The 41,368-nt window shown below is 66.6% G+C and carries 34 protein-coding genes and 1 pseudogene (1 of these 35 only partly in view); 9 read left to right on the top strand and 26 right to left on the bottom strand.

Annotation, left to right across the window (positions count from 1 at the left end):
• The 13 genes and pseudogenes from ON43_RS00630 to glf all read right to left on the bottom strand — a co-directional run.
• A partial coding sequence (locus ON43_RS00630) for an alpha/beta hydrolase-fold protein (RefSeq protein WP_083913058.1) occupies positions 1–1,962 on the bottom strand: 1,962 nt, incomplete at its 3' end.
• 217 nt (positions 1,963–2,179) lie between these two features.
• Positions 2,180–3,121 (bottom strand): alpha/beta hydrolase, encoded by a 942-nt coding sequence (locus ON43_RS00625; protein WP_245568420.1) that lies wholly within the window; start codon positions 3,119–3,121, stop codon positions 2,180–2,182.
• A gap of 249 nt (positions 3,122–3,370) precedes the next feature.
• Positions 3,371–4,705: pseudogene (locus ON43_RS00620) on the bottom strand (alpha/beta hydrolase-fold protein); the annotation flags it as partial.
• Positions 4,706–4,812: 107 nt separating this feature from the next.
• The gene (locus ON43_RS00615) at positions 4,813–5,853 is read right to left on the bottom strand and encodes an alpha/beta hydrolase (protein WP_040802326.1); all 1,041 of its coding nucleotides are present in this window, start codon (positions 5,851–5,853) and stop codon (positions 4,813–4,815) included.
• A 384-nt stretch (positions 5,854–6,237) separates the two neighbouring features.
• Complete coding sequence (locus tag ON43_RS00610; RefSeq protein WP_040802355.1) at positions 6,238–7,218, bottom strand: alpha/beta hydrolase; 981 nt, start codon at positions 7,216–7,218, stop codon at positions 6,238–6,240.
• 269 nt (positions 7,219–7,487) lie between these two features.
• Complete coding sequence (locus tag ON43_RS00605) at positions 7,488–8,537, bottom strand: alpha/beta hydrolase (protein ID WP_051177695.1); 1,050 nt, start codon at positions 8,535–8,537, stop codon at positions 7,488–7,490.
• Between the two features lie 187 nt (positions 8,538–8,724).
• Entirely contained in the window at positions 8,725–9,816 is a 1,092-nt protein-coding gene (locus tag ON43_RS00600) for an alpha/beta hydrolase (RefSeq protein WP_040802325.1), read from the bottom strand.
• A 344-nt stretch (positions 9,817–10,160) separates the two neighbouring features.
• Positions 10,161–11,204: an alpha/beta hydrolase gene (locus ON43_RS00595; protein WP_040802323.1), complete on the bottom strand. Its 1,044-nt coding sequence runs from the start codon at positions 11,202–11,204 to the stop codon at positions 10,161–10,163.
• 254 nt (positions 11,205–11,458) lie between these two features.
• On the bottom strand, positions 11,459–13,432 hold the full coding sequence (locus ON43_RS00590; protein WP_281033287.1) for an arabinofuranosyltransferase AftB family protein: 1,974 nt from the start codon (positions 13,430–13,432) through the stop codon (positions 11,459–11,461).
• Positions 13,433–13,478: 46 nt separating this feature from the next.
• Positions 13,479–14,426, bottom strand: coding sequence for a decaprenyl-phosphate phosphoribosyltransferase (locus ON43_RS00585; RefSeq protein ID WP_040802321.1), 948 nt, complete (start codon positions 14,424–14,426; stop codon positions 13,479–13,481).
• Between the two features lie 26 nt (positions 14,427–14,452).
• On the bottom strand, positions 14,453–15,037 hold the full coding sequence (locus ON43_RS00580; RefSeq protein ID WP_083913052.1) for a phosphatase PAP2 family protein: 585 nt from the start codon (positions 15,035–15,037) through the stop codon (positions 14,453–14,455).
• Positions 15,034–16,953, bottom strand: coding sequence for a glycosyltransferase (locus ON43_RS00575; RefSeq protein WP_373283368.1), 1,920 nt, complete (start codon positions 16,951–16,953; stop codon positions 15,034–15,036). The genes ON43_RS00580 and ON43_RS00575 overlap by 4 nt, the downstream gene beginning before the upstream one ends.
• Positions 16,954–16,976: 23 nt before the next feature.
• Complete coding sequence (gene glf / locus ON43_RS00570; RefSeq protein ID WP_040802319.1) at positions 16,977–18,176, bottom strand: UDP-galactopyranose mutase; 1,200 nt, start codon at positions 18,174–18,176, stop codon at positions 16,977–16,979.
• Positions 18,177–18,490: 314 nt separating this feature from the next.
• On the opposite strand from glf, the gene ON43_RS00565 reads away from it, so the two are divergent.
• On the top strand, positions 18,491–19,717 hold the full coding sequence (locus ON43_RS00565; protein WP_040802318.1) for a hypothetical protein: 1,227 nt from the start codon (positions 18,491–18,493) through the stop codon (positions 19,715–19,717).
• A 62-nt stretch (positions 19,718–19,779) separates the two neighbouring features.
• Here the strand turns inward: ON43_RS00565 and ON43_RS00560 are convergent, their stop codons facing one another.
• From ON43_RS00560 to ON43_RS44540, 4 genes are all read right to left on the bottom strand, one after another.
• Positions 19,780–20,439 carry an Asp23/Gls24 family envelope stress response protein gene (locus ON43_RS00560; protein WP_157513858.1) on the bottom strand — a complete coding sequence of 220 codons (660 nt, stop codon included), beginning with the start codon at positions 20,437–20,439 and terminating at the stop codon, positions 19,780–19,782.
• Between the two features lie 105 nt (positions 20,440–20,544).
• Positions 20,545–21,084, bottom strand: coding sequence for a hypothetical protein (locus ON43_RS00555; RefSeq protein ID WP_040802316.1), 540 nt, complete (start codon positions 21,082–21,084; stop codon positions 20,545–20,547).
• A 28-nt stretch (positions 21,085–21,112) separates the two neighbouring features.
• Positions 21,113–21,865, bottom strand: a complete 753-nt coding sequence (locus tag ON43_RS00550; protein ID WP_040802314.1) for a MerR family transcriptional regulator — start codon at positions 21,863–21,865, stop codon at positions 21,113–21,115.
• Between the two features lie 80 nt (positions 21,866–21,945).
• A complete protein-coding gene (locus ON43_RS44540) occupies positions 21,946–22,401 on the bottom strand; it encodes a DUF4189 domain-containing protein (protein WP_040802312.1) in 456 nt (151 codons plus the stop codon).
• A 295-nt stretch (positions 22,402–22,696) separates the two neighbouring features.
• On the opposite strand from ON43_RS44540, the gene ON43_RS00540 reads away from it, so the two are divergent.
• Entirely contained in the window at positions 22,697–23,428 is a 732-nt protein-coding gene (locus ON43_RS00540; RefSeq protein ID WP_040802311.1) for a S1 family peptidase, read from the top strand.
• Positions 23,429–23,497: 69 nt separating this feature from the next.
• Here ON43_RS00540 and ON43_RS00535 read toward each other — a convergent pair whose 3' ends face one another.
• Together ON43_RS00535 and ON43_RS00530 are read right to left on the bottom strand one after the other, a co-directional pair.
• The gene (locus ON43_RS00535; RefSeq protein WP_040802350.1) at positions 23,498–24,136 is read right to left on the bottom strand and encodes an NAD(P)-dependent oxidoreductase; all 639 of its coding nucleotides are present in this window, start codon (positions 24,134–24,136) and stop codon (positions 23,498–23,500) included.
• Positions 24,137–24,189: 53 nt separating this feature from the next.
• Positions 24,190–25,155, bottom strand: a complete 966-nt coding sequence (locus ON43_RS00530; RefSeq protein WP_040802310.1) for an EamA family transporter — start codon at positions 25,153–25,155, stop codon at positions 24,190–24,192.
• A gap of 110 nt (positions 25,156–25,265) precedes the next feature.
• On the opposite strand from ON43_RS00530, the gene ON43_RS00525 reads away from it, so the two are divergent.
• On the top strand, positions 25,266–25,769 hold the full coding sequence (locus tag ON43_RS00525) for a MarR family winged helix-turn-helix transcriptional regulator (RefSeq protein WP_040802309.1): 504 nt from the start codon (positions 25,266–25,268) through the stop codon (positions 25,767–25,769).
• A gap of 82 nt (positions 25,770–25,851) precedes the next feature.
• Here ON43_RS00525 and ON43_RS00520 read toward each other — a convergent pair whose 3' ends face one another.
• The gene (locus ON43_RS00520; RefSeq protein ID WP_040802308.1) at positions 25,852–27,147 is read right to left on the bottom strand and encodes an acyltransferase family protein; all 1,296 of its coding nucleotides are present in this window, start codon (positions 27,145–27,147) and stop codon (positions 25,852–25,854) included.
• A gap of 294 nt (positions 27,148–27,441) precedes the next feature.
• A complete protein-coding gene (locus ON43_RS42055) occupies positions 27,442–28,833 on the bottom strand; it encodes a SpoIID/LytB domain-containing protein (RefSeq protein ID WP_051177691.1) in 1,392 nt (463 codons plus the stop codon).
• A gap of 166 nt (positions 28,834–28,999) precedes the next feature.
• Here ON43_RS42055 and ON43_RS00510 point away from each other — a divergent pair, with 166 nt between their 5' ends.
• Entirely contained in the window at positions 29,000–31,339 is a 2,340-nt protein-coding gene (locus tag ON43_RS00510) for an N-acetylmuramoyl-L-alanine amidase (RefSeq protein WP_040802307.1), read from the top strand.
• A 71-nt stretch (positions 31,340–31,410) separates the two neighbouring features.
• Here ON43_RS00510 and ON43_RS00505 read toward each other — a convergent pair whose 3' ends face one another.
• Complete coding sequence (locus tag ON43_RS00505; RefSeq protein ID WP_040802348.1) at positions 31,411–32,211, bottom strand: Cof-type HAD-IIB family hydrolase; 801 nt, start codon at positions 32,209–32,211, stop codon at positions 31,411–31,413.
• Positions 32,212–32,484: 273 nt separating this feature from the next.
• Here ON43_RS00505 and ON43_RS00500 point away from each other — a divergent pair, with 273 nt between their 5' ends.
• From ON43_RS00500 to ON43_RS00480, 5 genes are read left to right on the top strand one after another with little or no spacing between them, the layout of a single operon-like run.
• Complete coding sequence (locus ON43_RS00500; protein ID WP_040802347.1) at positions 32,485–33,462, top strand: ABC transporter permease; 978 nt, start codon at positions 32,485–32,487, stop codon at positions 33,460–33,462.
• Complete coding sequence (locus tag ON43_RS00495; RefSeq protein ID WP_040802305.1) at positions 33,462–34,391, top strand: ABC transporter permease; 930 nt, start codon at positions 33,462–33,464, stop codon at positions 34,389–34,391. Before ON43_RS00500 ends, ON43_RS00495 begins: the two co-directional genes overlap by 1 nt.
• Complete coding sequence (locus tag ON43_RS00490; RefSeq protein WP_051177689.1) at positions 34,388–36,247, top strand: ABC transporter ATP-binding protein; 1,860 nt, start codon at positions 34,388–34,390, stop codon at positions 36,245–36,247. Before ON43_RS00495 ends, ON43_RS00490 begins: the two co-directional genes overlap by 4 nt.
• Before the next feature lie 57 nt (positions 36,248–36,304).
• Positions 36,305–37,987, top strand: a complete 1,683-nt coding sequence (locus ON43_RS00485) for an ABC transporter family substrate-binding protein (RefSeq protein WP_040802304.1) — start codon at positions 36,305–36,307, stop codon at positions 37,985–37,987.
• 38 nt (positions 37,988–38,025) lie between these two features.
• Entirely contained in the window at positions 38,026–38,640 is a 615-nt protein-coding gene (locus ON43_RS00480) for a hypothetical protein (protein WP_245568418.1), read from the top strand.
• A 22-nt stretch (positions 38,641–38,662) separates the two neighbouring features.
• On the opposite strand, the gene ON43_RS00475 is transcribed toward ON43_RS00480, so the two are convergent.
• From ON43_RS00475 to ON43_RS00460, 4 genes are all read right to left on the bottom strand, one after another.
• Positions 38,663–39,331: a Type 1 glutamine amidotransferase-like domain-containing protein gene (locus tag ON43_RS00475; RefSeq protein WP_040802303.1), complete on the bottom strand. Its 669-nt coding sequence runs from the start codon at positions 39,329–39,331 to the stop codon at positions 38,663–38,665.
• Between the two features lie 247 nt (positions 39,332–39,578).
• On the bottom strand, positions 39,579–39,995 hold the full coding sequence (locus ON43_RS00470; protein ID WP_040802302.1) for a hypothetical protein: 417 nt from the start codon (positions 39,993–39,995) through the stop codon (positions 39,579–39,581).
• A 185-nt stretch (positions 39,996–40,180) separates the two neighbouring features.
• Entirely contained in the window at positions 40,181–40,747 is a 567-nt protein-coding gene (cyaB, locus tag ON43_RS00465; RefSeq protein ID WP_040802301.1) for a class IV adenylate cyclase, read from the bottom strand.
• 16 nt (positions 40,748–40,763) lie between these two features.
• Positions 40,764–41,368: the 3' portion of a helix-turn-helix domain-containing protein gene (locus ON43_RS00460; RefSeq protein ID WP_040802344.1), read on the bottom strand. Its footprint extends 223 nt past the window's final position; the window shows 605 of its 828 coding nt (coding positions 224–828); the start codon falls outside the window, past its right edge — the gene reads right to left on this strand; its stop codon occupies positions 40,764–40,766.

Below are 41,368 nucleotides of genomic sequence, written 5' to 3'. Positions count from 1 at the left end.
GGGCGCGGCCGCGGGCGCCGGTGCTGGGGCGGCAGGCGCGGGCAACGGGATCGCGGGCAGGCCCGGGATCGGGATCGCGGGTTGCTGTGCGGCGGGCTGTGGTTGGACCGGAGCCGGCTTGGGAGATTCGCTGCCCGGAATGTTGATGGGCCGTCCGTCGAGGGTGGCCGCGGTCGCCTTGCCGTCGCGAATGGTGATGGTCCCGCCCTGGAAGGTCTGCTGCGTCCCGTCGGGGAGCTGGCCCTCGTCCGAGATCGGGTAGCCGAGCGGGCCGTTCTCGAATCCGGTCGCGCCCCAGGCGTCCATGATCGGGCCGGTGCGCACGCCCCACGCTCCCGAGAGCGGGCTCCAATAGATATTGCCGCCCTCGAACGCGGAGTAGCGGCCGAAGTCGCGCAGTCCCTTCTCGTCCCCGGTCGGGAAACCGTAAGGGCTGTTCTCGAATCCGAGCTGACCGTACTTGCCCAGGATCAGGCCCTGCACCAGATGCGCACCGGTCTTGGCGCTGAAGTACATGGGCCCGTTCTCGAAACCCTGCACCACGCCGTCCTTCTGGGGCGTGCGCGCCTCCTGGCCGTTGGGGTAACCGGCCGGGCCGCGCTCATAGCCCTGCTTGGACCATTCGTCGAAGATGGCCCCGCGCACCGCCTGCGCGCCGGTCTGCGGACTCCAGTAGACCGAGCCGTGCTGGAAGGGCTGCAACCGGCCGCGGCCGTCGGGCAGTCCGCCCTCACCCGCGATCGGGAAGCCCAAACCGCTTGCCGCGCCGCCCAGTCCGGCATAGCTGCCACCGATGGCGCCCGCCACCGGCTGTGCGCCGGTGGCCTGCGAGTAGAGCACCTTGCCGCCGCGGAAGTCCTGGGCGACACCGCCGGGCACCTGGTATTCGCCGGAGAGGCAGTCGCCGAGCCAGCCGTTGCCCTGCACCACCGGTCCGATCGCCCCGCCCGCCTTGCAGTTCAGGGCGGTGGCGTCGACGCCGATCGCGGTGGCCGTCTGCGCCCAGGCCTGGCGCATCTCGAAATCCCAGTACGGCCAGGTGTGGGTGCCCGAGGGGCGGTAGTTCACCGAGACCGGGATGTTCAGCTTGCCGAGCTTGGCCACGAAGTTCTGGGTGCTCAACCGGGACAGCACCTCCAGGCCGAGGCCCGCGTAATTGGTGGTGATGCCCGGGATGTCGGAGAGCGGATCGGTGGTGCCCGCGACGCCGTTGCCGCTGGAGACATAGAGGGCCACACCCTTGAGCTTGTCGGCCAGCTCGTAGGGATCGTGTTCCTTCCACGCCGGGCTGCCCGGCGGGCCGAACATCTTCGAGGAGTCGAAGCCGCCCGCGTCGTGCATGGCGAAATTGACCGCCTGCGGCATGCCGAGCGAGGTCAGGGTGAGAAACCCGGAGTAGGAGGCGGCCGAGCGGACCCAGCCGGGATTGCGGGCGGCCAGCATCATGGCCGCGGTGCCGCCCATCGAAAGGCCTTCCACCGCACGCACATCGGTGGCGCGGAACTGGCTCTCCAGCAGCGGCGGGAGCTCCCGGACCAGGAAGGTCTCCCACTGGTAGTTGCGGCCGTTGTCGGGGGCCAGCCAGTCGGCGTAGAAGCTGGACTGGCCGCCGATGGGCAGCACCACCAGGGCGTTCTTGTCGGCGTAGAAGCCGGCCGCGCCCGCGTCCTTGGTCCAGCCGTTCTCGTCGTCGGTGGCGCGCAGGCCGTCGAGCATGTAGACGACCGGGAACCTGGCATCGGGCTTGGCATTCCAGTCGCGCGGCAGCAGCAACTGGATTTCCACCGGTGCGCCGGAGGCCGGGGAGTTCACCCAGACGGCCACGCGGCGGTCGGTCAGCCACGTCATCTTCTGGATGCTCGCCGCGGGGGCGGCCGGGGCCTCGGGGGCGGCGGACGCCGGTCCGCAGCCCACGAAAGTGCCCGCGGCCAGCGGGAATACCGCCGCCACGGCGCATGCCATCCAGCGCATGCGCCCCCGATTGATCACACGGACAACTCCAGCCACACAAGTGTTGTACCTCCGGAAGGGCGTGACTCCCGGTAGGACACACGGAAACCGGGCGTTCTACAGCAACCGCCCAGTTTCCGACCACGCGCTCGTCATTCCGGCATGTTTTTGGCCGGAATCCACTCCGTACGGTGTGGATCCCGGCCAAAAGCGCGCCGGGATGACGGGCTTACGACACTCCGAGCGCGGCCAGGATGTCGGGCCGCGCGCCCGCGAGCTGGTCCTGCCAGTAACCCCAGGAATGGGTGCCGCGCGTCGGCAGGCTGTAGTGCGCGCCGATGCCGAGCTGGTTCATGCGCGCCATGAAGGCGATGGTGTTGACCATCGACAGGGCTTCCAGCGCAACGGCATTGACGGTGTTGAACAGGCCGACGGCACCTTCGGGATTGTCGTGCGCACCCGGCACACCCCAGGACGCGGAGATGTAGAGCGGCAGGTTGCGCAGCTGCGGCGCGAACACGAACGGGTCCATGCGCAGCCAGGCCGGGCTCCAGGGCCAGGCCATGGAGTCGACATTGAAGCGGCCCGCGTCGAGCATGGCGATGCGGATCGCCTCGCGCATGCCCGGCGCGGAGATGTTCAGGTAGCCCGAGAACGAGGAGGCGTGCTTGAACTGGTCGCGATGGAATGCCGCCAGGGCCAGCGCCGCCGAGCCGCCCATGGACAGTCCGGCCACCGCGTTATTGGTGCGGGAGACGCCGAACCCCTCCAGGAACGACGGCAGTTCATCGGTCAGGAAGGTCTCCCACCGATAGGTGAACTTCTGGCCGTTGGTACTCGAGGGCGCGCGCCAGTCGGTGTAGAAGCTGGACTGGCCGCCGACCGGCATCACCAGGGTGATGTTGTCGTCGGCGAACTGCTGCAGCGCGTTGGTCTCGAAGGTCCAGGCATTGAAGTCGTCGCGGGCGCGCAGGCCGTCGAGCAGATAGAGCGCGGCGTCGCCGCCGTGCTTGGCCCACTGCACCTGGACCTTCACCGGACCCATGCTCGAGGGCACCATCAGCTCCTCGAACCCGCCCTCGGGGGTGCGATGCAGCGGGTGCGTGGGCATCGCGACGGCGGGCCCCGCCAGGGCGGGCAGCGCCACCACGGCCGCCGCGACAGCCAGCACCCTGCGCCAGCCCCTGGCACGGGTGAACAGCCAGGCGCGGGCACGCTTGTTTTTCCGAATCGAACCGCCTTGCGGGCATGACGAAGCGCCCTGTACTGCCATAGAGATCGATCTCCTGAACCGCAGGGGGGGAAGCACACCAACGTGACGGGAGTCACGGACAACGGTGCACTCTACCGTCGGCTCGGAGGTAACCGGCGGGTATCCGGTTCAGCTGGCGTGTATCTCGGCCTTTCCGTCGTGGAAGACGATGGTGCCGTGCTGGAATGCCTGCTGCACGCCGCCCTGTATGGGCGTTTCGTCGGACGTGGGAAAGCCGAGTGCGCCAGCGGGTCCCGCCGCGCCCTCGTACGCGCCGCCGATCATGCCGCCCACCGAATGCGCGCCCGTGGCCGCCGACCACACCACCCGTCCGCCCCGGAAGTCCTGTGCCACACCGCCGGCCAGCTTGTACTCCGCGGTGAGACAGTCACCCAGCCACGACTTCCCCAGTGCCACAGGAAGAATCGCGCCGCCGGCGGCGCAGTCCGGTTTGGCCGCTTCCACACCCAGCGCGGACGCCGCCTGCGGCCAGGCCTGCCGCATCTCGAAATCCCAGTACGGCCAGGAGTGCGTGCCCGACGGCCGATAGGTCACCTGGACCGGAATGCTCAGCTTGTTCAGCTTGGCCACGAACTGCTGAGAAGAGAAGCGGGACAACACTTCCAACGCCATGCCCTGCCAGTTGGTGCTCACCCCCGGAATACCGGAGGGCAGGTCGTAGACCCCCGCCAGGCCACTGCCCGCGGACACATACAGGCTGAGGCCCTTCAGTTTTTCGGCCAGGGCGTAGGGATCGTGCGAGTCCCATTCGGCATCGGTGGCGGGGCCGAACATGGCGTCGGAGTTGTAGCCGCCCGCATCGCGCATGGCGTACGCGATCGCCTGCGGCATACCGAGAGTCGTGAGGGTGAGCATGCCGGAGAAGGAGGCGGCGTAGCGCACGAAGCCGGGATTGCGGGCCGCCAGCATCATGGCCGCGGTGCCGCCCATGGAGAGCCCGGTCAGGCCGCGCACATTGGTGGTGCGCCAATCGCGGTCCAGCAGCGGCGGTAATTCCTTGGTGAGGAAGGTTTCCCACTTGTAGGTCTTGCCGTTGTCGGGCCGCTTCCAGTCGGTGTAGAAGCTGGCCGCGCCGCCCACCGGCAGCACCACAGTGACGTTCTTGTCGGCGTAGAACGATTCCGCCCCGGCCTCTTTCGTCCATCCGCTCTGATCGTCGGTGGCGCGCAGGCCGTCGAGCATGTAGAGCGCCGGGAATTTCGCATCCGGCTTGGCATTCCAGTCCCGGGCCAGCAGCAGCTGCACCTGGATCTGCGTCCCCATCGAGGGCGAGTCGATCCACAGGGCCACGCGTCTATCGCTGAGCCACACCGCATTTCGTATATCGGGTTTGGTCGGTTTGGCCGGTTCGCCCGTTGGCGGCGCTACCCCCGGTTCCGCATACGCCGTCCCCACCGTCAGCAAGGCCGTCGTGGCTACCGCGAGCGCGACCAGCGTCTCGCGGCCGCGTCTCCCCCATCTACCAATCGCCACAGCTGTCACATGAGTTTTCTACCCCGTTGCGGCGAATCTTGGGGAGGCATAAAAGAACCGGCCACCCCGTAGGGTGGCCGGTTCATTCGCTTCCGCTATCGCGGGGGCGGTTGCTATTACGCGAGACCCAGCGCCGACAGCATGCCCGGACGCGCCTTGATCAGCTCGTCGTGCCAGTAGCCCCACTTGTGGGTACCGGTCGGGGTGAAGTCGAACTGGGCCGGGATGTTCAGCTGACCCAGACGAGCCTGGAACGCACGGGTGTTCACCACGGCCAGGGCCTCCAGGGCCATGGCGTTACCGGTGTTGAACACGTCGGCGAAGGAGCCGACACCGTCGCGCGGGCCCGGGATGCCGTTACCCGAGGAGATGTACATCGGCAGGTTCTTCAGCTGCGGCGCGAACACGAACGGGTCCATGCGCAGCCAGGCCGGGCTCCACGGCGCGGCCATGGAGTCGACGTTGTAGCGACCGGCGTCCAGCATGGCCAGGCGGATGGCCTCGCGCATGCCCGGCGCCGACAGGTTCAGGTAGCCCGAGAACGAGGTGGCCTGCTTGAACATGTCGCGGTGGTAGGCGGCCGTCATGAGCGCGGCCGAGCCACCCATGGACAGACCCGCGATGGCCACGTTGTTCCGCGAAACGCCATAGCCGGCAAGGAAGTCCGGGAGTTCCTTGGTCAGGAAGGTCTCCCACTTGTAGGTGAACTTCTGACCGTTGGTGTTCGACGGCGACGCCCAGTCCGCGTAGAAGCTGGACTGACCGCCGACCGGCATGATCACGTTGATGTCGTCGTTGGCGAAGATGCCCGGGGCATCGCCCTCGTCCGCGTTCGCCCACGCATTGCGGTCGTCGCGGGCGCGCATGCCGTCGAGCATGTAGACCGCGGAGCTACCGCCGTTCTTGGCCCACTGCACCTGAACCTTGATCGGGCCCATGCTCGAGGGCACCATCAGTTCTTCGAAGCTGCCCGGAATGCCGCGATGCATCGGACCGAAGGCCGGAGCGGCCGTGGCGATGGACGGGGCGGCCAAGGAAGCGGTCGGGACAGCGAGCGCCGCCGCGGTGACGGTGGCGGCGAGGAACCGTGAGCGCCAGCCACTCTGCGCACGGCGTCGCGACGATACTCCCGGCACGGCGGACCTGCCGAAACGCATGGATACTGCTCCTTCTCTACCGCAGCACTGCGCTACTGCGGTGTCTTAAGTTGTCAATCACGCACGCGCGCACGACGAAGCCATACGCGGACAAGCGCGATCAGCACTCGCAGCGAATCCCGACACTCCCCTGCGAGCGAAGCGCTACCACCGGTTGGTCACACTTGCGCTCGCTGGAGGGTATTCGACGCTCCGAGCGGTTGGCAAGGTCATGCTTAATGATTAGGGGATTCCCACCATCGCATACGACCGTAATGGTGCGGTGACCATATCGCGAATCGCTCGTGATGTCGCGGCAAAGCGGAAATCGCTTACGCCACACGCCGCTTGGCTGTTTCGATCAGTCGGCCGAGCGGATTCGCGCGAGTGGTGTGGCGGATTCGCTCAACCGAGGTTGGCGCTCAGATCCGGCAGCATCTTGTAGACCTGGTCGGCCCAGTACGGCCAGTTGTGCACACCGTCGGAGGTGAACTCGAAGACCGCATTGTTCACACCCAGCGAGTCCAGCCGCACCTGGAACGAGCGGGTATTCGCGAGTGCTATGGCTTCCAGCCCCATCGCATTGCCCACGTTGTAGGCGTCCAGGGGGCTGCGCACCACATCCCGCTGACCGGGCAGGCCGTTTCCGCTCGAGATCCACAGCCGGGTGCCGTTGTCGCGCAGCCGCGGCGCGAAAACGAAAGGATCGTTGCGCAGCCACAATTCGCTCCACGGCGGACCCCACATAGCATCGATGTTGTAGCCGCCCGCGTCCAGCAGCGCGGCGCGCAGGCCCTCGCGCATACCGGGCGCGGAAATGTTCAAATACCCGGAATATGATCCGGCATAACGGAACTGGTCCGGATGATAGGCCGCCAGCACCAGTGCGGCGCTGCCGCCCATGGACAGGCCGAACACGCCGTTTCCGTGCGGATTGAAACCCAGCCGGGCGGCCAGCGCATTGCGCAGATCCCGGGTCAGGAAGGTCTCCCAGGCATAGGGCACGGCCTGCCCATTGGTGTTGCTCGCCGCCACCCAGTCCGAATAGAAGCTGGACTGGCCGCCGACCGGCATCACCACATTGATGTTCCAGGCGGTGAGCGCGCGCTCGATATCGGTGTCGATCTCCCAGCCGGAAAGGTCGTTGCGGGCGCGCAATCCGTCCAGCGCGTAGACCACCCGCTGGGTATTGCCGTCCTGCGCGCGGAAGACGCGCGACTTGATCGGGCCCATGGAGGAATCGACCCAGAAGTCGTAGCCGCCCGGATCGAATCCGGCGTGCGATGGGGCCGCGCCCACCATCCCGGACAGTGAAACGGCAACTGCCGCCGCGAATCCCACCAGGGACCGCCGCCACGCGCCATGGAGCACCCGAACAGACCGCATCGACTCGCCTTTCAGAGCGTGGTCACCGTTGACCACTGCCGATATGCAGAAACTGTTGACGCTGAGAACTTCTATAGGCCCCTATTCGGAGCGAACGGCTATCGAAACACCTCACGCGACCAAACCGTGATATATCCCCACTCCCGGGAGGCCCTCAGGGGCTTCGCCCCGAACCCCCTCGAGATTTCGGGCGCTTCGCCCCGATACCCCGAATACATGGTGGCCGCCGCCCTTCTCGGGCAGCGGCCACCATGCCTTGCGCTTTGGCGTCAGCCGATGTTCGCGGACATGTCCGGGATCATGCGGTAGGCATCGTTGGCCCAGTTGGTCCAGGCGTGCAGGCCGTTGGCCGGGAAATCCCAGACCACGTTCTGAGCGCCCAGCGTGAGCATGCGGACCTGGAAGGCGCGAGAGTTGGCCAGTGCCAACGCTTCCAAGGGCGCGCCGCGGATCAGGCGATCGGCCGCCATGCCGAAGGGGATGTTCAGATCCTCGGGCATCGGCGCACCGCTGCCGGCGGAGACCCATATCCGGGTGTTGTTGGCGACCAGCGTCGGCGCGAAGACGAACGGGTCCATGCGCAGCCAGCTCGGCCCCCAGGGCGGGGCCATGGAGTCGACGTTGTAGCCGCCGGCGTCGAGCATGGCGACTCGGATGGCCTCGCGCATACCGGGCGCGGAGATGTTCAGGTAACCGGAGTACGAACCGGCGTAGCTGAACTGATCGGGGTGGTAGGCGGCCAGGGTGAGTGCGGCGCTGCCGCCCATGGACAGGCCGAAGATGCCGTTGCGGTTCGGGTTGAAGCCCAACCGGTTCTGCAGTTCCCAGCGCAGGTGGTTGGTGATGAAGTCCTCCCACGCGTACCGATAGCTCTTGCCCGGGCCGCCGCCCAGCGCCTCGGTCGCACCCGAACCGGTGCCGTAGGCCGCGGACCCGGCGCCCGGCGGGAGGCCGAAGAACGAGCTCGGCGCGTCCCAGTCCGCGTAGAAGCTGGACTGCCCGCCGATCGGCATCACGACATTGATGTTCCAGTCCGCCAGCACCTGCGGGACATTGGTGTTGATCTCCCAGCCGTTCAGGTCCTCCTGCGCCCGCTCCCCGTCCAGCACATAGGCCACCCGCTGGGTGTTGCCGTCCCGCGCCCGCAGGATGCGGGTCTTGATCGGCCCCATGAAGGGGGAATCGGCCCAGAAGTCGAAGATGGCGGGATCGAAGGCCGCGGCGGCCGGTGGCGCTTCGATCACCGCCACCCCGAACGGCATCAGCAGGGCGGCGGCACCGACGCCCAGCACCTTTCGAATGAAGCCTCGCACCCGCATCGACCCAGCCCTTCTCGTTTTGAGCAGAACACTGATCACGCAGAACTCATCTTCGCTACGAGATGAGTATCGGATGACCAGCTGGGCGTGTCCGGTGTGGTCGGCGCGGCGAGTCGCAAAACGATCTTCGTCGGGAGAACGAAAGAAGGCCCCCGCATCGACATGCGGGGGCCTTCGAAATCGGGTCTTATCCGATGTTGGCGGAGAGGTCCGGGATCATGCGGTAGACCTCGGCGTTCCAGTTGTTCCAGTTGTGGACACCGGTGGCCGGGAAGTCGTAGGTGACGTTGCCGGCGCCCAGCGACAGCATGCGGGCCTGGAAGGCCCGGGTGTTCACCAGCGCGAGCGCTTCCAGCGGCACACCCTGGATGACCGGCATGATGCCGGTGACGTCACCCGCGCCCGGGACGCCGCTCGCGGCGGAGATCCACAGGCGGGTGTTGTTGTCCTTCAGGCGCGGCGCGAACACGAACGGGTCCATGTGCAGCCACTGCGGCCCCCACGGCGGGGCCATGGAGTCGACGTTGTAGCCGCCGGCGTCGATCATGGCCAGGCGGATGGCCTCACGCATGCCGGGCGCGGAGATGTTCAGGTAGCCGGAGTACGAGCCCGCGAAGCTGAACTGGTCGGGGTGGTAGGCGGCCAGCGTCAGCGCGCCGGAACCACCCATGGAGAGGCCGAAGATGCCGTTGCGGGTGCGGCTGAAGCCGAGGCGGCTCTGCAGGGCGTTGGGCAGGTCCTGGGACAGGAAGGTCTCCCAGGTGTAGCGGTAGCTCTTGCCCGGGCCGCCGCTGAGGAGCTGGAAGGCGCCCGAACCCGAGGACGAGCCCGAGGCCGAGCCGGACGAGGACAGGGTGCCCGAGCCCGACGCCGAACCGGTGCCGTCACCGACGCCGAGGATGCTGCTCGGCGCGTTCCAGTCGGCGTAGAAGCTGGACTGGCCGCCGATCGGCATGACGACATTGATGTTCGCGGCGGTCAGCGCGTGGGCGATATCGGTGTTGATCTCCCAGCCGCTCAGGTCCTGCCCGGCGCGCATGCCGTCGAGGGCATAGACGACGCGGGAGGTGTTGCCGTCGGCCGCGCGGAAGACGCGCGACTTGACCGGGCCCATGGACGCCGAGTCGACGTAGAAGTCGAATCCGGAGGGGTCGAGCGCCGCGTTCGCCGTGCCGACGCCCACCGCCGACACCCCGAACGGCAGTGCAACCGCCAGCGCCAGTCCGACCACGGAGTTCTTGAGCCAACCGCGGGATCTCTGACGTCTATCGCCTCGCATTTATGTGTCCGGCCTTTCCTGTCGTTCGGTCTCACCGTGTGCTCGTGACCACGGCAGAGGTCTCGGCGACCCTATCGCGTGAGTGGTAACGGGGCGTTATCGGAACGTGACAAAAGTGACGAGCGCCACGGTTTGCCCCGAATGTGGCGCAGACCCGTGCCTGGCAGTGACTCGAGAGTTGCCCGAGGGCCGAATTCCGCTGCCCCGGACTCATATCCATCGGCTATCACTCCAGACCATCCGAACAGCGGTGCCGCCGCACGCGAAAACCGGTGCGCGCCTTCGGCATCCCCCATCGCTGGAGATGAATGCTCAAGGCGCGCAGAGGAAATCATCGATCGCGGTCAGCCGATATTGGCGGACAGATCCGGGAGCATGCGGCCCAGTTCGCCCTCCCAGTTCTTCCAGTTGTGGACGCCGATGGCCGGGTAGTCGGTGACGATATTGCCGCCGCCGAGCGCGGCCCAGCGCGCCTGGAAGGCCTTGGTGCCGGCCAGCGACACGACCTCGATACCCATGGCCTGCACCATCGTTGCGGTGATATCGGCGGCCGATCCGGGCAGGCCGCTACCCGCCGAGATGAACAGGTGGGTGCCGTTGGCCTTCAGCTTGGGCGCGAACTGGAAGGGGTCCAGGTGCTGCCACTTGAGATCCTTGGATCCCGCCAGCGCGTCCACGTTGTAGCCGCCCGCGTCGATCATGGCCACCCGGATGGCGTCGCGCATGCCGGGCAGCGACAGGTCCAGCGCGCCTGACATCGACCCGGCGTAGGAGAACTGGTTCGGATGGAAGGCCGCCAGCATGAGCGCGGAACCGCCGCTCATGGACAGGCCGAAGATGCCGTTGCGGGTCGAGCTGAAGCCCAGGCGGTCCCGCAGGGCATTGGGGAGATCCTGGCTCAGGAAGGTCTCCCACTTGTAGGTGTAGGACTTGCCGGGTCCGCCGGAAAGCGCCTGCGTGACACCGGATCCGGACTGCTGCGAGGCCGTGCCCGCGGGCAGGCCGAGGAAGGTGCTGGGCGAGTTCCAGTCGGCGTACCAGCTGGATTGACCGCCGATCGGCATGACCACATTGATATTGGCGGCGGTCAGCGCGTGCGCGACATCGGTATTGATCTCCCACCCGTTGAGATCGTCACGGGCGCGCTCGCCGTCCAGCGCGTAGACCACGCGGTTCGTATTGCCGTCCGCCGCGCGGAAGACGCGGTTCTTGATCGGCCCCATCGAGGAGTCGACGTAGAAGTCCATGCCGTCCGGGCTGAACGCCGCCTGCGCCGGGGCCGTACCCAGCACGGACACCCCCAGCGGCACCGTGGTCGCCAATGCCAAGGCCAGCACCGACTTTCGCAGCCAGCTCCGTGCCCCACCCTTAACCGTCACGCCCCGCATAATCGGCCTTCCGTCCGTGCGCCCCGGGCCCCCTGTCAACCCGCCCGGGTTCGTATTGCGACAACCGTTGCCACACAGCGGATTTCCTGGCGGCGTCGGGAGTACTCGCGGAGCTTATCGCGAAACCCACGCCGGGGTGTTACCAAATCGAGACAGCATCGCATATCTCGTTGCCCGAACGTGACGTTTCAGTCAAACCCACTCGCACACAAGAGAAAACCCCGCATCCGGTATGGATACGGGGTTTGCTCTCGCTACTTCGGCGGCGCGGGCGCCGGAGGCGGCGGCTGGGTCGGATCGACCAGCTGGCACCGCTGGATCTCGTACTTGGGCACCCGGTCGATGCGGTACTTGGCGAAGTCGAGCGACTGCATCAGGTTGTGCCGCCAGCGATCGAAGGTGAGCGGAGCCCGCGAGGACGCCAGCAGCGCCTGGGTCTCGGGGCAGGAGAGCGCCGTTCGCGCCTGGGTCACCCACTTCTCGTCCAGGAACGACGGCATCCACGGGTGTTTGTCGACCATGCCGGTGTCCACGACGACCCAGTCCGGGTACAGCGACTTGTCGTGGCCGATCCGGCCATCGGTCAACCGATCGGTATGCGCGGCAAGCGGATACGCCAGCCCCATCTGATCGATGACCCGCACATCCAAGGGAACGTTCATGCTGGTCATGCCCAAGTTCAGGAAGAACACCACGTGTTCGGGCTTCTCGTCCGAACCCGGCGGGATCGCCGGTGCGGGGTCGATGTACCAGTTCATGAACGATGGCGAGACGATCAGCAGCGCACCGTCGGTGGAATTGGCGATATCTCGGACCATGGCGCGCATCCACGGGTAGTCCAGGTAGTCCGAGGCCAGGATCGGATGATCGTGACCGGTCCGGAGCACGTAGTAGATGCGCTCGTCCACAATGCCGTTGGAGCGGATGGTGGTGCCGGTCTTGATCGCGGTGGTGTCGGCCGCGAACAGCGCCCAGCCCACCGTGCCCGCGAAGGCCGCGAGCACGAACGCGAAGGCCCAACTCAGGCGGCGGGTTCCGGACTCGCCGGCGCGCGGCAGCCGGATCGGCAGCACGGCCACCGGCAGGATCAACAGGAACAGCTGCGGCAGCAGCATGCGGCCGTGCATGAAGTCGCCGCCCACGCGCAGCTCGTAGATGACGAGCAGCACACCGCTGCCGACCATCAGGGTCACGACCGCGGCCGGGGTACGCAGCCACACGCTGAAGCGGTGAATCCGTTCCCGCACCGTCATTCCGGCGTGCTCTTGGCCGGAATCCACCTCTGGATCCCGGCCAAGAGCACGCCGGGATGACGAAGGCGAAGTACGCACCAGCACGATCGCGGCGGCGGCCAGCAGCAGCAGAGGCAGCCAGAGCCAGTACGGGCCGACCAGATCCCACAGGTAGGTGAAGCCGTGTGACCATTTGGCCCCGCCCGCGTCCTTGGCCACCGCGGTGTTCGGGTAGGGCAGGCCGTAGTAGCCCATCCGCCAGATCTGGTAGCCGACCGGCACCAGCCCGGCCACCGCCACCACCAGGATCCGGAACAGCCACGGCCGCAACCGCGTCGCGGGCACGGGGGCACAGAACAGCACGAGCAGCGTCAGCCCACCCAGCACGGACAGCTCCGGCCGGATCAGCGGCGCCAGCCCGGCCCAGAAGACCAGTCCGAAAAAGCTTGCGACGCGCACCTTCTCGGCCTGCGACCAGCGCATCAGCCACCACCACAGGATCGCCACCCAGAAGATGACCAGGCAGTTCTCCAGTCCGGAGGTGGCGTAGTCGCGGGCCGGGGGCAGCGCGATGTAGACGACCGCGCCCGCGGGCACCAGCAGCGCGGAAGACGTTCCGCCCCACAGCCGGGCCGCGCCCAGCATGGCGAACACGATGGCCAGCACCGACATGGTCAGCGCGATGCCGAGCACGACGTACTCGAGCCGGGCCTGGGTCAGCCAGCTGAAGAACCAGACGACGTAGGTCCAGGCGGCGCTGGTATTGGTTTCGACCCGTTCGCCGGAGTTGAAGACCGGGCCGTTGCCGGCCATCAGGTTTCGGACCGTGCGCAGCACGATCAGGCCGTCGTCGGCGATCCAGCGACGCTGCCACGCGCCGGCCGCGAACAGCGTCGCGGTCAGCACGATCCCACCGATGAACGTGGCGCGGGATAGTCGCGAGAAACCGCGCGCGGTGTCGTTCACCGCGCGCCGACGGCCGCGACCGACCGGCAATTGTGCCGTCGGCGCGCCCTCTTCTCGCTCTTCTCCCTCTACCACGTCAGGTGAGATAGACAGCGACACCTACCGCTCCGATCAAGGCGATTGCGAGGAACTGGAGGACCCGGTCCCCCAGGGCGATCTCTTCGGGTTCACCCGCTTCGCCGCGGTCGACGTCCACCGCGTATCGCATGATGGCGATGACGAAGGGGATCATCGAGATGGCGAACCAGTTCGTATCTTTGGCGCGATCCTGCTCGAACGCCCACAGACCGTAGAACACCACGACCGCGGTGGCCGAAAGGGTCCAGACGAAACGCAGGTAGGTCGGCGTGTAGTACTCCAGCGACTTGCGGATCTTGGCGCCGGTGTCGAGCGCGAGCTTCAACTCCGCGTAGCGCTTTCCGGTCGCCATGAACAGCGAGCCGAAGGCCATGATCAGCAGGAACCACTGGGACAGGCGGATATCCGAGGACACGCCACCCGCGATCGCGCGCAGCAGGAAGCCGGAGGACACGATGCAGATGTCCAGCACCGCCTGGTGCTTGAGACCGAAGCAGTAGGCCAGCTGGATGCCGATGTAGACCGCCATCACCAGGGCCAGATGCCAATTCGCGGTGAACGACACGAGGATCGAGCCGATCAGCAGCACCGCCGAGAGCGCGTAGGCCAGGTTCACCGGCACCACACCGGCCGCGATGGGCCGGAAGCGCTTGGTCGGATGCGCGCGGTCGGCCTCGACATCGAGCGCGTCATTGACCAGGTAGATGCCGGAGGCGGCCATGCAGAAGACCACGAAGGCGATGGCGACATGACCGAGGACCGACCAGTCGGTGATCACCAGGTCGCCCGCCGCGGTCTTGCCCGCGGCCAGCGGCGCGGCCAGCACCAGCACGTTCTTCACCCACTGGCGCGGGCGCATGGCCTTGATCAGGCCGCCGCCCAACGTCTTCGGCGGTCCCTTGATGACCGCCTCTGCTAGATCTGTGCTGGTGGGCTCTTCGCTCATGTCAACGATGGCTCTTTCCTGGGCGGTCACTTCGCGAGTCTCTTTTCGGCGGCGAGCACGGCGGCCGCGGACGCCGCGCCCAGCGCGGATCCCGCCAGCACGTCGGTGGGGTAGTGCACGCCCAGGACGATCCGGGACAGCAGCATCGGCGGGACGAGCACCGCGGGCAAGGGTAACCCGGTCAGCCTGCCGAGCAACACAGCCGCCGCCGTGGTGGATGTCGCGTGCGAGGACGGGAAGCTCAGCTTCGACGGCGTCGACACGTTGACCTGCACCGACGGGTCGTGCGGGCGCTTGCGGCGGACGATGCGCTTGATCACGACACTCGCCGCGTGCGCGCCGAACGCGCCGACGGCCACGCCCGCCCACTCGCGGCGGCGCGGCTTGTCGACCAGCGCGCCGACCGCGGCGATGCCGATCCAGCCCAGCGAGTGCTCACCGAAATGGGACATGCCGCGCGCGGCCTTGACGACCCGCGGATCCTGTCCGATGGTGCCCTGCACCAGGTTGATGATCTTGACCTCGGCCGGGGACGCGACCGGGGCCTCCGGCGCGTCCGGGACCACGCGCAATCCGCGGTCCTGGCCGGAAACGGGCTGTGCAGCCGTCATTTGGGCTCGTTCCTTGATTCAGTATCGATACCGAAGACGTTCTCCCACGCGGCCTTGCTGGTGAGATGCGAGTGCGCGCGACGATACTGCTCGCGCACCTCCGGGAAGCGCTCGGCCAGCTCCTTGCGCAGGCGCATCGCTTCCTTGAACAGCTCCATGGCCTTTCGCGGATCCCGCTTACGGTAGACGACGCCGCGGCCGTCGGCGGTGGTAACGGTGACGCCGTCGACCTGCGAGAGCAGGAACCAGCGCGCGTCCAGCGTCGGCACGTTCAGCTGCGGGGTGTCGTGATGCTTCGGGTTGGCCTTGCGGAAGTTGTGCAGCACGCCCTTGCCCAGGCGGGTCACCTTGGCGAGCGGATTGCCCGGTTCGCCGACCGCGCCGACCTCGGCGTGCGAGGGCAGCGGCAGCTCGGTGGAGGAGGGCAGGACCACCGCGTCCGGGTACTCCTTGCGCATGGCGTGCACCTTGCCCAGTGCGGTCGGCAGCAGCTCGAAGAGCTTCTCCGGACCGGCCAGGTAGTCGCGGATCGCCTCGTTCTGGATGGCGACCGTCGAATACTCCAGGCACAACAGGTGTTTCAGCGTGGCCTTGACGGTGTTGACGACCATCGGGCGGCCGTCGTTCGGGAGGTGCAGGGAGGCGACCACCAGGCGGTTGCGCAGGTGGAAGTAGGCCTGCCAGTCGATGGCGTCGTCCTTGTCGGACCAGGCCATGTGCCACACCGCCGCACCCGGCAGGGTGACGGTCGGGTAGCCGTGTTCGCGTGCGCGCAAACCGTATTCGACGTCATCCCACTTGAGGAACAGCGGCAGCGGCTGGCCGATTTCCTCGGCGACCTGACGCGGGATGACACAGGTCCACCAGCCGTTGAAGTCCACATCGATGCGACGGTGCAGCAGCTTCGAGTTGTCGCGGTCGCGCAGCGGGTGCTTCGAGAAATCGTGGTCGTACTCGACAGTCGCGGGCGCGGTCCACATGAAGATGGAACGGTCCACGATCTCGCCCATGGTGTGCAGGTGCGAGCGCTCCTGCAGGTTGAGCATCTGGCCGCCGGTCAGGATGGGCGACTTGGCGAAACGCGAGAAGGCCAGCGCGCGCAGGATGCAGTCCGGCTCGATCTCGATGTCGTCGTCCATGTAGACGATGTATTCGGCATCGGTGGTCTTGAGCGCCTCGTACATGACCCGGCTGTAGCCGCCGGAGCCGCCGAGATTCGGCTGATCGTGAATCGTCAGGCGACCGCCCAGGCGGGCCGCGGCCTCGGTGAAGCCGGGCTCGTCCACGACCTTCTTGGTGCCCTGGTCGGGAATGATGACGGCCTTGATCTTCTCCAGCACCAGCGGATCCGAGCCCAGCGCGGTCAGCGTCTTCACCGCGTCGGTGGGGCGGTTGAAGGTCGGCATGCCGACGGCGATGCTGCCCTCACCCGGCGCCTCGATCGGCGCGTACCAACCGCCGCTGCGCATTTCGACGTGGCTGTCGGTGGTGATGTCGAACCAGATCCAGCCGCCGTCCTCGAACGGGCCCAGATCCACCTCGAACTCGACGAAGTCCGCGGCCGCCGCGCCGTCGCCGGGCGTGCTGAACTCGTTGCCCTGCACGTGGATTCGGGAACCGTCGGCCTTGGAGCGGTACACGTCCACGCGGCCGTGGCCGGACAGTTCCAGCCGCAGCACCACGGACTTCAGCACGCTCCAGCGCCGCCAGTAGCTGGCGGGCACGGCATTGAAGTAGGTGCAGAAGGAGACCTCGGACTCCGCGCCGATGGCCAGCGCGGTGCGCGTGATGGCATGCGCGCGCCGGGCATTGGTCTCGGATTCCTCGAGGTACAGCTTGCGCACGTCCAGCGGTTCACCCGGCCGGGGCAGGATGATGCGCTGGAGCAGGGATACGGCGCGAGTCTCGGTGCTCATGTCTTCCCGAGTGAGTTGGGCGGTCATTCGGCGGTGTCCACCAGCGGCGCACCGGTTTCCAGGTGCGGGCGCAGCACATTGTCGAACATGCTGAGCGCCGCGCCGATGGCCATGTGCATGTCCAGGTACTGGTAGGTGCCCAGGCGGCCACCGAAAAGCACCTTGTTCGAGGCGGTTTCGGCCTTGGCGCGCTCGCGGTAGGCGAGCACCTTGGCGCGGTCCTCCGGGGTGTTGATCGGGTAGTACGGTTCGTCGCCGGTCTGGGCGAAGCGCGAGAACTCGCGCATGATCACCGTCTTGTCGGCGGGGTAGTAGTCGCGCTCGGGGTGGAAGTGGCGCGGCTCGATGATGCGGGTGAAGGGGACGTCCGCGTCGTTGTAGTTCATCACCGGAATGCCCTGGAAGTCACCGGTTTCGAGCACCTCGGTCTCGAAATCGATGGTGCGCCAGCCGAGTTCGCCCTCGGCGTAGTCGAAGTAGTGGTCCAGCGGGCCGGTGTAGACGACCGGGGCGTCGGGGTTCTGGGCGCGGATCTCGTCGCGCACGTCGAACCAGTCGGTGTCCAGGCGGACCTCGATGAGGTCGTTCTCGGCCATCTTCGACAGCCACGCGGCGTACCCGTCCTTGGGCAGGCCTTCGTAGGTGTCGTTGAAGTAGCGGCTGTCGAAGGTGTAGCGGACCGGCAGCCGGGTGATGATGTTGGCCGGCAGTTCCTTGGGATCGGTCTGCCACTGCTTGGCCGTGTAGTCGCGGATGAACGCCTCGTAGAGCGGGCGGCCGATCAGCGAGATGCCCTTCTCCTCGAGGTTGGTCACCTTGCTGCTGTCGAACTCCGCCGACTGCTCGGCGATGAGCGCGCGGGCCTCGTCCGGGGTGTAATAGCGGCCGAAGAACTGCGACACCAGGGCCAGGCCCAGGGGCAGCGGGTACGCCTGGCCCTTGTGCAGGCCGAAGACGCGGTGCTGATAGTTGGTGAACTCGGTGAACTGGTTCACGTAGTCCCACACCCGCTTGTTCGAGGTGTGGAACAGGTGGGCCCCGTATTTGTGGACCTCGATGCCGGTTTCCGGATCCGCCTCCGAGTAGGCGTTGCCGCCCAGGTGATAGCGACGTTCCACCACCAGGACTCGCTTGCCGAGCAGGTTGGCGGTGCGTTCCGCGATGGTCAGCCCGAAGAAGCCGGAGCCGACAATGACGAGATCGAAGGGGGATGCGACGGTCACGGGAGCCCAGACTACCGGCACTGCCCGATCGCGCGCGTCGGCTCCGTCGGGGTGGGTTGGCAGGGTTCGCACGGGGGCGATGCCACGGCTTTGCCGGGAGCGGGCGCCAACTCCGCGAGAGTAGACCGCTGAGTGACTCGCGTCATCTCACTGAGCGGGATCGGTCGCGATCTTTTTGCGCAATGTTCACGAAAGCGCAGACAGCGGCGTCATGAGAGCTGTATTACATATCCACCCGAATTGGCCGTACGACCAGTTCGTAGCCGTGTGTTAGCGCGGCCGCGCCCTCTCGCTCGACCGGAAGACCCTGAAACATGCGCTTCACTCGCTTCGCCCCGCTCGTCGGGGCACTCTCCATCACCGCCCTACTCGGCACGGCCGCCCTGGTCCCGGGCGCCGCACCCGCCCGCGCCGAGGAGGGCGACAGCCTCGGCGCCGCCGAGATCGCCGATGCCGGGGAAGTCTGCGGCAAGCCCGGCGCAGCAACCTTCGACGACGTCATCTCCGCGGCCGCCAATGCCATCCGCACGGTCGTCCCGGCCGGGCAGCAGGCCGCCTACGACCAGTCGGTCAACGACTTCCGTCAGAACGTCGCCTCGGTCCACGTGCACCGCCGCGGCTTCCTGCCGCTGAGCCCGGACGAGATCAACGACCGCACCCAGTTCCTCGACGATCCGATCGTCACGTACCTCGTCAACAGCCTCGACGCCATCCACTCCGGGCAGGTGCACAAGACCATCGCGCTCTCGGACCTGAAGGTGCGCGATGTGGTCGAGGTCTTCATCCTCGCCACCCGCATCGTCAAGATCCCGGCCCAGTTCGCCGCCAGCCTGGTGCCGACCGTCGGATTCGTGCTGAAGCCGATCGTCGGCGCGCTGTTCAACGGCGTGAAATCGCTGGCGCGCGCGGTGCAATCGCAGCTGTCGGTGGGCTGCGATGCGCACGGCGTGTACCAGAAGCTGCAGCTGGATCTGCCCGATGAGCACGTCGACCTGCCGCAGCCGCTCATCGATCTGGCCAACCAGGTGATGAAGGCCGACGGCGCCTGCACTCCGATCGCGGAACTGAAGACCGCCGATCTGGTCGAGCGGACCCGCAACTTCCTGACCACGGCCGCGCTGCCCGTCGACCCGAACGCGGTCAACGCCAATGCCGATGCGCTGCAGGGCTTCCTGCAGAACAACCGGGTCGCCGACATCATGATGTTGCGCCGCACCGAGCAGCTCGGGCCGATCGTGGACGCGCTGGATTACGGGCCGCTGACCTTCCTGGCCAACCTGGGCTTCGACATCTACGAGGGCCGCGCGGTCAATACCGTGGCGCTCTCGGATGTGAAGGTGGAGAACATCTTCGCGCTCATCACCTTCGCGCTCGACACCACCAGCCTGCTGCTGACCGTCGGCAACACGATCGCCGGTTTCACCGGTGTCGCCTCGACCATCACCACTCCGCTGGGGATCGCCGAGACCATCGCGTTCGCGCCCGCCACCTATGGCGCGCCGATTCTGCGCGGTGTCATGCAATCGATGTGCGCGGTCTGATCGCGTAGTCGACAGGTACAGCCGCCCGGTCGAAAGACCGGGCGGCTGTTGTCTTTCCGAGGTCAGTAGTACGGGTAGTACGGCTGTGCCGGGGCCAGCTCCTGCTTCGCCGCGGCGATCCAGCGACCCGTCGGCGGGACCGCCGCGAGCACGAGAATCGCGAGCGACAGCAGCAATCCGATACCGCTGACAATCGATCCCGCGGCCACATTGATCACGCCGCCGATCGCGCCCAGGGCGGAGGCGATGATCACCAGTACCCGCCCTGCGGTCTTGCGCATCAGCAACAGCACCGAACCGACCAGCCACATCAGCGCCATCACCCCCGCGACGATGGCGATGACGAGCACCAACATGGCGGTGCCGCTGTCCTCCCCCGAGATGCCGTCCCGGTCGTCGCGGAAAGCCACGACGAGCGCTACCAGCCCGATGCTGCCCAGCACCGACAGCAATCCCAGGATGATCCCCAGCACGCCCGCGGTGATCGCGGTCCCGCCGCTCGGCTGCATCGACGGCGACCCGTACGGCCCCGCGTACGTCCCATAAGGCCCCGGATACACGGGCATCGGATACCCCGGCTGCCCGAACCCCGTTGCCGGAGCACCGATTTGCCCCGGAAACGGCCGCTGCTGCGGATACGCGGTCGCCGGCGGGTACTCCACCGGCCCGAACCCCGGCTGCGGCTGATCCTCCGCCCCACCCGGCCCATACGGATAACTCATCGCCTCTCCTCCCCTACTTGCGCGCGAACTCTACTCCCGCACCAACAGGGGCAATCCAGTCATTTTCGAGGATGGCGGCACCGCGGGGAGGTTTTCCGGATCCGGTCAGAGCATGGGGTAGGGAACATAGTCGGCGACCGGCTTTCGCGCGTCCGCCAGCCATCGGGTGGTCGACGGAACCGTGGCGAAGATCAGAATCCCCACGGCCACAGCCAGTCCGATGCCGCCGGGCACCGGGCTCGTGGCCGTGATGATGAGACTGAAGACGGTCGCGAGCAGCGACATGCCGATCAGCAGGGCGCGTCCGGAAGGCTTGCGCAGCAACAACAGCACGGCACCGACACACCACAGGACCCCGATCAGGAGTGCCGCCGCGCCGATGCCGACGACGAAGCCGGCCTCGGCGTGGTCGTGGGCGGGATGGCGGGCGGATCGATAGTGCCCGGCACCGATGAGGACCGCCGCGGTGACCATGATCAGACCCACCCCTGCCGACAGCACACCCGCGATGGTTGCCAGCACCCCCGCGACGATCGCGGTGGCCCCGCCGGCGATCGGCTCTTCCAGATACGGCGAAGGCCCTTGTGAGTACGGCGAATACGCCCGCCCGGCCGGTTGGCCGGGCGGTGTCTGCAGGTAACTCATCGGGCCTCCGCCGCTGTTCGGTTTCCGGCTAGAGCGCGGCGGCGAACACCCGCATGGCGTCGCGGACGTACTCCGCGGTGCCCTCGCCGTGCTTGTCGTAGTTGGCCGCGAAGCGCGGGTCGGCCACGTACATGTCGCCCAGACCGTTGAAGTACTGGGCGCTGATCGGGCCGCCGGTGGGGGTGGAGTCGAGCCAGTCGTAGTGGCGCTGGACGATTGCCTGCACCTCGTCGCTGTCGACCGGGAGGCCGGCCGCGTGGGCGCGGCCGTAGTCGGCGGCGATGTCCAGGTGGGTCTGGAAGTGGGCCTTCTTCTCGGCCTCACTCTTGGAGTTCCACCAGCGGTTGCCGCTCTCCCAGGCGTCCTTGCCCCAGCGCTCGATGACCTCGTCCTTGTACTGGGCGTGGTCGAATCCGTCGAATACTTCGTTTGCCATCAGTTGCTCACCTGCTTCCGTCTTGCGCAATGTGGTTTGCACCGAGGCGATTTGGCGCGCGATCCGGTCCTGCTCGTTTCTCAGCAATTCCAGATGCGTGCGCAGGGCGGCGGCGGTGTCCTTTTGCCCCGCGAGGACTTCGGCGATGGCCGGCAGGCCGAGGCCGAGTTCGCGAAGCAAAAGGATGCGCTGCAACCGTACGAGGGATTCCTGGTCGTAATAGCGATAACCATTCGAGCCGATCCGGGTGGGCGGCAGTAACCCGAGGTCACCGTAATGCCGCAGCGTGCGGCTTGTGGTGCGGGCCACTTTCGCCAATTCCTGGATGGACCATTCGGCGCTCACGTTCCGGCCTTTCGTATCCCTTCGCTCACCTCGATGAATTCAGGATGCAAGTTGACGCAACGTCAAGGTCAAGCGTTAATCTACGCGCCGTCGGTGCACTCGGTGTAGCGGATGTGGACGGACTGCTTCGGCGGGGCGGAGCTGCCGAACATGGCGGCCGGGGCGGGCATCCAGTTGGTGAGCCGGTCCATGGCGTCGCGCTCGGCCTCGGCGCGGTTGCGGCCCGAACCGCCGTAGTAGTAGGTGTGGTCGGCGCTTTCGGCGATGGAACCGCAGCCGTCACGGAACTGCACCAGGATCTTGCAACCGCGGTGCGCGCACTGGCCCAGGGCATCCCGATCGGAGGAGCCCCAGTTCGGGTAGTTCCAGGCCGCGCCGTAGAAGGTGCCGCCGTCGGTGCTCAGCGCCAGCGAACCGTACAGCGAACCGTCCGGACCGCGCTCCATGGCGTTGGCGGTACCGGCCCCCAGCGACGTAACCAGCACGGCCGCAGCGGAAACGAACATGGTCAGGGCGAGTTTGCCCGAGAAAGCCATTCGAAAATTCTCCCCATTTTTGAAGCGGCCCCTGAAAATGGGGGCAGCTCCGGTTGCACTCGGTGGTGCGATCACCACTGACCGGAGTTCTATCACGGGGTACCGACAGGGCCAAGTCCGTTTTCCGCGCGGAAGCGCCTGGCAGGCAAAACGTTCCGAATAGGCCATCGAATCGGTCATCCGCGTTGCGACTTGCAACGAGGTTGCGGGCGTGACATGCTCCGCGTGCGCGCTGCCGGACTCCCGATTACCGCGCGCGCACGATTCGAATTTTCGGGGGATGAGGAATAACCCAATGTTCTCTGCGGGCCGCGCCCGAGTTCTGCGCGCGGTGGCCATCGCCGCCGCCGCTGTCAGCTCCACGTTCCTGTTCGCCGGGCCCGCGAATGCGGCCGGGCCGGTGACGCTCGGCGGCGGTTCCGGGGTCTACGTCGAGGACCTCACGGCCACGGACATGGTCAGCGATTGCACGCTCACCGCCGTCGGCTACGACAACAAGAACCAGCTCGTCGGACTGACCGCCGGCCACTGCGGCGAGGTCGGCGCGCGCGTCGCGGCCGAGTACACCCGCAGCGGCGGCATCGGTGTCATCACCGAGAAGAGCGAGGACATGGACTGGGCGGTCATCGTCTTCAACCCGGAGAAGGTGATCCCCACCCGCAAGGTCGCGCAGTCGGTGATCAACTCGGTCGGCGCCCCGGTGCAGATCGGCGAGAACGTCTGCAAGAACGGCCGCACCACCGGCTTCACCTGTGGACCGGTGTGGGAGACCCGGGCGCTCACCTTCCGTAGCCAGGTGTGTGCCAACCACGGCGACTCCGGCGCGCCCGTGCTGCGCGGCGACCAGCTGGTCGGAATGGTGGTGGCGGGCACCAACTTCAAGGCCGGCCCGATCGACATCGAGCTCCCGCTGTGCGAGGGCGGCGGCAACCTGATCCACGAGCCGGAGCTGTCCACCAATATCTCCGCGGTGCTGGCCGATATCGACCGCCGCGGCGGGGCGGGCGCGGGCTTCCACATCGCCTGAGTGATACAGACGAACGGGGCGTGACCGGATTTCGGTCACGCCCCGTTTTTCGTTGTGCGGTGGTGGTTCTCAATAACCCACCGTGATGCGAGTGCGGTGGTGGCGGGGCTGCTCGATCTCGTCGAGCAGGGCAATCGCCATGTCCTCCATGGAGATCGAGGAATTGCCCTCCGCGTCGACGAGCAGTTCATCGGCGCCGAGGCGGTAGACGCCCTTGCGTTCGCCTGGCTCGAACATGGCGGCCGGGCTGATGTAGGTCCAGTTCACCGCATGCGAGGTGGTGCGGAACACCTCGAGCTGGCGGCGGCCGCCGGCGGCGATGGGTCCCAGGTAGGCCGGGAAATCGGGCTGCTCGGCAAGCGACTTGCCGGTCCCGGGAACGGTGAGGCTGCCCGCGCCGCCGATCACCAGCAGCCGAATCCCGCTGTCCGCCAGGCCCGCCAGCAGCGCGGCGGCGACCTCGGCCAGTTCGTGCTCGCGGCCCGGGGCGGGTCGGGTCACGCCGACGACGACATCGCTTCCGGCGGCGGCCTTTTCGACGGCGACGGGGTCCAAGGCATCGGCCGCCCACACCTCGGCCTGCTCCGGCAGGTGCCGCAGCCGGTCAGCGTGGCGGGCGACGGCCCGCACCGTGTGGCCCCGGCCCAGCGCCTCGGTCACGACCCGGCTGCCCGCGTTTCCACTCGCTCCGAACACTGTGATCTGCATGGTCTTTCGCTCCTTGGTCTGCACGGTCTTGCGCTGCTTCGAATCGAGTCGGGTCAGGCCGCGAGGCGGATCTTGGCGGTGAAGCTCTCCGGCGCGCCCGCCCGCACCTGCGGCTGAGACTTCGGCGCTCCCGGCGCGGAATCCTTTGTGCTCGGGCCCGATCCGGTCTGGCCGAGCAGGGTGCCGCCCAGCGCGATGACCATGCCCAGGATCTGCAGCGGGGCCAGCGACTGGCCGAGCGCGGCCCAGCCGATGATGGTCGCCGAGAGCGGGCTCAGCAGACCGAGGAACTGCACCGAGGTGGCGCTGGCCTTGGCGATGCCGCGGAACCACAGCGCGTAGGCGACGGCCGTGCCGATCAGGCCGAGGAAGAGGTAGCCGCCGATATTGCGGGCGTCCAGCCCGGGCGGCATGCCCTCGGCGATGGCGGCCACCGGCAGCAGCAGGAGCCCACCCGCCGTCAGCTGCCAGCCGGTCATGGCCAGCGGGCTGACCCCGTCGGGGCGACCCCAGTGCTTGGTCAGAATGGTGCCGCTGCCCATGGCGATGGCCGCGGCCAGCCCGGCGATCACGCCGAGAGTATCGAGGGTGGCCGTCGCCTTGAGAACTACGAGTGCGACGCCGCCCAATCCGATCAGGCCCGCCACAATCTTTCGGGCGCTGAGCCTTTCGAGCCCGGCGGCCGCCGCGAAGCCCACCGCGAACAGTGGTGCCGACGAGGTGATCACCGCCGCCACACCACCCGGCAGCCGGTAGGCGGCCACGAACAGCAGCGCCGTGAAGAGGCCGATGTTCAGCGCGCCCAGCGCGAACGCACGCGTAATCCATTGCCCGTGCGGCAGTTTCCGGGTCAGGGCCAGCAACAGCAGGCCCGCGGGCAGCACCCGCATGAGTGCGGTGAACATCGGGCGGTCCGGCGGCAGGAAGGTGGTGGTGACGTAGTAGGTCGATCCCCAAACCAGCGGTGCCAGCCCGGTCAGGGCGAGCGTCCCGGTGAGTCCGGCGCGTGAGGTGGTCATTTTCAGCTCCTCATTGATAATCTCAATGTTGAGATAAAATCATCTGGATACCTCAGTGTCAAGTATCTCAACGTTGAACTTTTTTCCCGAGCCGAAAGGACCAGGTCACCGTGGCCGACGCCGTAGACCAGATCACCGCCGCCTGGCGCGAGCAGCGCCCCGACGTCGACAGCTCCCCCATGGAGATCTTCGGCCGCCTCTCCCGCCTGGGCCGCCTGTGCGACAAGGAACTCTCCGACTTCTTCCGCACCCACGGCCTCGAGCGCTGGGAATTCGACGTCCTCGCCACCCTCCGCCGCTCCGGCAACGATTCCGGCCTCAGCGCCGGCGCCCTCAACAAGGCCGCCATGCTCACCTCCGGCGCCATCACCAACCGCATCGACCGCCTCACCGCCAAAGGCTGGGTCGCCCGAGTCCCCGACCCCACCGACCGCCGAGCCATCAAGGTCGTCCTCACCGACTCCGGCCGCACCCTGGTCGACCGCCTCCTCCCCTTGCACACCGCCAACGAGGACCGCATCCTCACCGCCGCCTTGACCCCCACCGACCGCGAAACCCTCATCCCCTTACTCCGAAAGTTCGCCGAATCCCTCGGCGACACCTCCCTGACCTGAAACCCACCGGGCCCGAACAGGAAAAGCGGCGCCCTCTTTTCGAGAGCACCGCCGTCTACGAATGTCGTTAGGCCCGAACGTCTTACATGACGACGGTTCCAGGCTGCTCATCGGCACGTTTGCGTGCATCGATCCTGGCGATCAGACGGTGGCCGAGTTTGTGGCACGGTTTTTCGATCGTGCGGTAGCTGATCGCCGCGATCACCACCGCGGCGATCACCCACGTGCAGAAGCTGAGCCAGGTCGCGGGAATGCCCGCGACAGACTTGTTCCAAGGCGGCAGGGCACCCAGCACGAGGGCGTGGGCGAGATAGAGCGAGTAGCTGATCCGGCCCAGGAACAGCAGTGGGCGCGGGAAGGAACAGCGGCGCAGCCACAATGCCCCGGCGAACAGTACGTAGGCGGCGATGAGGGTGGTGGGCTGTTTCACCCAGGTGACCCACACGCCGGTCGCCGGGTCGGTATAGGACTGGATGAAAAGGCTGGACCCGAGGATCGCGCAGATGGCGAGCCCGAACACCGCCCACCCTCGCCACGCGGCGACCTCGCCCGACGTCACCCGGTACATCACCGTGCCGACGAACATCGTGGCGAAGATGCTCGCGGTGTACGTTCCCGGCCCGGGCTGGTTGAGAACCAGTGGGACGGTGAGGAATGCGAGCAGGATCGCGGTGACGGCTGAGCGCCGGTCCGGTGCCAGACGCGCGAACACCCCCGCGACCAGGATCGTCGCGACCACGACTCGCAACCGCGTGTCACTGTTCGCCAGCGCACCGTTGACCATCGCGGGCAGCAGTAGCACCGCGGGAATGATCGATCCGATCGCGAGCAAGGCCAGCGATACCGTTCGGCGGTTGAGCCGGGCGATCAGCAGCAGCGACAGGAACAGGTAGAACGCCAGCTCGTAGGACAGCGTCCAGGCCGCGCCGATCAACTGGGTATCCGGTGCGCCGAGGAAGAACTGCGCCATGGTCAGATTCGTGACGAAGTTGCGCACGGGATGCTCCAGAAAACCCGATGGCACACCGAACCGGTTGACCGAGTGCAGGATTAGCGCCGCGGTAAGGCAGGCCCAGAACAACGGGTAAAGCCGGAAGAACCGGCCCACCCAGAACGCCCCCAGCGACCGCCCGCGCTCCAGCGAGGCGGGTATGATGAACCCGCTGACCAGGAAGAACACGAAGACGCCGAACTGCCCGAGCCCGAAATGTGCCTGCGAGAAGCGGAAATACGCGGGCCACAGCCGCTCCGACGAATGCTGGATCACCACCGCCAAGGCCGCCAAGCCACGCAGCGCGTCGAGAAACTCGAACCGCCCGCCCCGCTTGCGTACTACCTGTTCACCCGGCGCGATCGGTGCCGATACCGCACCCTCCACCGCCGAAGCAGTGACACCGCTCGGAGATGTCGCAATCAATCTCGGCACCAAAGGATTCGGGTATTCTGCACTGGTACAACCCCTTCGCGGACCACCAACGGGTGAGGCACGCCGACAGTCCTTTGCGCCGCGAACACTCTAATCAGCCGACAGCATCGCTGAATCGGTCATCGAATAGGTTGAGCCGCCGCGCACTCAGTGACCAGTGGTGTCCGGCGGGCTAATCCGGCTGTCGACGAAGCTGGAACGGCCGGTGCCCGTGTGGGTGCCGGCCGTTCGTTTTTGCCGGGTGCGTCAGTGCGCGTATGCGGGAGTGGTTGCCTGCGGCGGGGTGTAGGCCGCATTGGGGGAGGTGGGAGGGGTTGGGGTGGAGGCGGTGCGCGGGGCCGGGGTGGCCGGAGGGATCGCCGGGTTGGCCGGTACTTGGGGAGTTGCGGGGCCGGGGGCCCAGCGGGAGTCGGAGAGCATCGAGTTGGGGTCGGCGCTGCCCGGGCTCGGGAAGGGTGGGAGGGGGGCGGTGACGCGGCTGCGGTTGTCGGGGGCGGGGCGGGGCGGGACTGCCGGGGCGGAATTGCCTGGGGTGGTGGGGGTTTCGACGCCCGGGGCGGTTACGGTCGGGTCCACGTAGGTGGGGGGTGTTACCTCGGGGGTGACGGAGTCCGGGAAGGCCGGGTCGGATTCCGTTGGGGCGGGCTGGGATTGGGGTGTGTTCAGGAAGGGGAGGTCCGGGAGGCTTGGGAGTTGGGCGGCGGGGAAGTCGGATAGGGCGGGGCCTACTTCCATGGCGGAGGCGGGGGTGGGGAGGCCGCCGTCGGGGGCCGCGGAGTATTCGGCTCGGAGGATTCGGTTGTCGCGCACCAGGACTCGGCCGGAGGTGGCGGTGACCGCCGCGGTGGTGCGGGGGTCTTCCTTGTCGGTGCCGACGTACATCTGGCAGTCGGTGGTGTCGCAGGTTTGGGCGTAGTCGTAGCGCTGTTCGGCCAGGGCGTAGGAGCGGGCCGCGATGGCCTGGGCGCGAAGGGCTTCCGTGCCGCCCTGGTCGGCCCAGCCGGGGACCATTTCGGCGGGGACGACGCCCTTGAGGTAGTCGTCGAGGTCCAGGTCGTTGACGGTGCGGGGGGAGCCGTTGTCGAGGGCGACGCCGAGCAGGCCGCGGTAGGCGTTGCCGCCGCAGATCTCGAGTTGTTCGCCCGCGGGGCGGTCGACGCCGTCGACGACGGGGTAGGCCCAGGGGTCGTCGGTGCTGCCCTCCCACAGCTTGCCGCCGTCGCAGCCCTGGGTGATGGTGACGTCCGCGCCCGTGGCGGTGGGTGTCAAATGTGCTGCCTGGCCGGGGATTACGCGGCGGCCGGCGACGTAGAAGACGGAGTCGGAGGCGATGTCGAGGGTCTTGTCGTCCTGCTCCATGAGGCGGACGCGGACCGTGGTGGGGCCGATGTCGGCGAGCTCGGCGCCGGAGTAGTAGTTGGCCAGAATGCGATCGGCGGTCCAGCCGGCGACGGCCTTGTCGAACGCGCCGTTCTGGCTGAGTCCGCGGCCGTGACCGGCGCCGACGGTGAGATGGAAGCCGTTGTCGGGCCAGGCCCAGATCAGGAGTGCGGTGCCGCCGGTGGCGGCGGCCGTGACGAGGGACAGGGTGAGCAGACCGCGCCGTTTCCGGCGCTGGGCTAGGTATCCGTCCGGCATGTCATACCCGTTCTGTCGAGAGCCGAAGCTACATTCGAGTTACCCAAAGCTAAGCCTCAACCATACGTTCAGAGAATGTGACAATAGGGACTAGTGTGATCGCTGATGCGCCAAGTAGCAAGCTTGTGCTCAGGGCGCGGTTAGACGGATTTACCTCGAATGGGAGATGCTCGTGCCGTATCGCAGACCGAAACACGCCATAACGCTCCCGGTTGTCACCGTCCTCGCCCTGGCCGCGCCCGTCGGCATCCTGGCGTTGAGCGATACTCGCGAGGTCCGGGCCACGGATGAGAGCAATCTGGCAGCTATACCTGCGCAAATGGCCGAAGTCGCCCTGGCTTCGGCACCCGACATCGTCCTGCCGCTGCGCGAACTCACCGGGCTGAATCTGCCCGACCTACACCTGTCCGATCTACGGATGTTGCCGCTGCCCAGAGCGATTCAGATTCCGCCGAATCTCATCCCGGGCGTGCAACTACCCAGTGAGATTCCGCTACCCCGGCTGAATTCGTCACCCCAACCGCCCGGCACCACCGCGCCGCCCACGACACGCCCGGCGACTCCCGGAGTCACGCCGCAGGCAGCGGTGCCCCCGAGCTCGACCCGTCCGGCCGCGCCCGCGGTCGCTCCGCCGGGCAACACCACTCCCGGTTCCACCCGGCCGGCAGCACCGGCGGCCACCCCTTCGGCCACTCCTGCCGCACCGCAACCGACCAAACCCGTCTCGGGCGCACCGGGTTTCATCGCCGAGCCAGGCCCGGAAGTCCCGCCACAGGTCGAATCACCCACCGCCCCAACTGAATCCGTGGCTGCGGATCCCGCTGCCCCGGTGCCCGCCGATGCATCGACCGCATCGGGTCCCGTTCCCGGCCTCACCGGCGATCCGAACGCCCCGGCCCTCGCCCCGGGCGCGGTCCCCACCGACCTGGCCGACAAGGTCGGCGCGCAGGTCAAGGAACTGACCCGCGACACCCCCTTCAGCATGGTCGCGCTCACCGCGGCGGACCTGGTCGGAACCACCACCAAGATCCGCGCCCAGCGCCCCGACGGCACCTGGGGACCGTGGTACGACGCCGAGGCCGAGACCGGCAACGACCGGGCGGGCAAGCGCATCGGCACCGAGCCGATCTACGTCGGCAATACCAAGACCGTGCAGATGCTGGTGACCCGCAAGCCCGTCGCCGCGCCCGCCGAGCCCAAGCCGCTCGACGACGGTTCGGCCGATCCCGCGCAGATCAATCTGGAGAAGCTGGCCGCGGTGCTCATCGATCCGGGCCGCGGCAGCATCGACGAGAACCTGTCCACGGTGGCCGCGCCGCTGCCCGGTGGCGGGCCCAAGGTGATCTCCCGGGCCCAGTGGGGCGCGGACGAATCGCTGCGCTGCGAGGAACCCACCTACGACGACGGCGTCACCGCGATCACCGTGCACCACACCGCGGGTCGCAATGACTACACCAAGGCCGAGTCCGCGGGCATCGTGCGCGCCATCTACGCGTATCACGCGAAGACGCTGGGCTGGTGCGACATCGGCTACAACGCACTCGTCGACAAGTACGGGCAGATCTTCGAGGGCCGCTACGGCGGGCTGGACCGCCCGGTCGAGGGCGCGCACGCGGGCGGGTTCAATATCAATACCGCCGGTGTCGCGCTGATGGGCGACTACGAGGACGAGGCTCCGACCGATGTGTCGATCCAGGCGATCGGGAAGTACATCGGCTGGCGCGCCAAGGTCGCGGGCATCGAGCCCGAGGGGTCGAGCACCATGTACTCCGAGGGCAGCGACTACACGAAATACGCACTGGGACAAGCGGTCAAGCTGCCGAACATCTTCGCACACCGGGATGTCGGCAACACCACCTGCCCCGGCGATGCCGCCTACGCGTTGATGGACAAGATCCGGCAGATCGCGCACGACACCGCGGGCGGGACCGTCGTGTCGCCGAACACGCCGCGCACCCGGCCCGGCCAGAACGCCGGTAATCCGCAACCGGCCCCCGCACCCGACGCCAATCAGTCGAACCAGGCCGATCTGGCGACCCTGGCCGATCTCACCCAGAAGATCCTGAACATGCTCGACCGCTCTCCGGTGGCGCGCTACTGGAACGAGCAGGGTGGCACGGACGGCCCACTGGGACAACCGAAGGCCGAGCCGGTCGCCCTGGCGGACGGCAGCCAGTACGGGCAGTTCTCCAACGGCTACGTGTATTCGAATCCGTCCGGCCAGATCTTCTCCGTGGTCGGGAAGATTCTGGAGCGCTTCCTGCAATTGGGTGCGGGCGCAGGCATTCTGGGCCTCCCGTCGAGTAACGAATACGCCGTCCAGGACGGTGTGCGCACCGACTTCCAAAACGGCGCACTGATTTTCAACCGACTGACCGGAATCGTCACCACCGTGCTGAAGAACTACGGCGCGGTCCAGGACCCCGCCCCCGGCAAGCCCATCCCGGCCCTGAGTGCCCCCACCCAGGCCGCCCCGGTCCCCGAGCCCCTCGCGACACCCAACTGAGTTTCAAGATCAGGGAGCTCCCACGCTGGAATTCTGTCCGGATTCCAGCAGTGGGAGCTCCCTGATCTTGTTCAGGACCACCAGCGTTCGAGGGTGCGGGCCACGCCGTCGTCGGAGTTGGAGGGGGCTACCTCGTCGGCGGCGGCGATGGCTTCGGGGTGGGCGTTGGCCATGGCTACGCCGTGGCCCGCCATCAGGAGCATGGGGACATCGTTCGGCATGTCGCCGAAGGCGATCAGGGAGCTGTGCTGGACGCCCAGGCGCTGGGCGACCGTGGTCAGGCCGGAGGCCTTGGTGACGCCGGGGGCGGACAGCTCGATGAGGCCGTTGTCGGTGGAGTAGGTCAGGTCGACACGGCCGGCCAGGTGGGGTTCCAGGGTGGCGCGCATGAACGAGCTGGCCGCACCGGGCAGGCGGATCAGCATCTTGATCGCGGAGGCGGAGATGACCTCGGCGCGGGAGACCTGCGTGTCGTCCGGATTCAGCCACGCGTGCTCGTACTCCGGCGAACTCACGAACTGTGGCGTGGCGGCATCGTGCGCACTGACGCCGACCCGTTCGGCCGCCAGCCCGCATCCCGGCAGCAGCCGCTCCGCGAGTTCGGCCGCCCAGGTCAGGGTTTCGACATCCAGCGTCCGAGTGTCCAGCACCCGATCGGACGCACTGTCGTAGATCACCGCACCGTTGCCGCACACGCACAGGGGCGCGAACCCCAGCCCCTCGACCACCGGATCGATCCACCGCGGCGGCCGCCCCGTGGCGAGCACGAACGGCACCCCATCCGCGATGAGCGCCTCGATCGCCGCCTTGGTACGCGCACTCACCCGCTCACCGTGATCGATGAGCGTGCCGTCCACATCGGAGGCGACCATCTTGGGTTTGGGCAGGTGAAAGAGCGTCACCTACTCCATCCTGCCTCGAGCGCCATCCCCCGCGCCCGTGGATTCCGGACCCCGCCGTACAAACGAGACCTTTCCGGCACCCCACCGGGGCCACACCCCAACCCGCCCCCAGCTCACACCCCCGCCACCCCCGGCCCGCACCCAATAACACACGGATTGCCATGCCGTCAGCCGTCCGTACCCCGCGTTTACGCTTTCCACTCCCTATGATCTGGGGTCAGTACTCGACCCCGAAAGGGAATGATGGCCGGTTTTCTGCTGCGACGTGCGCTGAACTATGTCGTGCTGCTGTTGCTGGCGTCGTTCCTCACCTTCGCATTGGCGTCGCTCACGTTTCACCCGCTGGAGAGCCTGGAACAGCGCAATCCGCGCCCACCGCAATCGGTCATCGAGGCCAAGCGCCAGGAACTCAAGCTGGACATGCCGATCCCGCAGCGCTACGGCGAATGGGTCAGCGGCGTAGTGATGCACGGCGACTTCGGTAAGACGCTGGCCGGGCAGCCTGTCAGTCAGGAGTTGCCACGCCGGGTCGGAGTCAGCTTGCGTCTGGTGCTGATCGGATCGATCCTCGGCACCCTGCTCGGCATCCTGATCGGCGCGGCGGGCGCGATACGGCAGTACAAGTTCAGCGACTACTTCACCACCATCCTGTCGCTGTTGCTGCTCAGCACGCCCGTCTTCCTACTCGCGACATTGCTGAAATACGGTGCGCTGGAGATCAATACCGCATCCGGTACGCAGATCTTCTATTACACCGGTGAGACCTCGGCGAACGCGGTGCACGGCGTCTGGAACCAATTGGTGGACCGAGTGCAGCATATGGCCGTCCCGACCCTGGTGCTGATTCTCGGCGCGGCTGCCGGGTACAGCCGCTACCAACGCAATGCCATGCTGGACGTACTGCAGAGCGATTTCATCCGGACCGCCCGGGCAAAGGGCCTGACCCGATCGCGGGCCTTGTACAAACACGGTCTGCGGACCGCGTTGATCCCCATGGCGACGCTGTTCGCCTACGGCTTCGGCGGATTGATCACCGGGGCGGCCTTCGTGGAGAAGATCTTCGGCTGGCACGGCGTTGGTGAGTGGCTGATCGATTCGATCAACGCGCAGGATCTGTACCCCGTGGTCACGATCACCGCGTTCATCGCCCTGGTGATCCTGCTGTCCGGACTGTTGTCGGACATCGTCCTCGCCATCCTCGACCCCCGGGTGCGTGCCTGATGACCGATACCGAACTCATCGTCCAAGGCGCGCCGGAACCCGCCGCAGCCGGTCGCCGGAAACTCGTGGTGCGCCGCTTCCTACGGAACAAGCCCGCGGTCGTCGCCCTGACGGTCCTGATTCTCATGGTGATCGCGGCGTTCGCGCTGCCGCCTTTCCTGAAATATGACTATCAGCAACTCGACTACACGGCGCTGTTGAAACCGCCCAGCGCGCGACACCCGTTCGGCACCAATCAGATCGGTCAGGATGTGCTGGCACAGACGCTGCGCGGCATGCAGAAGTCGCTGATCATCGGGTTCTCGGTGGCCTTCATGGCGGCCCTGATCGCGGCCTTCGCGGGATCCATCGCCGGACTGCTGGGCGGCTTGACCGACACGATCATCATGTGGGTGGTCGACCTGCTGCTGGTGATGCCGAGTTTCATCATCGTGGCGCTGTTCGCTCCGCGTACCAAGGGCAGCGGCAGTATCGCTCTGCTCATCGTTCTGCTCGGCGGGTTCGGCTGGATGATCAGCGCTCGCCTGATCCGAGGCATGACACTCGGGCTGCGGGATCGCGAATTCGTCCGGGCAGCCAGATATATGGGCGCGTCTACCTGGACGGTGATCACCACCCACATCCTGCCGAATATCGCCAGCATCTTGATCATCGATACCACCCTCGCGGTCGGTTCGGCGATCCTCGGCGAAACCGGCCTCAGCTACCTGGGATTCGGTGTACAGCCGCCGGACGTGTCACTCGGTTCGCTGATCGCCTCGGGCACCAAGTCAGCGCTGACCTATCCGTGGTTGTTCATGTTCACCGGTGTCATTCTGATCGCGATCGTCTTGTGCGCGAACCTGATCGGTGACGGCCTGCGCGACGCGTTCGACCCGAGTGCGCAGCGAGCGCGCTCGCGCCGCAAGGATGGAAGGGCCCAGGCATGACGGATAAGACGGGTCGCGCCACCACCGCCCCGCTGCTCGAGGTCGCCGATCTGCACGTGTCGTTCCCCGGTGAGGAGGGACGCATCGATGCCGTACGCGGGGTCAGCTACACCGTGCAGGACGGCGAGGTGCTGGCCATCGTCGGGGAATCCGGTTCGGGCAAGTCCGTTTCATCGCTGGCGGTCATGGGATTGCTGCCGGACCAGGCCCGGGTGCGCGGTTCCATCCGGTTGCGCGGGCAGGAACTCATCGGCATGGGCGACCGGCAGCTGTCGACATTGCGCGGCAGCAAAATATCGATGGTGTTCCAGGACCCGCTCTCGGCGCTGACACCCGTCTATCGAGTCGGCGATCAAATCGCGGAAGCACTCCTCGCGCACGGGAAGATGAGCAAGCAGGAGGCGGCACAGCGTGCCGTCGAGCTGCTGGACCTGGTCGGTATCCCGGATCCGGCGGTGCGCGCCAAGGCCTTTCCGCACGAATTCTCCGGCGGTATGCGCCAGCGCGTGGTGATCGCCATCGCGATCGCCAACGATCCAGATCTCATCATCTGCGACGAGCCCACCACCGCACTGGATGTGACGGTTCAGAAGCAGATCCTCAACCTGCTGGAGAAAGCCCGGGACATCACGGGCGCGGGCGTCGTCATGATCACTCACGACATGGGGATCGCGGCCACTCTGGCCGACCGCGTGGCCGTCATGTACGCCGGGCGCATCGTCGAAACCGCGCGTGCCGCCGATATTTTCAATTCGCCGCGGATGCCGTACACCGTCGGGCTACTGGGTTCCATACCGCGCATGGACGGCCCGGCGCGGATGCCGCTGGTGCCGATCGTCGGAGCGCCTCCGGCCATGCACGACCTGCCCGTCGGTTGCACCTTCGCACCGCGATGCCCGATCGCCGTGGACGACTGCCGGGCCGCGGAACCTCCATTGCAAGACACCGGACCCGGGCATCGAGCCGCATGCATCCGCACCGCGGAGGTCGGCACCGCTGCCCTGTTCACTGCTTTCCGGCGCGAGGTGAGCGCGGCCGAGCAGGTCGTCACACCGGACGACACGGTGGTGCTTCGGGTTTCGGACCTGAAAAAGACCTTCCCACTCACCAAGGGTGTGGTGTTCCGCCGTCGCGTCGGCGAAGTACACGCCGTGGACGGGATCAGTTTCGACGTCCGCGCCGGTCGAACCCTGGCGCTCGTCGGCGAATCCGGTTCGGGAAAGTCCACCACCTTGACCCAGATCATGGATCTGGTCACGCCGCAGGCGGGCACCATCGAGGTGCTGGGTAGCGATACCTCGCGACTTACCGGCGAGCGGCGCCGCGAGATCCGGCGCAAGATGCAGATTGTGTTCCAGGATCCGTCGTCTTCGCTGGATCCTCGCCTGCCGATCTTCGACGCCCTCGCCCAGCCGTTGCGTATCAACGGATTTCCGCACGACAAGATCCAAGGCCGCGTGCGGGAATTGCTGCGACTGGTCGGTCTGCGACCCGAACACGCCGACCGCTATCCGGCCGATTTCTCCGGCGGCCAGAAGCAGCGCATCAATATCGCCCGGGCCCTCGCACTGGACCCCGAGATCCTGGTTCTGGACGAGCCGGTCTCCTCGCTGGACGTATCGATCCAGGCCGGTGTGCTGAATCTGCTGCGCGACCTGCAGGCCGAGCGCGGGCTTTCCTACTTGTTCGTGTCCCACGACCTATCCGTGGTGCGCAATCTCGCGCACGACATCGCCGTCATGTATCGCGGGCAGATCGTCGAATACGGTGCCGCGGAACAGATTTTCGCGGATCCTCGGCACGAGTACACACGCGCGCTCATCGATGCCATTCCGATGCCCGTGGTCACGGAATAGGGGGCGAACCGTGGAAAGCAATGTGTTCCAGCAATACTCCGACGGAAGGAGCAACCGGTGAGGATTCGCTCGATCGGCTTACGGCTCGCGGTCCCACTGGTGGCCGTAGCAATGGTGACGACCGGCTGCGGCGGTGACAACGACAACTCCAATGCGGTGTCGTCCGACCTCGGCACTACCAGCGATATCAATCCACACGATGTCGCCGATCTCAAGGACGGAGGTAACCTGCGGCTGGCCGTCTCCGCGCTCCCGTCCAACTGGAACACCCTCCAGATCGACGGCAATGACGCCGAGATCACCAGCATCGAGCGGTCCACCATGCCACGCGCCTTCATCTCCGACGCGGCGGGCAATCTCAGCGTGGATCACAACTACTTCACCGATGTGCAGTTGACCAGCACAGACCCGCAGCAGGTCACCTACACCATCAACCCGAAGGCGGTGTGGTCCGACGGGACGCCCATCACCTGGGAGGACATCGCATCGGCCGCCGAAGCGCTGAGCGGCCGCAACAAGGACTTCCTCATCGCGAACAACAACGGATTCGACCGGGTCGCGAAGGTCGAACGCGGCGTGGACGACCGACAGGCGATCCTGACCTTCAGCAAGCACCTCGGCGAATGGCGAGGACAGTTCTCGGGCAACAGCTTCCTGGTCCCGAAGGCCGTCACCAGCACCCCGGAAGCGTTCAACAAGGGCTTCGTGGACAATCCCGGTCCGAGCGCCGGACCGTTCATGGTGCAGTCCATCGACCGGGGTCAGGGTCGAATCGTGCTGGGCCGCAACCCCAAGTGGTGGGGAAACACCCCGAAGCTGGACACCATCACCTTCAGCGTCCTCGACAGCTCGGCCGACCTGCCCGCATTGCAGAACAACGAGATCGACGTGGTCGGCCTCGGCAGCCGCGATGAGATCAAGACCGCGCAGGGCACCAACGGCATCGCCATCCGCCGTGCCAACAGCATGCAGTGGTCGCACCTCACCTTCAACGGTGCACCCGGTTCGATCCTCGCCGATCCCAAGCTGCGCGTCGCCATCGGCAAGGCCATCGATCGGCAGGGCATCGCTACCGCCATGCAGAACGGCATGGTCATCGATCCCAAGCCGCTCAACAACCACATCTATCTGAAGAACCAGAAGGGCTACCAGGACAACTCGCTCGGCTTCGACCCCGATGCCGCCGCGAAGGAACTCGATGAGCTCGGCTGGAAGGTCCCGGCCGGTGGCGGCACCCGAGAGAAGGACGGCCGCAAACTGGAGATCCGCGATGTCATGTACAACCAGGACCTCTGGGTGCAGATCGCACAGATCATGCAGCAGAACCTGGACCGCGTCGGGGTGAAACTCATCATCGACACCAAGCCGGGACAGGACTTCTTCCCCAGGTACATCAAGTCCGGCGATTTCGATGTGACGCAGTTCAGTTGGGTCGGCGACCTGTTCCCGCTGAGCAGCATGGACCAGATCTGGGGCTACCACCCCGACGACTGGCAGGGCAACTACGGCCACATCGGCTACCCGGAACTCAATGATCTGATCGAAAAGGGCGTCTCCGAACTCGATCCGGCGAAGGCCATCGAAATCGCCAACCAGGTCGACAAGAAGGTCTTCGAAGAGGGGCACTCGCTGCCCCTGATGCAGACGCCCGCCAATGTGGGTGTCCGCGCCAACCTCGCCAACTACGGCGCGGCCGGCCTGCAGAGCCTCGACTACACGAAAATCGGCTTCCTGAAGTGAATTCCCGGATGGGTCATGCTCTGGCCTATCCGGCGCTCGTGACGATCGGGACCCTGGCGATCACTCTCGCCGGGGTCCCGTTCGCCGATCCGGAGCAGGTGGGCGTGCTCACCGTTCTAGCCGTAGTCGTTCTGGCCTACAGCGGTTTCCGGTTCGCGGTGGCGCTCGGATACCTGCCCGCTGGGCTGCCGGGTGGCAGAGAGCCTCGCGAGGTGGCGGTGCGGCGGGTGCGGCAGCAGCATCGGTTGGTGAGCCGGTCATGGCTGGAGTTCACGGTCGGCGGCAAGAACCGCTGGCTGCCGGTGTATTTCGATCCGGAGCTGTTGACGCTCACCCAGTCGACCGGTGAATTATCCAGTCGCACAGTCACAGTCGAAGAACATCGGCTGTATCCGGCCGGCCATATGCGAGATACGGAACCCGTAGGTCGGCTGATCGACAATCCGTCCCGACCGGATCCCGACGCGATGAGCCGGATCGGATGGGGCCGGAGACTGCTGCTCGACGCGCAATCCGCCGTAGCCGCACCATTCGTCGCAATCTTCTGGGTGTACCTGGCGGGCGGCGGCATCGTGGTCTTCGCGGCCGCCACCGCGATAACCGCCGCAGCCGCCACCTGGCTGGCGGCGATTCGCGGCGGCGATCCGAGCTGATCGGCCGAAACCAGTAATCTGCCTAGCGGTCGAAGAGCTTCCAGTGCCCTTCGGAGACGACCTCCACGACGCCATCCACCACTCTGATGGCTGTCTGGTCATCGACCGCGTAGCCCGGTACCGACATGCGGGCGGCCCAGTTCTCGGCGTCGGCCATGGTGTTCTCCGGACACATCACGTTGTCCAGGTGCGGGAAGATCGAGAATCCGACCATGCCCAGTGTGCGGTCGCCGCCCGCGGGCGGCTTCCAGCCGACGAACTCCTCCCCGACGTGCGGCGCCATCACCATGCTGCCGGCACTGAGTCCCACATAGACCGTCCGGCTCAGCGATGGGAACAGATCCACCAGGCCGGATGCGCGCATCCAGTGGTGCAGATACAGGACGTCGCCACCACACATCAGCAGAGCGTCGGTCTCCCGGACCAGAGGAACCCAGTTCTCGGCGGCGATGCTGGGCAACGCCGTCAACTCCAGCATCCCTACCGACTTCCACCCAAGTTCGACCATGGGGTTGCGGCTCTGCCCGGCGATCTGCCGCCATGTCAGTACGGCGGTCCCGGGCATGCCGCCGTACATGGCGGTGGGGATACACAAGGCGGTGGCCTCACTGATGGGCTTGCCCAACATGTCGACCAGTGCGTCGCGGATGCTCTGATTGCTGACACCACCAGAGGTGAGGAGAAGCTTCATGGAGTTTCCTTGTCCATCGTGAGCCGTGCGCGGCAGCGGCGTTTCGTGGTGAGCCGACTACTTCAAGCGATGCCGGATCCTCTGGCAGACAAGCCAATCCCGGTCAACCGACTCGGACAAGCGTAGGACTCGACGATACGGAGTGGGTACGGCTCCAGGGAAACAGGTCCGAACGCACCTGACCGCGCTGACCGGATCGGTCAGCGCGGTCTCTCCAGTTATGGACGGGCCGAGGGGAACTCGGGGATCAGGCGGCGTGCATCGCGGCGGTGACCTTGCGGGTCATTTCGGCAACGACGGGGCCGGGCTGGCCGTTGCGGCCGGTGGAGGCGGCGGCCTCGAGGGCTACCAGGACGGTGGTGCGGAAGTTGTCGGCCTCGGCGGGGTCCTGCTGCTCGAGTACGGTCACCGCGGCCGTCAGGGCGGGAAGGACCTGGTCGGCGAGCTGAGCGACGTTCTTGCCGCTGAGGTGGATGTCCTTGGACTTCGCGTTCAGGACGTGGCCGATGGGGCCGGTGGCCGAGAGCAGGGCGATCGAGCCGGCGGTGGAGGCCTTGTGCGGCTTGTCGGCTGCGGCGGAGACCAGCGAGACCGCGCCGTAGGCGGCGGAACGGATGGTGGCCTTGTCGTCGGCGGTCAGGTTCAGGGTGGCGGTGGCGGACATGGGATGCTCCTTCGAAAGCTGTTGTGGCAGTGGCCCGGATCCGGTGAACCGGGCCTGTCTTGTTCGATGGACATACTTTGTCCCGCCCGCTTGACACCGCCCTGATGCCAACCTGACACGATCACTGACACACGACCCGGTGAGCGATCGGGGCCGATTGGCCTCGCTCTGCCTGCGCCGCAGGGTTATTCAGCTTTGCGCTTCCGGGCTACCGCATCGGTGTAGAGCTCAGTCGTCAGCTGGTCGGACGAAACGCCGAGCTCCGCCAGCACTGAACGCAGGTCCGAGAGCGCGGTATCCAGGTCCCCCTCGGCCTCGGCCATGGTCTCGAGCTCCAGGAATGTTCCGTCGATTTCGGGAACGGTGACGATGGTGGCGAGCATGTCGCGGCCGACCGCCTCGAAACGGTGGTTCTCACACCGCTTCGTGAAGGAGAGACGCGGTCGGTAGCCCAGCCGCTCAACGATCTCCGCCATCGTCGTGCGGTCACCAACGGTCGTCTCGTACTCGGGCTTCGATCCCGTCGCAGCGTCGACTGCCGCATCCTTGAACGTGAGGAAGGTGCGGGCGGATCCGTCGGCGCTGTTGATCGTTCGCAGGCGGAGCTCACGATCCGCGGAGGTGAGTGCGCCAGCGCTGTCATCGAAATAGGTGTCGTTGTAAACGACGTGGTCAGCTTCGGAATACGCCTTCAGCCTCTCTCGGACCGAGTCCGGATCGGTGAGGCGAGCCTTGTACTCCGCTTCGATCACTGCCACTCCAAATTGGCTAGATGATTCGGTCTGCGCTGGCGACAGCCTGTTTCAACGTACGAACGAACGCGTGGTGCAGTACACCACGGTGATTGGGTTCGATTCGATGAGTCGGTGACGTGTGTCCCTCATGGACACTGGTGAATGCGGATACGAACAAGACGTCATCGACCTTGATGATTCGCCACACCGGCACATGGTCGTACGAGTAGAGCTCGATTCGACTGCCGCTCATGGAGAGTTCCTTGATGCGAGCGATCGCGAGCCGAATTCCCGCCGCGAAGGACTCGACCGACTCGCCGATCTCCTCGGCTCGCCGTGCAGCCGATTCGGAGTCCGGGTTCAGAAGCAAGACCCGAATAGACGCCTCGGCTGGGAGCGCATCGCGCAAAAGCGAATCATTGAGGCCGAGCAGGCCCAGGCCCCGCACCGCCATCACGTCGATGGCGTCCGAACCGGAGGCGCGAGTACGAATCTCGTTGGCCGCCTCGGCCTGTGACGGGTATGTCCAACCGATCTCGCTCAGATTGTCCAGAGCCATCCGAACATAGGCGGCAGGTGCGAGACCGAGACTCATCCGCGCATGGTCGGGCATGTTCAGGCCGTCCGCCAGCCGTTCGA

Origin of the sequence: Nocardia concava NBRC 100430 (assembly GCF_000308815.1) — a bacterium.
GTDB classification, from domain to species: domain Bacteria; phylum Actinomycetota; class Actinomycetes; order Mycobacteriales; family Mycobacteriaceae; genus Nocardia; species Nocardia concava.
The sequence above is the reverse complement of the archived record's forward strand: the minus strand, read 5'-3'. Positions and strand labels throughout refer to the sequence as shown.

Bases quoted from the DNA above. Each gene is read 5' to 3' on its own strand.
- ON43_RS00615 (WP_040802326.1), bottom strand. From the start codon at position 5,853: ATGCGTTTCGGCAGGTCCGCCGTGCCGGGAGTATCGTCGCGACGCCGT.
- ON43_RS00610 (WP_040802355.1), bottom strand. From the start codon at position 7,218: ATGCGGTCTGTTCGGGTGCTCCATGGCGCGTGGCGGCGGTCCCTGGTG.
- ON43_RS00605 (WP_051177695.1), bottom strand. From the start codon at position 8,537: ATGCGGGTGCGAGGCTTCATTCGAAAGGTGCTGGGCGTCGGTGCCGCC.
- ON43_RS00600 (WP_040802325.1), bottom strand. From the start codon at position 9,816: ATGCGAGGCGATAGACGTCAGAGATCCCGCGGTTGGCTCAAGAACTCC.
- ON43_RS00595 (WP_040802323.1), bottom strand. From the start codon at position 11,204: ATGCGGGGCGTGACGGTTAAGGGTGGGGCACGGAGCTGGCTGCGAAAG.
- ON43_RS00585 (WP_040802321.1), bottom strand. From the start codon at position 14,426: ATGAGCGAAGAGCCCACCAGCACAGATCTAGCAGAGGCGGTCATCAAG.
- ON43_RS00580 (WP_083913052.1), bottom strand. From the start codon at position 15,037: ATGACGGCTGCACAGCCCGTTTCCGGCCAGGACCGCGGATTGCGCGTG.
- ON43_RS00575 (WP_373283368.1), bottom strand. From the start codon at position 16,953: ATGAGCACCGAGACTCGCGCCGTATCCCTGCTCCAGCGCATCATCCTG.
- ON43_RS00565 (WP_040802318.1), top strand. From the start codon at position 18,491: ATGCGCTTCACTCGCTTCGCCCCGCTCGTCGGGGCACTCTCCATCACC.
- ON43_RS00560 (WP_157513858.1), bottom strand. From the start codon at position 20,439: ATGAGTTATCCGTATGGGCCGGGTGGGGCGGAGGATCAGCCGCAGCCG.
- ON43_RS00555 (WP_040802316.1), bottom strand. From the start codon at position 21,084: ATGAGTTACCTGCAGACACCGCCCGGCCAACCGGCCGGGCGGGCGTAT.
- ON43_RS44540 (WP_040802312.1), bottom strand. From the start codon at position 22,401: ATGGCTTTCTCGGGCAAACTCGCCCTGACCATGTTCGTTTCCGCTGCG.
- ON43_RS00540 (WP_040802311.1), top strand. From the start codon at position 22,697: ATGTTCTCTGCGGGCCGCGCCCGAGTTCTGCGCGCGGTGGCCATCGCC.
- ON43_RS00535 (WP_040802350.1), bottom strand. From the start codon at position 24,136: ATGCAGATCACAGTGTTCGGAGCGAGTGGAAACGCGGGCAGCCGGGTC.
- ON43_RS00530 (WP_040802310.1), bottom strand. From the start codon at position 25,155: ATGACCACCTCACGCGCCGGACTCACCGGGACGCTCGCCCTGACCGGG.
- ON43_RS42055 (WP_051177691.1), bottom strand. From the start codon at position 28,833: ATGCCGGACGGATACCTAGCCCAGCGCCGGAAACGGCGCGGTCTGCTC.
- ON43_RS00510 (WP_040802307.1), top strand. From the start codon at position 29,000: ATGCTCGTGCCGTATCGCAGACCGAAACACGCCATAACGCTCCCGGTT.
- ON43_RS00505 (WP_040802348.1), bottom strand. From the start codon at position 32,211: ATGGTCGCCTCCGATGTGGACGGCACGCTCATCGATCACGGTGAGCGG.
- ON43_RS00500 (WP_040802347.1), top strand. From the start codon at position 32,485: ATGGCCGGTTTTCTGCTGCGACGTGCGCTGAACTATGTCGTGCTGCTG.
- ON43_RS00495 (WP_040802305.1), top strand. From the start codon at position 33,462: ATGACCGATACCGAACTCATCGTCCAAGGCGCGCCGGAACCCGCCGCA.
- ON43_RS00490 (WP_051177689.1), top strand. From the start codon at position 34,388: ATGACGGATAAGACGGGTCGCGCCACCACCGCCCCGCTGCTCGAGGTC.
- ON43_RS00475 (WP_040802303.1), bottom strand. From the start codon at position 39,331: ATGAAGCTTCTCCTCACCTCTGGTGGTGTCAGCAATCAGAGCATCCGC.
- ON43_RS00470 (WP_040802302.1), bottom strand. From the start codon at position 39,995: ATGTCCGCCACCGCCACCCTGAACCTGACCGCCGACGACAAGGCCACC.